The following is a 45,848-nucleotide window of genomic DNA, read 5'->3' on the forward strand; positions in this document are numbered from 1 at the left end:
GCCCGGGAGATCCGACCGGCCCGGGAGATCCGACCGGCCCGGGAGATCCGACCGGCCCGGGAGATCCGGCAGCGCCGGGCCAGACAGGGGCGGGCACTCCGCCGGGAGGGAACGGTCCGGGCGGCGTCGAGCCCTGGGGCCAGGGCTGCGAGGTGCCGGTCGGCGCACCGCCGGTGGGTCCGCCGCCGAATCCCGGAAAGATCTCGGCCGCAGAGACGGGTGCGGGGGGCACGAGCGGAACCGCGTGTTCCTCGGGCCGCTCAGAATCGGAACCGTGCACGATCGCCCCCTCCGTATGGAAAAGGTCCTCGTCGAGCGACGAGGACCTGATCAGAGTGGAGGGGGTGACGGGAATCGAACCCGCGCAATCAGTTTGGAAGACTGAGACTCTACCATTGAGCTACACCCCCGGACCCCCACCTGCTCGGGGACCGCTCGGTGACGAACACCGACTCAACGACTATAGCGGACTGTCGGGGGTGCTCTCGTCCGTTAGACTCGTGGGGGCTGAATCCGCGTACGGATTCCCCGGGGCGTAGCTCAGTTTGGTAGAGCGCCCGCTTTGGGAGCGGGAGGTCGCAGGTTCAACTCCTGTCGCCCCGACACGGCTCTTTTCGGCCTGACAGCCGCGATTCAGCGCGGAAATCACAAGGAGAACACACCAGCATGGCGAACAGCACCGTCGAGAAGCTGACCCCGACCCGGGTCAAGCTCAGCATCACGGTCACCCCGGACGACCTCAAGCCCAGCATCGCGCACGCGTACGAGCACATCGCTCAGGACGTGCAGATCCCCGGCTTCCGCAAGGGCAAGGTCCCCGCGCCCATCATCGATCAGCGCATCGGCCGCGGCGCCGTCATCGAGCACGCGGTCAACGAGGGACTCGACAAGTTCTTCCGTGACGCCACGGCCGAGCACAAGCTCCGCGTCGTCGGCCGTCCGTCCGCCGACATCACGCAGTGGCCCAACGAGAAGGACTTCTCGGGTGACCTGCTGGTCGACGTCGAGGTCGATGTCCGCCCCGACATCGAGCTGCCCTCGTACGACGGCATCACCCTGACCGTCGACGCCGTCGAGGCGGACGAGGCGGCGCTGGATGCCGAGCTCGAGAACATGCGCGCCCGTTTCGGCACGCTTATCCCCGTGGACCGCCCGGCGGCCAAGGGCGACTTCGTCGAGCTCGACCTCGTCGCGACGATCGACGGCGCCGAGATCGACCGCGCCGAGGGCGTGTCGTACGAGGTCGGCTCCGGCGAGCTGCTCGAGGGCATCGACGACGCGATCGAGTCGCTCACCGCCGGTGAAGACACGACGTTCCGCTCCACCCTTGTCGGCGGCGACCACGCCGGCTCCGAGGCCGAGGTCTCTGTCTCGGTCAAGGCAGTCAAGGAGCGCGAGCTCCCCGAGGCCGACGACGACTTCGCGCAGATCGCCAGCGAGTTTGACACGATCGCCGAGCTGCGCGCCAGCCTCGCCGAGCGCGTCTCGCAGCAGGGCGTCTTCACTCAGGGCTCCGCTGCACGCGACAAGCTCGTCGAGACCCTGCTCGAGCAGATCGAGATCCCGGTCCCGCCGCAGCTCATCGAGGACGAGGTGCACAACCACCTCGAGGGCGAAGGCCGTCTAGAGGACGACGTGCACCGTGCTGAGGTGACCGAGGCGAGCGAGAAGCAGTTCCGCACGCAGGTCCTGCTCGACACGATCGCCGAGCAGGCGAACGTCCAGGTCTCGCAGGAGGAGCTCTCGCAGTACCTCGTGCAGTCCGCCGCCCAGTACGGCATGGCCCCGCAGGAGTTCGTCGAGGCGCTGCAGTCCTCCAACCAGCTTCCGGCCCTGGTCGGCGAGGTCGCCCGCAACAAGGCCCTCGCGATCGCCCTGGGCAAGGTCAAGGTCGTCGACACCAACGGCAAGGCCGTCGACCTGTCGGACTTCGTCGTGACCGATGACGCCGAGGAGACCTCCGAGGCTGAGGAGACGGCAGAGGCCGTCGAGGAGAAGCCCGCGAAGAAGGCTCCCGCGAAGAAGGCCCCGGCCAAGAAGGCCACCGCGAAGGCGGACGACGCCGAGGCCGAGGCGAAGCCCGCCAAGAAGCCGGCCGCCAAGAAGGCGCCGGCGAAGAAGGCCGCTGACGCGGCCGAGTGATCGCACGATCCTGAAGGGGACGGATGCCGACGGCATCCGTCCCCTTTCTCATCTCCGGGAGGAACGCATGAACTGGGACGAGCGAGTCGACGCCGTCTGGGCCGATGACGATGCGGGTGACGACGAGGTCATCGCGCGGATCGATGCTCTCGCCGCCGAGCGCGGAGCGGACGACGCGCGAGCGGAGTTCGAGCGAGCCGGTGCGCGCGACTCCGCCGGCCGGGAAGCGGAAGCGGTCGTGCTCTATCGGCGCGCGCTCGGTCTCGGCCTCGACGAGGTGCATCGGCCGCAGGCCGTGATCCAGCTGGCCAGCTCTCTGCGCAACCTGGGAGAGTACGACGAGGCTCTGGCCCTTCTCCGCACGGAGCGTCAGCGGCACCCGGACGGGCCGTATCGGGATGCCGTCGCGGTGGTGGAGGCGCTGACCCTCGCCAGCGCGGGGAAGCCCGCGAAGGGGCTCTCGGTCGCCCTCCTCGCTCTCGTGCCGCATCTGCCGAGGTATCACCGTTCGATGACGGCGTACGCCCGGGAGATCGCCGGGTCCGACACCTGATATGCCCACGGCGAACACAGCCTGGGGCCTGCGTTGTCGCCGGTAGATTCGAATCACTGAAACACGGAATCAGGAGCTGACATGGCTGCAGAACCCCTCCTCGCGACGAGCGTCTTCGATCGTCTGCTGAAGGACCGCATCATCTGGCTGGGCTCGGAGGTGCGCGACGACAACGCCAACGAGATCTGCGCGAAGATCCTTCTTCTCGCGGCAGAGGACTCCGAGAAGGACATCTATCTCTACATCAACTCGCCCGGCGGCTCGATCACGGCCGGCATGGCGATCTACGACACCATGCAGTTCGTCCCCAATGACATCGTCACCGTCGGCATCGGCATGGCGGCATCGATGGGACAGCTGCTGCTGACCGCAGGCACCAAGGGCAAGCGTTACATCACGCCGAACGCCCGTGTGCTGCTGCACCAGCCGCACGGTGGCTTCGGTGGAACGTCGAGCGACATCCAGACGCAGGCGCAGCTCATCACCTCGATGAAGAACCGCCTCGCCGAGATCACCGCGGCGCAGACCGGCAAGTCCGTCGAGCAGATCAACGCCGACGGTGACCGCGACCGCTGGTTCACCGCAGACGAGGCACTCGAGTACGGCTTCGTCGACCACATCCGCGAGTCCGCCACCGACGTCATCGGCGGCGGCGGCACGGACGCCAACTGAGACAGAGCGAGAGGACTCTCATGTACACACCCACCTTCCGCTCCGCAGGCGATCTGCCCTCCAGCCGCTACGTGCTCCCGCAGTTCGAGGAGCGTACGGCCTACGGATTCAAGCGTCAGGACCCGTACAACAAGCTGTTCGAAGACCGCGTGATCTTCCTCGGCGTGCAGGTCGACGATGCGTCGGCCGACGATGTGATGGCGCAGCTCCTGGTTCTCGAGAGTCAGGACTCCGAGCGCGACATCACGATGTACATCAACTCGCCCGGTGGTTCCTTCACGGCTATGACCGCGATCTACGACACGATGCAGTACGTCGCGCCGCAGATCCAGACCGTCGTGCTCGGGCAGGCCGCGTCCGCGGCCTCCGTGCTGCTGGCCGCCGGACACCCCGGCAAGCGTCTCGCACTGCCGAACGCCCGCGTGCTCATGCACCAGCCGGCGATGGGCGAGGCCGGTCACGGCCAGGCGTCCGACATCGAGATCCAGGCGGCGGAGATCCTCCGGATGCGCACCTGGCTCGAGGAGACGATGGCCAAGCACACCGGAAAGACCGCAGAGCAGGTCAACCGCGACATCGACCGCGACAAGATCCTCTCCGCCGCCGAGGCGCTGGAGTACGGCATCGTCGATCAGGTGCTCACCACGCGCAAGCGCGCCTGAGACCCGGTTCTCACGAAAGGACGTCGACCTTCGGGTCGGCGTCCTTTTGCGCATCCTCGCGCAGACCCTCTGCTCATATGAGCGACCTGGTGCGCGAACGGGGTCTACGCTCTATTCTGGACATCGAAGGAGGATGCCGTGGAAGAAGAGCTGTTGATGGTTCGCGTCGCCGAGCTGTACTACGACGAGGACAAGACGCAGGACGAGATCGGCGCCCTTCTCAAGATCTCCCGCTGGAAGGTCGGTCGGCTCCTCACGCAGGCGCGCGAACGCGGCATCGTGCGCATCGAGATCGTGCATCCGCGTGCCCGGCGCCTCGGACTCGAACGGCAGTTGGTCGAGCAGTTCGGCATCGACGCGGCCGTCGTCGTGCCGGCCCCTGACGGCGATGAGGCGACGCTCGAGCGCGTCGCGCAGGCAGCCGCGGACTTCTTGACGGCCATGCGTCCCGTGCCGCGGACGCTCGGCGTCAGCTGGGGCCGTACACTCCGCGCGGTCGCAGAAGCGCTGCCCGACGGGTGGGCCACCGGTGTCACGGTGGTGCAGCTGAACGGGGGCGTGAGCCTGAACCGCCGCTCCGGTGGCGCCGCGGGTCTCGCGGTCACCATCGCGCAGCGAGCATCCGGCCAGGTGTCGCTCCTGCCGAGCCCCGCGATCCTCGAGCGGGTCGAGACGAAGCAGGCCATCGAGTCGGACCGCACGGTCGCCGGCATCCTGGAGGAGGCCGCGCACGCACAGGCGTTCCTCTTCACCGCAGGGCCCTGCGACGCGTCATCGGCGCACGTCGACAACGGCTATCTCACCGCCGCAGACGTGGAGGAGCTCGCGCGTCGTGGCGCCGTCGGCGACGTGCTGGGACGCTACATCGACGCCGACGGCAACATCGTGGACCCCCGGCTCGACGAGCGCACGGTCGGCGTCGACCTGGGCGTGCTGCGGGCGGCCGAGAGAGCGGTCTTCGTCGCCACCGGCGAGGCCAAGCATGACATCGCGCGCACGGTCGTGACCAGCGGCCTGTGCAGCGTCTTCGTGACCGACGAGAACACAGCCAGAGCATTGTTGGAGGAACAGTGACGACCACAGAACTCAACCGCCGCGCGGCGGTCGACGTGCTGGGCGGAGAGCCGGATGACGCGACGCTCCGTCGCTTCCTGCACGGACTGCCCGGCGTCGACGCCACGGGGCTCGAACAGCGGGCCGCCGGACTCGGCACCCGCTCGATCAAGACGACGTCGAAGGCGTGGGCTCTCGACACGATCATCCGGCTCATCGATCTGACCACCCTCGAGGGGGCCGACACGCCGGGCAAGGTGCGGTCGCTGGTCGCAAAGGCGAAGACACCGGATGCCGGCGATCCGACGACACCGCGTGTCGCGGCCGTGTGCGTCTACGGCGACATGGTCCCCTATGCGGTCGACGCTCTCGGCGCACTGCACGGCGACCCCGACGACGGAGCGATCTCGGTCGCGGCGGTCGCGACCGCGTTCCCCAGTGGGCGCTCGTCGCTGGCGATCAAGCTGGCCGACACCGCGGAGGCGGTCGCGGCGGGTGCCGACGAGATCGACATGGTGATCGATCGCGGTGCCTTCCTCTCCGGACGCTACGGACTGGTCTACGACCAGATCGCGCAGGTCAAGGAGGCCTGCCGTCGCGAGGACGGCAGCTACGCGTCGCTCAAGGTGATCCTGGAGACCGGCGAGCTGAACACCTACGACAACATCAAGCGGGCCTCGTGGCTCGGCATCCTCGCGGGCGGTGACTTCATCAAGACGTCCACCGGCAAGGTCCAGCCCGCCGCGACCCTTCCGACCACGCTGCTCATGCTCGAAGTCGTCCGCGACTGGCAGCGGGGCACCGGCCAGCGCATCGGCGTCAAGCCCGCGGGGGGCATCCGCTCGTCCAAAGACGCCGTGAAGTACCTCGTCACCGTCGCCGAGACCGTGGGGGAGGAGTGGCTGCAGCCGCACCTGTTCCGCTTCGGCGCGTCCAGCCTGCTCAACGACGTGCTCCTGCAGCGCCAGAAGCTCACCACCGGCCACTACTCCGGCCCCGACTACGTCACGATCGACTAGGGAACACCGATATGTCATTCCTGGAATACGCTCCGGCACCGGAGTCGACGTCCGTCCTGAACCTGCGGGACAGCTACGGGCTGTTCATCGATGGAGAGTTCGTCGACGGTACCGGTTCCTCGTTCACCACCATCTCGCCCGCGACGGAGAACCGCATCGCGGAGATCGCCGCCGCGAGCGACGACGATGTCGACCGCGCGGTCGCGGCTGCTCGCCGCGCCTACGAGAAGACCTGGTCGAGGATGAGCGGTCGCGACCGCGGCAAGTACCTCTTCCGCATCGCCCGTCTCGTGCAGGAGCGCGCTCGCGAGCTCGCCGTGGCCGAGAGCCTCGACAACGGAAAGCCGATCAAGGAGAGCCGAGACGTCGACGTCCCCCTCGTCGCCGCTTGGTTCTTCTACTACGCGGGCTGGGCCGACAAGCTCGATCACGCGGGTCTGGGAGCGAACCCTCGCGCGCTGGGCGTCGCCGGACAGGTCATCCCGTGGAACTTCCCGCTGCTCATGCTGGCGTGGAAGGTCGCCCCGGCCCTCGCCGCGGGCAACACGGTCGTGCTCAAGCCCGCGGAGACCACGCCGCTGACCGCGCTGATCTTCGCGGAGATCCTGCAGCAGGCCGACCTGCCGGCCGGCGTCGTGAACATCGTCACCGGAGCGGGTGCGACGGGCGCCGCGCTCGTACGGCATCCCGACGTGAACAAGGTCGCCTTCACCGGCTCGACGGGGGTCGGTCGCGAGATCGCCCGCGCAGTCGCGGGCACGGGAAAGAAGCTCACGCTCGAGCTCGGTGGCAAGGCCGCGAACATCGTGTTCGACGACGCCCCGATCGACCAGGCCGTCGAGGGCATCGTCAACGGCATCTTCTTCAACCAGGGGCACGTGTGCTGCGCCGGGAGCCGTCTGCTCGTGCAGGAGTCGATCCATGACGAGGTCATCGACCGGCTGAAGAATCGGCTGTCGACGCTGCGCCTCGGTGATCCGCTCGACAAGAACACCGACATCGGTGCGATCAACTCCGCCGCGCAGCTGGGGCGCATCCGCGAGCTCAGCGACATCGGCGAGGCCGAGGGCGCGCAGCGCTGGACCGCCGACTGCGCCATCCCCGAGAAGGGATTCTGGTTCGCACCCACGATCTTCACCGGCGTCGAGGCCTCTCATCGCATCGCGCGCGACGAGGTGTTCGGACCCGTGCTGTCGGTGCTCACCTTCCGCACGCCCGCAGAGGCGGTCGCCAAGGCGAACAACACGCCCTACGGCCTGTCCGCCGGCATCTGGAGCGACAAGGGCTCACGCATCCTCGCCGTCGCCGACCGCCTGCGCGCCGGAGTCGTGTGGGCCAACACGTTCAACCGCTTCGATCCGGCCAGCCCGTTCGGCGGGTACAAGGAATCAGGATACGGTCGCGAGGGCGGCCGCCAGGGCCTGACGGCCTACCTTCAGGGAGCAGCATCATGAGCAAGCGACTGACCGTTCCGAAGACGTACAAGCTCGCGATCGGCGGCGCGTTCCCGCGCAGCGAGTCCGGGCGCACCTACGAGGTCGTATCCCCGAAGGGAGCGTTCCTCGCGAACGCGGCGAAGGCATCGCGCAAGGATGCCAGGGATGCCGTCGTCGCTGCGCGCGCCGCCGTCAAGGGGTGGTCCGGAGCGACCGCTTACAACCGAGGCCAGGTGCTGTACCGCGTCGCAGAGGTGCTCGAGGGGCGCCGTGCGCAGTTCATCGACGAGATCGTCGCGCAGGAGGGTGCGTCGGCGTCTGCCGCTGCGGCTCAGGTGGACGAGGCGATCGATCTCTGGGTCTGGTACGCCGGGTGGTGCGACAAGTACGCCCAGGTCGCCGGGAACGGCAATCCGGTCGCGGGGCCCTACTTCAACATCTCCGTGCCCGAGCCGACCGGGGTGGTCGCGATCGTCGCGCCGCAGACGAGCGCGCTGCTCGGTCTCGTCTCGGTCGTCGCGCCGGCGCTGGTCGCGGGAAACGCGGTGGTCGTGATCGCCAGCGAGCGGTTCCCGCTGTCGGCGATCAGTCTCGCGGAGGTGCTGGCCACCAGTGATGTGCCCGGTGGCGTGGTGAACGTCCTCACCGGCTCGCCCGCCGAGATGGCTCCCTGGCTCGCTTCGCATCAGGATGTGAACGCGCTCGACCTGGCCGGCGCCGGCGACCTCGAGTGGGTCGACCTGCAGATCGCGGCGGCTGACACGCTCAAGCGCGTGCTCACGCCGGGGCCGGTCGTCGCCTCGCCTGAGCGCATCGGGGCATTCACCGAGGTGAAGACGGTGTGGCACACCAAGAGCATGGTCTGAGATGATCCCTGAGCGGAGGGCGGGTGCGGTGTGGGCCTGGTGAGGGCTCCCCGCCCCGACCCGACGATCGATGCTTTCGTCGACGGGGTGGGGATCTTGTCGCGTGACGGTGTAATGGTGGGTCTGGTACATCGTGATCTGGTCCGACGGAGAACGCGAGCCTTCGACTGAGGATTATCCGCCGTGGTCTGCTGTCACCGAGATGAGGGACGGCTTCCTCGACATCCAGAGGACAGCAGCCCGGGACGGTCGCTACGACTTCTCCTGGCTGAGTGCTGACGCTGCGAAGCGCGAGAGGGCTCGCCTCGGGGTTAGCGCCGAGGACTTCTGATCCCGGGACGATCTCGCAGAACACGAGGATGCTCTCGCCGACGCGATCCGGTGAGCAGATCGTGGACGAGCGCTCCACACCGACAGGGGAGCGCTCATGTGCGGCCGCCGAGGGAGTATGGTGCGTTCATGTCGAATCGCGCTGCGGGGGCCGTGGTCGTCGTCCTTGCCACCATGCTCCTCGCTGGCTGCGGCGTGATCGGTGCGCCTGTCGAGTCTCCCGCAGCGGCGGCTCCGGTCGTCGACGTGCCGTCATCCCGAACGACTCCGAGCCCGTCTCCGTCTCCGACTCCGACGGCGGATGCCGACAGCTGCCCCGCGCGCGCCGGCATCAGCATCTACGGGTGGAGCGAGGGCGACGAGGAGCCGATCATGTCGGCCCTCTGGAACGGTGTCGAGCTCGTGGACCGGGGGCCGAGGGAGTTCGCCACGGGCACCGTCGCACGGTCCGCGGAGGGCTACATCTCCTACACCGTGGCGAGCGGGGACGCCCCGGAGGCCATCGCGGAGCGGCTGTGCACCAAAGTGTTCTCCTTCGAGAACTACTTCGGCTACAGCCCCGTTCTCTATGCGGGAGATGTCATCGAGGTGCCCGATGTGCTCAGGCCCAAGCTCGCGGTCCCCTGGACCGAGCCCCCGATGCAGTACTGACGCGGGTGGGCGTCTCCGCCGGTGACGCGACTCCGCGCCAATGCGTCCCGGTGTCGGTGGCAGAGGTTAGGCTCAGTACACGATCTCAGGATCCCCCTAGGAGGACGCGCATGGCCCGTATCGGTGAAAGCGCTGACCTGTTCAAGTGCTCGTTCTGCGGAAAGAGCCAGAAGCAGGTGCAGCAGCTCATCGCTGGCCCCGGTGTGTACATCTGCGACGAATGCGTCGAGCTGTGCAACGAGATCATCGAGGAGCGGATGGCGGAGTCCGCGGCCACGGGCACAGCCGACTTCGAGCTGCCGAAGCCGCGGGAGATCTTCTCGTTCCTCGAGGAGTACGTGGTCGGGCAGGAGCCGGCGAAGAAGGCTCTCGCCGTCGCCGTCTACAACCACTACAAGCGCATCCGTGCACACGGCACCCTGCAGCCGGCCGAGCAGAAGGCCGAGAGCATCGAGATCGCCAAGAGCAACATCCTGCTCATCGGTCCGACGGGCTGCGGCAAGACCTACCTCGCGCAGACCCTGGCGAAGCGACTGAACGTACCGTTCGCCGTGGCCGACGCCACGGCGCTCACGGAAGCAGGCTATGTCGGAGAAGATGTCGAGAACATCCTCCTGAAGCTCATCCAGGCGGCGGACTACGACGTGAAGCGCGCCGAGCAGGGCATCATCTACATCGACGAGGTCGACAAGATCGCGCGCAAGGCCGAGAACCCCTCGATCACCCGCGACGTCTCCGGTGAGGGCGTGCAGCAGGCACTGCTGAAGATCATCGAGGGCACGGTCGCCTCGGTGCCGCCGCAGGGCGGGCGCAAGCATCCGCATCAGGAGTTCCTGCAGATCGACACCTCGAACGTGCTGTTCATCGTCGCCGGCGCCTTCGCGGGTCTCGAGGACATCGTGTCGGCTCGCGTCGGCAAGCACGGCATCGGATTCGGCGCGCCGCTGCACGACAAGGGCAAGGATCTCGATCTCTTCGGTGAGGTGCTGCCGGAGGACCTGCACAAGTTCGGCCTGATCCCCGAGTTCATCGGACGTCTGCCCGTCGTCACGAACGTGTCGCCGCTCGATCAGGACGCGCTGATCGACATCCTGACCGGCCCGCGCAACGCGCTGGTCAAGCAGTATCAGCGCATGTTCGAGATCGACGGCGTCGAACTCGAGTTCGAGGCCGACGCGCTCCGCTCCATCGCCGACCTCGCCGTCGAACGCAAGACCGGAGCCCGCGGCCTGCGCGCAATCCTCGAGGACGTCCTCGGGCCCATCATGTTCGAGATCCCCTCTGCCGAGGACGTCGCGAAGGTGATCATCACCCGCGCGGCTGTCGATGAGGGCGCACCGCCCACGCTCGTCTTGGAGCGCAAGCGCAAGAGCGCATGACACCGACGCCCTGGCGGGTCGTCTCGTCCGAGACGGTCATCGCGGATCAGTGGATCCGGGTCAGGGCGGATGCCTGCGTCGACGCGCACGGCCGAGACATCGCGCCCTACTACGTCCTCGAGTACGGGGACTGGGTCTCCGTCCTCGCACTGGACGAGGACGGAGGCGCGATCGTCGTCGAGGAGTACCGCCACGGTGCGGGTGTGATCGCACTGGGCACCGTCGGCGGGGGAGTCGAGACGGGGGAGCGCCCGGCCGAGGCCGCCGGACGAGAACTGCTCGAGGAGACCGGCTACGAGGCCGCAGAGCTGGTCGATCTCGGATCGACCTGGGCGAACTTCGGCAATCAACCCAACCGGGTGCACCACTTCCTCGCGCTCGGGTGCCGGCGGATCGCCGCGCAGAGTCTGGATGCGACGGAAGACATCGTCGTGCACGTCCTCCCTGTCGACGGCCTCGATGCGCTTCTGCACCAGGGACATCACCTGCTCACCTGGTACAAGTCCCGCGCATGGCTCGATCATTGACCTGACGCCACCACGCCAAAAGTAAACGGCATTTGATAACCATCGAAGAACAGTGTTAGTCTCTCGAAGGTTTGAATCGTTTCACCGCACGGAGTGCGGGTTCAAGGGAGAATCGTGAACACAACGCTGACTAAGGGCCGCGCCTGGTGGATCGCCATCGTCGCAGGCATGGCATCATTCCTCGATGCGGCGGCCATCGCCGGTACAGGAACCGGCCTGCTGCTCTTCCAGGAGGAATTCGGCTTCGGTGCCGATGTCTACGGGCAGCTGTCTGCGATCCTCACGTTCACGGTCGCCATCGGTGCCCTCGCCGGTGGTTTCCTGAGCGACCGCTTCGGTCGTCGCCGGGTGTTCACCGTCACGGTCGCGATGTTCGCGATCGGCGCGGCTATCCTCGCCGTGGCCCCGGCCGTCGCGGCGCTCTACCTCGGAATCCTCCTCATCGGCCTCGCGGCCGGGGCCGACCTGCCCGCATCGATGGCGATGATCGCCGAGAGCGCGCCGGAGGGCAGCAAGGGCAAGATGGTGGCGTTCTCGCACATCCTCTGGATGGCCGGCGTGCTCGCCGTCGTCGGCATCGGCGTGTTCGTCGGTGGCATGGGTGGCGCGGGAGCACGCATCCTGTACGGCATCCTGGCGGCGATCGCGGTGCTGACCATCCTCGCGCGCATCGGTCTCCCGGAGTCGGGTGAGTGGCAGCGCGCGCACACCGGGGCGATCGTCAACGCTCCTCGCTCCGAGGCGCCGGCGAGCGGTGCACGGGCGCTCCTCGCGGCCGGCTTCATCGTGCCGCTCGTGGCGCTCTCGCTGTTCTACGCGATCGCGAACATCCCCGCGAACACCAATGGGCAGTTCTCCGCCTACCTCTACGTCAACGCGGCGGGAACCGACGTCTCGACCGCGAACCTCTACGGCCTGATCGGCATCGGCGTCTCGCTGGTCGGCAACCTCACGCTGATGCGCCTGGTCGACACGAAGTACCGCATGATCGGGTTCGTGATCGGTCTCGTCCTCTCGATCGTCGGCTTCCTGATCCCCGTCATCGCCGGAGTCAACGTCGCGGCCCTCGTCTCCATGGGCGTGTTCTACGCGCTCGGCGGCGCCATCGCCGGCGAGCCGATGTTCAAGGTCTGGGCGCAAGAGCTCTTCCCGACGCTGCACCGCAGCACCGCGCAGGGCATCGCGATCGCCTTCACCCGCGTCATCGCGGCGATCGTCGCGCTGTTCACCCCGATCATCATCACCGCAGGGCCGAGTACGATGTTCGTCGTCCTGATCGTGTCGACGGTGATCGCCGGCCTCATCGGTCTCTTCTGGATCCCGCGTCTGCCCCGCGCGCACAGCGCGGAGACGGCTGCTGACACCGACGCGACTCCGGTCGTCGTCCACTGAGCGAAGGAGCTCCCACGATGAGCCTGCCCGCACCGCACCGGCCCACACTCGAGCGTCACGCAGACGGTCGTTTGGGGATCGTGCACACCACGCCTCGCATCAGCTGGCGGATGCCGTCGGCCCCGGCCGAATACCGCCAGGATGCCTACCGCCTGGAGATCACGCGCTCTGTTCCCGGAGGCGCGCCGCGCACCTCCGTGTTCGAGGTCGACGGTGCCGAGCAGGTGCTCGTGGACTGGCCGGACGCACCGCTCACGTCCCGCGAGGCGGTCTCGGTGCGCGTCGCGGTCGGTGACGGTGCGAGTTGGAGCCCTTGGAGCGAGCCAGGGTCCGTGGAGGTCGGCCTTCTCGACGACGAGTGGCAGGCTGCATTCGTCGGGGGCGCGTGGGAAGAGCCGGAGGATCCCGCCGAGCGGCGACCCTCCCGGGTCCGCGCCGAGCTCCGTCTCGACGGTCCGGCGCGCTGGGCTCGTCTGCGGCTGACGGCGCACGGCATCGCCGAGGCCGAGGTGAACGGCATCCGGGTCGGCGATGAGGAGCTGACCCCCGGGTGGACCAGCTACCACCATCGTCTCGTGGTCTCGACGTTCGATGTCACCGACCTGCTCCGCGACGGCGACAACGCGATCGGCGTCTGGCTGTCCGATGGCTGGTGGCGAGGGCACGTCGGCTTCGAAGGCGGCCGATGGAACGTGTACGGAGACGACCTGTCCGCGCTCGTCCAGCTGGAGGTCCTGCTCGAGGACGGGACGTTCCACGTGCACGGTTCGGACGAGGGCTGGCTGGCCGGCTTCGGACCGACGCTGAGCAGCGGACTGTACGCCGGAGATCACGTCGACCTCGGTCTGCACGATGCGGCATGGTCGACTCCGGGCTGGGATGCCGAAGGGTGGTCTCCGGTTCGTGTCATCGCCGCGGACCCGCGGGCGCTGGTCGGTGTCGAGGCGCCCCCGGTGCGCTGCACCGACGAGCTGACGCCGGTCACGATCGACCGCCGGGGCGACGATCGCGTTCTTCTCGACTTCGGGCAGAACCACTCGGGTCGGCTGCGGCTGCACCTGCCCGCAGCTCCCGGGGTCGAGGTCGTCATCCGACACGCCGAGGTGCTGCAGGACGGCGAGCTGTACAGGCGCACTCTCCGCCATGCCGCCGCGGAGGACCGGGTCATCCTCTCCGACGTCGCGACGACCTGGGAGCCCCGCGGGACGATCCACGGCTTCCGGTACGCGGAGATCATCGGCTGGCCGGGGGAGCTCTCCGCCGCCGATGTCGTCTCCCGCGTGCTGCACACCGACATGGCGCGCATCGGATGGTTCCGGTCGTCGCACGAGCAGGTGAACCGCCTGCACGACAATGCGCTGTGGAGCCTGCGTTCGAACTTCGTCAGCATCCCGACCGACTGCCCGCAGCGCGATGAGCGTCTCGGGTGGACCGGAGACCTCCAGGTCTTCACGCCGACGGCCGCCTTCCTCTATGACGTCACCGCCATGGTCGGGTCGTGGCTGCAGGACCTCGCCGACGAGCAGACCGACATCGGCAGGGTGCCGCTGTGGGTGCCGTACGTCGCGCTCGAGCCGTGGAGCAGCTTCCCGCCGTCGGCCATGGCGGTCTGGAGCGATGTCGCCGTGCTCGCGCCGGATGTGCTGCACGAGCGCACGGCCGATCGCGGCGTGCTCCGCCGTCAGTGGCGCAGCGGGCTCGCCTGGATCGCCGAATCGCTCGCCGGTGCGGGCGACTCGCTCGTCGTGGACGGCGACTTCCAGCTCGGCGACTGGCTCGACCCGTCCGCGCCCGCGGACAACCCTGCGCTCGCGGTGACGCCGGCGCCGCTGGTGGCGACCGCCTACCTCGTGCACAGCCTTCGCAGGCTCGCCGACATCGGCGAGGTCCTCGGCGAGGACGAGGAGGTCGCCCGATTGGAGGGTCTGGCGTCGCGGGCGGCAGACGCCTTCCGTGCCCGGTTCCTCGACGAGACCGGCGCTCCCGTGGTCGAGACCCAGACGGCGCTCGCTCTGATCACCGTGTTCGATCTCTGGCCGAGCGTCGAGGCGTCGCAGGCGGGTACACGCCGACTGGCCGAGCTCGTCCGTGAGAACGAGGGTCGCATCGCGACCGGTTTCGCCGGCACCAATGTCATCTCGGACGCCCTGTCCATGGGCGGAGAGGATGCCGCCGCATACCTGCTGCTCGAGGCGCAGGACAATCCGTCGTGGCTGTACACCGTCGCGATGGGTGCGACGACGATCTGGGAGCGCTGGGACTCGATGCTTCCGGACGGCACGGTGAATCCGGGCGACATGACCTCGTTCAACCACTACGCTCTGGGAGCCGTCGCCGACTGGCTGCACCGCCGTGTCGCCGGACTCGCGCCCGCTGCGCCTGGCTATCGGCGCATCCGCTTCGCTCCTCGTCCCGGCGGGTCATTCACCTCGGCAGGCGCGACGCATCGCACTCCCTACGGCGAGGCATCCATCGACTGGCGCATCGAGGGAACGGACCTCGTGACCGATATCCGGGTTCCGGTCGGGGCGACCGCAGAGGTCTCTCTCCCCGGCAGTGCGGACCGGATCGTCGGACACGGAGCGCACAGCTTCAGGGCTGCTCTGGATACGCCGGACGCCCTCAGCTGAGACTCTTGCAAAGAAGTCGTTGCAAAGATATCTTTGCAACATGAACCAACCTGTTCCGAGTCGCAGTCTCGATGCCGGCGCGCTGAAAGCTCTCGCGCATCCGCTCCGCGTCCGGATCTTCGACCTTCTCAGCGAGCGGGGCCCGCAGACGGCGAGCACTCTGGCGGGTCTGGTCGGCGAGTCGTCCGGGTCCATGAGTTATCACCTCAGGGCTCTCGCCGCTCACGACCTCATCCGGGAAGTCGACGGCCGAGGAACGGCTCGTGAACGCTGGTGGGAGCGACCCCGGGGGCGGATCGATCTCCCGGGCCCCGACGACTCCATGACGCCGTCGAATCGAGCGGCCGCGCAGATCGTGACATCCGAGTTCTTCCGGCTGCGACACGAGAGTCTGATGGCCTACCTCAATCGATCGGAGGTCGGCGTTCCAGAGGAGTGGCGGGATGCCGGGATCGTGATGACCAGCCACGTCGACGTCACCGCCGAGCAGATGGGAGAGATCAGAGACGAGATCCGCGACGTCGTCGACCGGGTGATCGAACGCTACCGAGGGCAGACCGGGCCCGGCATCCGGCGCGTCGCACTCCGCGCAGAGCTCTTCGACCTGCCTGTCACCGCGGACGGCGACGAGTGATGACCGCCACCGCTCTGTCGCTGCCCGCTCCGACCAGAACAGAGCGGGGGATGCTGCGCCTCGCCGAAGCGCTCACGGGGGTGATCGAACGCCGTATCGAGCGACGCGCTCGTCGGCGCGAGGCCGAGATCGATCGGATCCGGGATCTGCAGACGCACCGTCACCGCGCCGAGGACGTTGAGCACCTGCTCGCTCTCTGGGGCGTGCCGCGGCGCTGATCGCTCGCGGAACGCGACAGGCCCTCCCGACCGACGGTCGGGAGGGCCTCGTCGGAAGCGTCAGTCCTCGAAGGGCCGAGCGATGACGTCGCCGGCGGCGGTCTGCACGACCTCCCAGCCGGCATCGAGTTCGGCGATCGCCCGGCCTTCCAGCCAGGTGAGCGTCCAGTGGCCGCCGAGTCCGCGGGCCTCCACGTCGGCGATCGCCGGGCGGAGGGCGGCGGGCACGGATGCCGGAGCCTCCGATCCTGCTGCCCATCGCGTCCCGAGCTGCATCATGCCTCCTCGGCCGGTGCGAGCTCGATCGCCGTGACGGCGAACTCGTCGCCGACGGAGAGACCGAGCTCGGCGATGCGTCCGACCGCCGACAGGTCGCCCGCAGCGGCCTGCAGCGCCTCGAACTTCTCGGCCGGGGCGGTGATCATCGCGCTCGCGACCGGGGTCTTCTGCGAGGCCTTCGCCTCGGTCTTCGCGCGGCGGATGCTGATCAGCGCCTCGCTCGCGACCGCGAGCACGGCGGGGTCGCCGTCGATGCCGAGTGGCGTCGGCCATGCCGCGGTGTGCACCGATCCCTCCTCGAACCACGACCACACCTCCTCGGTCGCGAAGGAGAGGATCGGCGCGAGCAGACGGAGCAGCGAGGAGAGCGCGAGACGAAGCGCGAGGGCGGCGGATGCCTGGCCCACGTCGTTCTGGTCGTAGGCGCGCTCCTTCACCAGCTCGAGGTAGTCGTCGCAGAACGTCCAGAAGAACGCCTCGGTCACCTCGAGGGCCTTGGCCTGGTCGTAGTTCTCGAACGCCGCGGTCGCTTCGGCGATCACGCGGTCGAGGGCCGTGAGCATCGATGCGTCCAGCGCGTGGGTGACCTGCGCGCCCTCTGGTACGGGGAACGACAGCACGAACTTCGCCGCGTTCAGGACCTTGATCGCGAGACGGCGCCCGATCTTGACCTGCGTCGGGTTCTGCGGGTCGAAGGCCGCATCCATGCCCAGCCGGCTCGACGCGGACCAGTAGCGCACGGCATCCGATCCGTGGGTGTCGAGGATGTCGGCGGGGGTCACCACGTTGCCCTTCGACTTCGACATCTTCTTGCGATCCGGGTCGACGATGAAGCCGGAGATCGCGGCATTGCGCCACGGTGAGCGTCCGTCCTCGAGAGTCGAGCGGAGCATGGTCGAGAACAGCCAGGTGCGGATGATGTCCTGCCCCTGCGGGCGCAGGTCGAAGGGGGCGGTGAGCTGCCAGAGCTCTTCATCGCGCTGCCACCCGCCGGCGAGCTGCGGGGTGAGGGACGAGGTCGCCCAGGTGTCGAGGATGTCGGCCTCGGCGTCGAAGCCTCCGGCCTTTCCGCGCTGATCCTCGGTGAACCCTGCGGGCACGTCGGTGGTCGGGTCGATCGGGAGCGACGCATGGTCGGGCGTGAGCACGCGGTCGTAGTCGCGCTCGCCGTTCTCATCCAGCGCGTACCAGAGCGGGATAGGCACGCCGAAGAAGCGCTGGCGGGAGACGAGCCAGTCGCCGGTCAGGCCGCCCACCCAGTTCTCGTAGCGCACCCGCATGAAGTCCGGGTGCCAGGAGAGCTCGGTGCCGTGGGAGATGAGCTCGTCGCGCAGCTTCGCGTCGCGCGCACCGTTGCGGATGTACCACTGGCGGGTGGAGACGATCTCGAGCGGGCGGTCGCCCTTCTCGAAGAACTTCACCGCGTGGCTGAAGGGCTTGCCGACGGCGGTCATGTCTCCGGTCTCCTGGAGCTTCTCGACGATGGCCTTGCGCGCGGAGAACACGGTCTTGCCTGCGAGGTTCTCGTCGTACCAGGCCACGGCATCCGCGTTCGTCACGGAAGAGGGCGCGGTCGGGAGGAACCGGCCGTCGAGCCCGATCGTCGTCATGTTCGGCAGGTCCGCGCCGGTCGTGGTGCGCAGCTCGCGCCACCAGATGATGTCGGTCACGTCGCCGAAGGTGCAGACCATCGCGGCCCCCGTCCCCTTGTCGGCGAGGGCGAGGTGGTGACCGTGGATCTCGATCTCGGCGTCGAAGAACGGCGTGCGCACCTTGGTGCCGATCAGGTGCTTGTGCGGCCCTTCCGGGTGCGTCACGATCGCGATGCACGCGGGCAGCAGCTCAGGGCGGGTCGTCTCGATCGTGATGGCGCCCGAACCGTCGGCGAAGGGGAAATCGATGGTGTGGTAGGCGGCCTGCTGCTCACGGTCCTCGAGTTCGGCCTGCGCGATCGCGGAGCGGAAGTCGATGTCCCAGAGCGTGGGGGCGAGGGCCTGGTACGCCTCGCCGCGTTCGATGTTGCGGAGGAACGCGAGCTGGCTCTGACGGATCGTGTCGTCGGAGATGGTGCGGTAGGTCTGCGTCCAGTCCACGCTCAGGCCGAGCTGGCGGAACAGGGCCTCGAACTGCTTCTCGTCCTCGACGGTGAGCCGCTCGCACAGCTCGATGAAGTTGCGGCGGCTGATGGGCAGCTGGTCGGCGGCGCGGGAGGACTTGTTGTCGCCGCCCTCGAAGGGCGGAGTGAAGTCGGGGTCGTAGGGGAGCGAGGGGTCGCACCGCACGCCGTAGTAGTTCTGCACGCGGCGCTCGGTGGGCAGGCCGTTGTCGTCCCATCCCATCGGGTAGAAGACGGTCTTGCCGCGCATGCGCTCGAAGCGCGCCTTGATGTCGGTGTGCGTGTACGAGAACACGTGGCCGATGTGCAGCGACCCGGATGCCGTGGGCGGCGGGGTGTCGATCGAGTAGACGCCCTCGCGTCCGACCTCGGCGGCGCGGAGGCGGTCGAACAGGTAGGTTCCCTGCTCCGCCCACGCGTCGTTCCACTTCGCTTCGAGACCTTCGAGTGCGGGCTTGTCGGGGATGGCGGACATGAAGGTCTCCTCGTGCGATGTATGCGGCACTGTGTGAGCGTGCCTGAGTGTGGGTTTCGTCCAGTGTACCGAGCGTGTAACAACCGGGCTTTACATCGACCCCGTCCAAGAATTGCTCGTAGGATCGAAGAATCCCGATCCGTTCTTCCTGAGGACTCTCATGCCTACACGCGCTCTGCGTCGACTCCTGCCTGTGGCCGCGATCGTCGCCGCCTCCGCCCTGGCGCTCAGCGCCTGCTCCACCGCCGCCGACGGCGGTGCCGAGGGCGGTGCTGACGGCGGTGGCGAGCTCGTCTGGTCGATCGAGGGTGCGAACCTCTCGGCCGGTCACATGGATCCGCAGGTCAGCCAGCTCGACGTCTCGAGCATGGTCCAGCGCGTCGTTCTCGACTCCCTCGTCTTCCAGGAGGACGACGGCACATTCACCCCTTGGCTCGCCACGGAGTGGGAGGTGTCGCCGGACAGCACCGCCTACACCTTCACCCTGCGCGACGACGTCGCATTCACCGACGGTGAGAAGTTCGACGCCGCGGCCGTCAAGGCCAATTTCGACCGTATCGTCGACCCCGACACCGAGTCCGCGCAGGCGGCGAGCATGCTCGGCGCGGACTTCTACGCGGGCACCGAAGTGATCGACGAGTACACCGTGAAAGTGAGCTTCACGCAGCCCTATGCCCCGTTCCTGCAGGCGGCGAGCACGTCGCTGCTCGGCTTCTACTCGCCGAAGGTGCTCGCAGAGTCGGCGGACCAGCTCAAGGCGGGCGGCCCCGGCATCACCGTCGGCACCGGTCCGTTCGAGCTCACCGAGTACACGCCCGACCAGGAGCTCGTCTACACCCGCAACGACGACTACGCCTGGGGCCCTCATGACGGGGGAGCGGCGCAGTTCGAGACGCTGCGGGTGGAGATCCAGCCCGAGGCCGCGGTGCGCGTGGGCGTCATCGGCAGCGGTGAGGCCGATCTCGCGAGCAACCTGCCGCCGAACCTCGTGAGCGAGCTCGGCGACGGCGTCACGGTCGACTCGATCGAGTATCCCGGCCTGCCGTACTCGCTGTACCTCAACGAGAAGTACGGCGTGTTCGCCGATGAGAAGGTGCGTCAGGCGTTCTCACGCGGCATCGACATCGATGCGGCCGTCGAAGAGATCTTCTTCGACCAGTTCCCGCGTGCGTGGAGCGTCCTCGGTTCGACCACGCCGGGCTATGACGCCTCGCTCGAGGGCACATGGCCGTACGACGTCGACGCGGCCAACGCGCTGCTCGACGAGGCGGGGTGGACCGAGCGCGACGCCGAGGGATACCGCACGAAGGACGGCCAGCGCCTGTCCGTGCGGTGGATCGCCTGGACGCCGGTTCCCGACGACCGCGCCGCGCTCGCGAACGCCATCCAGTCGGATCTGAAGGAGATCGGGTTCGAGGTGGTCCGTGAGGTGCTCGAGCCCGGTGCGTACAACGAGCAGTACGGACCGAAGACCTTCGACCTCACCGACTGGGGATTCTCGGGCGTCGATCCCGATCTGCTGCGCAGCCACCTGCACACGGACGGTTTCCAGAACGCCTCACAGGTCTCGGATCCCGACCTCGACGCCCTGCTCGAGCAGGCCGTCGGCACGAGCGACCAGACGGAGCGCAACACCCTCTACACCGAGATCCAGCAGTGGAACGCACAGCATGTCGCGATCGTCCCGCTCTACAGTCCGTCGGCGATCACGGCCGTGGGGGAGCGCGTCTCGGGTCTCGACTACGACCTGTACGGGCGGCCGCTGTTCTACGATGTGACGGTCGGCTGACGCCCCACGGACGCCGGTGCCCTTCGGCCGTCGCTGCGCTCGTCGCCCAGGAACCACGGAGAGTGCTGTGAAGGCTGCGCTGTTGAGGATCGCCGGACTCGCCGCATCCGCCCTCGCCGTCCTGTGGGGAGCCGCGACGCTGGCGTTCCTCGCCTTCCGGGTGATCCCCGGGGACCCGGTGTCGGTGATGCTCGGACCCCAGGCGCAGATCAGCGAGCAGGCGAAGGACGCGATCCGCGCCGAGCTCGGACTGGATCGCCCCGCGTGGGAGCAGTACGTGGCGTACATCGGTCAGCTCGCGCGGGGCGATCTCGGCGAGTCCTACCAGCTGCGGATGCCGGTCGGGGAGGTCATCGGCCGCCAGCTCGGTGCGACCCTCCAGCTGTCGGCGATCGCGCTGCTGCTCGCCGTGATCCTCGCCCTCGCCGTGACGATCCTCGTGCGCGGGAGGGTCGGACGTGCAGTTGCGGCCGGGGTGGAGCTCGTGCTGCTCTCGTCTCCCGTCTTCTGGATCGGCCTGGTGCTGCTCAGCGTCTTCGCGTTCGGTCTCGGCTGGTTCCCGGTGTCCGGCGCGCGCAACCCGGCCACGATCGTGCTGCCCGCCCTCACCCTCGCCCTGCCCGTGGCCGCGCTGCTGAGCCAGGTTCTCCGCGACGGTCTGGAACAGGCGGAGCGGATGCCGTTCGCCGAGACGGTGCGCGCGCGTGGCGCCGGCCCCGTCTGGTTCACGCTGCGTCACGGACTGCGTCACGGTGCCGCCGGAGCGATGACTCTCGCCGCCTACCTCACCGGGTCCGTCCTCGGCGGTGCGGTCCTCGTGGAGACGGTGTTCGCGAGGGCGGGCCTCGGCAGGGTCACTCTGGCCGCGATCACGAATCGCGATCTCCCCGTGATCACGGGGATCATCCTGTTCAGCGCGGTCGTGTTCGTGGTGGTGAACATCGCCGTGGACCTGCTGCATCCGCTGGTCGATCCGCGCGTGCGCGTCTCGAGGGCGGCGCGATGAGGCGTGTGATGTTCTGGACCGCCATCGCGATCCTCGCGCTCGTCGCCGTCGCTGCGCTGCTTCCCGACCTGCTGGCGACGCAGAACCCGCTGCAGACGGACGTGCGCTCGGCGCTCCTCCCGCCCAGCGCCGAGCATCTCTTCGGCACGGATCAGAGCGGACGCGATGTCTTCTCGCGGGTGGTCCACGGCACCGGTCGATCGGTCGGGATCGGACTGTTGGCGACGGGCATCGCCCTGGTCGTCGGATTCGTCATCGGTGCGATCTCCGGCACCGTGCACCGATCCATCGACATCGTGCTGATGCGGGTCACCGATGTGCTCATGGCGTTCCCGGAGTTCCTCGTCGCCCTGCTCGTGGTGGCCGTGCTCGGGCCCGGACCGGCGAACATCGCGATCGCGGTGACACTGGCAGCCGTCCCCGTGTACGTGCGACTCGCCAGGGTGCAGACCAGGACGCTGAGGATCGCCGAGCACGTCGAGGCCGCGCGGATCCTCGGCGTCCGGCCGTTGCCCGCATTCCTCCGCCACGTGATGCCAGGCGTGCTCGGTTCGCTGAGCGTCCTGGCGACCATCGGCATCGGCTCGAGCATCCTCGCGGCGGCGGGACTCAGCTTCCTCGGGCTGGGGCCTGCCGAGCCGACACCGGAATGGGGTCTGATGCTGGCCGGAGGGCGCAACGTGATCGGTCAGGCGTGGTGGATCTCGCTGTTCCCCGGACTCGCGATCACGGTGACGGTGGTCGCCGCGACCGTCGTCGGCCGCATCCTGCGGGCGGGGAGGGCATCATGACCGCGGCGCTCGATGTGAGGGATCTGCGCATCGCGATCGCTGGTCGTCCGCTCGTCCAGGGGGTGTCCCTCGAGGTGCACCCGGGGGAGTGCGTGGCGATCGTGGGTGAGTCGGGAGCGGGTAAATCGCTGACGGCTCGCGCGCTGCTGGGACTGCTCCCCACCGGGGCCAGGGTCGACTCGGAGAGGCTGCGGGTGGATGGCACGGATGTGCGAACCCTCGGCGAACGCGGGTGGCGTCGACTGCGCGGAGCCCGCATCGCGCTCGTCTCACAGGACGCCCTTGTGTCACTCGACCCCCTGCAGCGCATCGGCACCGAGATCGCCGAGCCGTTGCGGCTGCACGGCCTCGACGCCTCGCCGCAGCGCGTGCTCTCACTGCTCGCCCGGGTGTCGATGCCGGATGCTCCGCGGCGAGCGCGACAGCATCCGCACGAGCTCTCCGGCGGTCTGCGCCAGCGCGCACTGATCGCCTCGGCGCTCGCCGCGGAGCCGGGCATCCTCGTCGCCGATGAGCCGACGACCGCGCTCGATGCGACTGTGCAGGCGCGCATCCTCGGGCTGCTGCGGGAGATCGCGAAAGCCGGTACCGCCGTGCTCTTCATCAGCCATGACTTCGCTGCCGTTCGGCGGCTGGCGGATCGCGTGCTCGTGATGCGCGACGGAGAGATCGTCGAGCAGGGTCCGGTGTCGGAGGTGCTGGAGAACCCCGCTCACGAGTACACGCGCACCCTCATCGACGCGACTCGACACGAGCCTCGTGAGTCGTCCTCCGGCGGGGAAGCCGTCGTGGTCGAGGCCGTCGGCGTGTCGAAGAGCTTCGGAGGCGTGCCGGCGGTGGCCGATGCCTCGTTCTCTGTGCGGGAGGGGCGCACTCTCGGGATCGTGGGGGAATCGGGCTCTGGCAAGACGACGCTCGCACGGATGATCGTGGGCGTCGAGCATGCGGACAGCGGCGAACTCCGATGGGCGCGACGCCATCGGGTGCAGCTGGTGCACCAGAACCCCCTTGGGGCGTTCGATCCGCGCTGGACGATCGCTCGATCCCTGCGGGAAGCGCTCGGGGCAGGGGGAGCGCCACGGTCGGACCACGGGGAGCGGATCGCCGCGCTTCTCGCCGAGGTCGATCTCGATCCGTCGCTCGCGGAGCGGAGGGCGAGTGCGCTCTCCGGCGGGCAGCGCCAGCGCGCGGCCATCGCCCGTGCGCTCGCCGCGGATCCCGAGGTGCTGGTGCTCGACGAGCCCGTCTCCGCCCTCGATCCGTCGGCGCGGGAGCGCGTGCTGCAGCTGCTCGCCCGGTTGCAGCGGGATCGAGCGTTGACCATGCTCTTCGTCTCGCACGATCTCGATGTCGTCGGTGCGATCGCCGATGAGGTCATCGTGATGCAGGACGGCCGCATCGTGGAAGAGGGTGCCGTGCGCGACGTGTTCGCGGCACCACGGCATCCGTTCACCCGGGAACTTCTCGCTGCGAGCGGTCAGTCCTTGACCTGAATGCCGAGCCCTGCGGCGAACAGCGGGGCGAGCTGCTGCACCTGGAAGTAGCTCAGGGTGGTGCCGCGCAGGCTGTTGGCGTCGAGGTAGCCGTTCGCGTCGAGTCCGCGGAGGTCCACGTCCGTGGCGCGGAGACCGCGGGGGTCGACCTCCTCGCTCGAGGTGCCGCTGAAACGCACGCGGGTCAGTTCGGCCTGCGGCATGTCGAGGGCGCGGATGGTGCAGTCGACGATCTCGATGTCGGTGCCCTTCGCTCCGCCGAGGGTGAGGTAGTCGATGCGGAGGCCGCGGATCTCGAGTTCGCCGATGCGGGTGTCGCTGAGGTCGAGGCTGCCGATGCGTCCGCCGGCGAGGCGGAGGCGGCGGACGCTCGCACCGCGCAGGCGCAGCGAGGCGATGCGGGCGTCGGTGATCTCGACGTCGAGGATCGTCGCGCCGGTGAGGTCGACGGCGTCGGCGTCGGCGTCGACCGTGCACTGCTCCAGGGTCGCGTAGGAGAGGTCGGTCGTGCCCTCGAGCTCGAGACGTGCGGCGATCAGGTCGGCGCCGCGCGCGGGCCGGGCCGCCGTCAGATGCGGAGGGAGGTCAGGAGGGGAGACGCGAGGCGCGGCGGGGGACTCGGCGGTGCGGGGCATGGTTCGAGCGTACGGGCTCGGTCGTGCCGTGCGTGCGGCTCTGCGCAGGTCCTGCCGTGCGAGAACCACACCCGCGGTTAGGCTCGCCGGAGACAGGTCTGCGCGAAGGGGGAACGCATGACGCAGCCGGGGTGGTACGAGACCGGGACGCCAGGGCGCGAGCGCTGGTGGGACGGGACGGCCTGGAGCCAGCACGAGCGCGAGGTCGCTGCGACGGCACCGCCGATGGGGTGGTACATCCAGCCGGGCACGGACCAGGAGCGCTGGTGGACAGGCAGCTTCTGGAGTGGCTACGTCATCCGGCGAGGAGTCCCCGTTGCGGAGCCATTCGCGGTCGAACCCCCTGGATTGGGATGGTTCGTCGGAGGGATGCTCGCGCTCATCGCTGCGGTCATGCTCCCGCTCAGCCTGTTCGGCTACGGCTTCGCCGGTCTGTCGGGCGGATTCGTCGTGCTGGGCGTCATGTTCATGCGGGGTGCGGCGAAAGCGTCTCGTCGCAAGAAGTCCCCGCCACCACGGACGGCGGCGCTCGACAACTCCGTCGTGCGCCCGCTGCCGGGGCAGCAGGACGGACCCGACGCCGGGTGGTACCGCCTGACGGCGAATGCGTCGCGGTGGTGGACCGGCACCACCTGGGCGCACTACGTGTCGGAGCGCGGCATCGTGCGCCCCTCGCACTTCGGCCCCCGAATGATCCGGAACACGCAGGTGCTGGCGATGATCGTCGGCGGCATCGGAGCACTGCTGCTCGTGATCGGCATCGTGATGGCCATGCAGGCGTCGCTGTCCGCCTCCGCAGCGCCGGGCCTGATCGGCGTGAGCGTCGTCCTCCTGTTCACCGGCGCGCTGATGCTGCTGACCCTCCTCGCCTCACGCCGACTGTCGTTGCTGCCCACGCACCCGCCCGCGCCCGAGACGCGCGTACACTAGACGCACGAGCATCGATCCGGCCATCACCGGGGAGCTCTCGGAAGAACAGCCTCGACCGCACGGGAAGGGCCCAGTAGAACCGAGCGGGGCAGGCCCGTCACAGCCGCAGCGAGAGTGACTGCTGGGCCCTTCGACATGCTCAGGGACCCAGCAGTAAGCGAGGTGGTACCGCGGTCCGGCCGGAACGAGAATCCGGAGGATCGTCCTCGTAGCAGCATCCGCCACGACTCCTGCGAGACGACATGACCTACCCGCGCACTTCGACCACCTCAGGTGCCTCGGCCTTCGGGCCCGCCGCCGACGTCGCCCCGAGCCCCCGCTTCCCCGACATCGAGCGCGAGGTGCTCGAGTTCTGGAAGACCGACGACACCTTCCGCGCCTCGATCGAGCAGCGCGAGGGCAACGACGAATGGGTCTTCTACGACGGGCCGCCCTTCGCCAACGGTCTGCCGCACTACGGTCACCTGCTCACCGGATATGCGAAGGACGTGTTCCCGCGCTTCCAGACCATGCTCGGCAAGAAGGTCGACCGTGTGTTCGGCTGGGACACCCATGGCCTCCCGGCAGAGCTCGAGGCCATGAAGCAACTCGGCATCACCGAGAAGAGCGAGATCGAGGCCATGGGCATCGACGTCTTCAACGCGAAGGCGAAGGCCTCGGTGCTCACCTACACCCGGGAATGGCAGGACTACGTCACCCGCCAGGCGCGCTGGGTCGACTTCGAGCGCGGTTACAAGACGCTCGACCTCGGCTACATGGAGAGCGTGCTCTGGGCGTTCAAGACCCTGTACGACAAGGGCCTCGCCTACGAGGGCTACCGCGTGCTCCCGTACTGCTGGCGCGACGAGACCCCGCTGTCGGCGCATGAGCTGCGCATGGACGACGATGTCTACCAGAACCGGCAGGACCCCTCGGTCACGGTGACCTTCCCGCTCACCGGCGCCAAGGCCGAGTCGCTCGGTCTCACCGGCGTGCGCGCCCTCGCCTGGACCACCACCCCCTGGACCCTGCCGACCAACCTCGCGCTCGCCGTGGGGCCCGAGATCGAGTACGTCGTCCTGCCCGCAGGACCGAACGGTGCGGCCGACGTGCACGCGACGGCCGGCACCACGGATGCCGTCGTCGAGGCATCCGCCCACCGCTATCTGCTCGCCCGAGAACTGCTCGCCGGCTACGCGAAGGATCTCGGCTACGAGAACCCCGACGACGCGCTCGCCGCGGTCGAGCAGACTGTGCGCGGCGCCGAACTGCAGGATGTCACCTACGACCGCCTGTTCGACTACTACGCGGATGCCGAGACCTACGGCACCGAGAACGCATGGCGCATCCTCGTCGACGACTACGTGACGATCAGCGACGGCACGGGCATCGTGCACCAGGCTCCCGCCTACGGTGAGGACGACCTGCGCGTGTCCGGAGCGGCCGGCATCCCGACCATCCTCTCGCTCGACGACGGCGGCCGGTTCCTCCCCAACGTCACCGACGTCGCCGGCACACTGTGGATGGACGCGAACACCCCGCTCATCCGTCTGCTCCGCGGCCAGGGACGACTGCTGCGCGAGCAGAGCTACGTGCACTCCTACCCGCATTGCTGGCGCTGCCGGAACCCCCTGATCTACAAGGCCGTCTCCAGCTGGTTCATCCGGGTGACGGACATCAAGGACGACCTGCTGGCGAACAACGAGCAGATCACCTGGGTGCCGGAGAACGTCAAGCACGGCCAGTTCGGCAAGTGGCTCGAGGGTGCGCGCGACTGGTCGATCAGCCGCAATCGGTACTGGGGCTCGCCCATCCCGATCTGGAAGAGCGACGACCCCGAGTACCCGCGCGTCGACGCCTACGGCTCGCTGGAGGAGCTGGAGCGCGACTTCGGCACGCTCCCGCGCAACCCCGAGGGCGAGGTCGATCTGCACCGCCCGTACATCGACGACCTCACGCGGCCGAACCCCGACGACCCCACGGGCAAGAGCACGATGCGCCGCATCGAGGACGTCTTCGACGTGTGGTTCGACTCGGGCTCGATGCCCTACGCGCAGGTGCACTACCCGTTCGAGAACCAGGAGTGGTTCGACACTCACGCACCGGCGGACTTCATCGTCGAGTACATCGGGCAGACCCGCGGCTGGTTCTACGTCATGCACGTGCTGTCGACGGCGCTGTTCGACCGCCCGGCCTTCACCGGCGTGAGCTGCCACGGCATCGTGCTGGGCAGCGACGGCTACAAGATGTCGAAGTCGCTGCGCAACTACCCCGACGTCAGCGAGGTTCTCGACCGCGACGGCTCCGACGCGATGCGCTGGTTCCTCATGTCGAGCTCGGTGCTGCGCGGCGGCAACCTCGCGGTCACGGAAGAAGGCATCCGCGCCGGTGTGCGCGAGTTCCTGCTGCCGCTGTGGAACTCGTGGTACTTCTTCGCGACCTACGCGAACGCCGCCGACGGCTACGAGGCGACCTGGCGCACCGACTCGACCGATGTGCTCGACCGCTACATCCTCGCTCGACTCGGCGACCTCGTCCGCGATGTGAAGGCCGATCTCGAAGGACTCGACTCGACGACGGCCTCCGCGCGTCTGCGCGACTTCGCCGAGGTCCTCACGAACTGGTACATACGCCGCTCGCGCGACCGCTTCTGGGAGGGGTCGAGCACGGAGGCGTTCGACACGCTCTACACCGTGCTCGAGACGCTGACCCGGGTCGCCGCTCCCCTCGTGCCGCTCGTCAGCGAACGGATCTGGCAGGGGCTCACTGGGGGACGCAGCGTGCACCTGCAGGACTGGCCGGATGCGGCGGCGTTCCCGGCGGCCGACGACATCCGCGACGCGATGGATGCGGTCCGCGAGCTCTCCAGCGTCGGCAACGCGCTGCGCAAGAAGGAGAAGCTGCGCGTCCGCCTTCCGCTCGCCCGACTCACAGTGGTCTCGCCGGCGGCGGCGACACTCGGACAGTTCGAGGACATCCTTCGCGAGGAGCTCAACGTCAAGGCCGTCGAGCTCGTCGCGCAGACCGAGCAGACGGCGGCGGACTACGGCATCAGCCACCGTCTGAGCGTCAACGCCCGCGCGGCCGGGCCGCGCCTCGGCAAGAACGTGCAGGCCGTCATCAAGGCCGCGAAGGCCGGGGATTGGTCCGAGGCCGACGGCGTCGTGACGGCGGGAGGCATCGCGCTCGAGCCCTCCGAGTACGAGCTCGCGCTCGAGACGACCGGCCGGCCCGAGGGCGAGGCCCTGGCGATCGTGCCCGGCGGCGGTTTCGTCCTGCTCGACACGCAGACCACGCCCGAGCTCGAGGCCGAGGGGCTCGCGCGCGACGTGATCCGAGCCGTGCAGGAGACGCGCAAGAACGCCGGGTTCGACGTCAGCGACCGCATCCAGCTGGTGCTGACGTTCGCCGAAGAGACGGATGCCGCGGCCGTGGCCTCGGCGTTCGACACGGCGGGGGTCGCGGATGAGACGCTCGCCCTGCGCTTCGCCGTGCGTTCGGCGACCACCGTGCACGTCGAGTCGGGCGACACGTCCGCCGCGCCCGAGTTCGAGGCGGACGTCGCCGCGAGCACCTACGCCAACGCGGGCTCGTTCACGGTCTCCGTGGCCCGGATCGGAGCACACGCATGAGCGATCAGCAGCGAGCGGATGCCGTCTACGAGGCTCTTCTGAGCCGGGCGGGCGAGCGATGGGTGCAGCCGCGGAAGGAGCGCGTCGCCCGGATCCTCGAGTACCTCGACGACCCGCAGAAGACGTACCGTGTGGTGCACATCACGGGGACCAACGGCAAGACGTCGACGGCCCGCATCATCGAGAGCCTGCTCCGTGCGCACGATCTGCGGACCGGCCTGTTCACGAGCCCGCACCTGGAGCGGTTCACCGAGCGCATCATGATCGACGGCGAGCCGATCGCCGACGACGCCGTCGCCGACGCCTGGGATGAGATCGAGCCCTTCGTCGGGATCGTCGACGCCGAGCTCGAGGCGGCGGGGGAGGAGCCGCTCACCTTCTTCGAGCTGCTCACGGTGCTGGCGTTCGTCGCCGTCGCCGACGCGCCCGTCGACGTTCTCGTGCTCGAGGTCGGAATGGGCGGCGAGTGGGACTCGACGAACACCGCGGACGGCGACGTCGCGGTGTTCGCACCGATCGACATCGACCACGCCGACCGGCTCGGCGACACGATCGCGAAGATCGCGACCGTCAAGGCCGGGATCATCAAGGAGGGCGCCGCCGTCGTCTCGGCTCAGCAGCCGGAGGACGCGGCCGCCGTGCTGCGTGCGGTCGCCGCCGAGAGGAACGCGACCATCGCGTTCGAGGGAGAGGACTTCGGGCTCTCCGAGCAGAAGCTCGCGGTCGGCGGTCAGCTGATCACGATCCGCGGCCTCGCCGGAGAGTACGCCGAGGAGTACCTGCCGCTGTACGGTGCCCACCAGGGACACAACGCGGCCCTGGCCGTTGCCGCGGTGGAGTCGCTGATCGGCGGCGCCACCCGGCCGATCGCCGGCGGCATCGTGACGGACGGCCTGCAGGCCGTCACCTCGCCGGGGCGTCTGCAGCTGCTCGGCATCGCTCCGACCGTCGTCGTCGACGCTGCGCACAATCCCCACGGCGCCGAGGCTCTCGCCCAGGCGCTGGACGACAGCTTCGATTTCGATGAGTGGGGTGTGGTCCTCGGCGTGCTCGCAGACAAGGACGCCGCCGGCATCGTCGCGAAGCTGGCTCCCGTGGCCGCGCACGTGTTCGCGACCGCACCGGACTCGGACCGCGCGAGCGACGCCGACACGATCGCCGACCTCGTCGAGCAGGCCGGACAGCGTGCGACCGTGCACCCGTCGCTGGCGGATGCCGCGGATGCCGCGCGCGAATGGGCCGCGTCCTCCGACCGTCGAGCCGTCGTCATCGCCGGGTCCGTCGTGCTCGCCGGCGAGGCGATCGCACTGGCCGAGGACGAGGACTGGAAGTCCGGGTGGCGCGCATGAGCACGGCATCCGCCTCGGCCCGTGCCCCGCGCCCACCGCGAACGCTGGTGCAGAAGCTCGCGCCGATCGTTCTCGGATTCGAGGCGATCGTCGTGTTCCTGGCGGGTCTCACGATCTTCGGCCTGAAGGCGACCGCGGCGGTCGGCGTCGAGCCCTGGTGGGGGATCGTGGGCGGTGCGGTCATCGGCCTCGCCTGCATCGTCGTCGCGGGCATGATCACGAAGCCCTGGGCGATCAGCGCAGGCTGGGTGATCCAGGCGATCATCGCGCTGTCGGCCCTGCTCGTGCCGGCGATCCTGCTCGTCGTCGTGATTTTCGGCGGCATGTGGGCGTATGCGACGATCATGGGGGCCCGCATCGACGCACGACGTCCCGACGGGCCCACGACCGAGACTCAGACCCTGCAGAACTCAGACACAGAGAGTGAATGACATGGCCACCGAAGAAACCCTCGTCCTCGTCAAGCCCGATGGCGTCGCACGCGGCCTCACCGGCGCGATCCTCGCCCGCATCGAGGCGAAGGGCTATGCGCTCGTCGACATCCGGCTCGTCGAGCCCGACCGCGACCTGCTCGCCGCCCACTACGCCGAGCACGAGGGCAAGCCCTTCTACGAGCCGCTGATCGAGTTCATGCTCTCCGGACCGTCCGTGGCGATCCGCCTCGCGGGCAACCGCGTCATCGAGGGCTTCCGCTCGCTCGCCGGCACGACCGATCCGACCACCGCCGCCCCCGGCACGATCCGCGGCGACTTCGGCCGCGACTGGGGCCTCAAGGTTCAGCAGAACCTCGTGCACGGCTCCGACAGCCCCGAGTCGGCGGCTCGCGAACTCGGCATCTGGTTCGACTGACGCCTCGTGAATGAGAGAAGCCCTCCGCCATCGGCGGAGGGCTTCTTCGCGACCGGGGTCAGAAGATGAGGTTGATCATCTCGCTGATGAAGTCGATGCCCTTGAGCTGAGCCATCGTGACGATGACCGCGTAGGCGAGGATCGTCGCGAGGGGGACCCACTTCATGAGCGAGGCGGCACGCTCCTTGGCCTTCCCGTTCGAGGTGAATGTCCCATTCCTGGTCAGGTGCAGCAGGGTCGAGAAGAACGTCGGAATCGTCACGGCCCATGTCACCATGCACCAGGGGCAGAGGACGACGAGGTCGTAGATGCTCTGCCCGATCAGCCAGCACACGAAGCCGAAGGCGAAGGTGATGCCGGCGCCGAACAGCAGCCAGAACCACCGGGGGAAGCGAGCGCCGGCGAGGATCGCGACGCCGACGACGAGAGGGGCCATCCACCCGGTGAGCCCCAGGATCGGGTTCGGGAACCCGAACACCTCGCCCTGCCAGGAGTTCAGGTTCTTGCCGCACTGGATGAACGCGCTGAGGTCGCAGCTGAGCGCGGCGTCCGGTGTCTGGAGCAGCACGAACTTCTCCACCGTGAGCTGGAAGGCGGCGAACCAGCCGACGACGCTCGCGATGATCAACCAGATTCCGTAGCCCCGGTGTCGGGCGCGCTGCTCGCTCATATTTGGATTATCCCAGCGGTTGCTATGCGCGTGGCGAGAGCGCGACCGTGTCAAAAGAAGACGTACCGCATGCTCGGGTCGGGCCGGATGCCGCGAATCCCGGCCGATGGTGCGATAATGACCTGTGATGCACCGCTCGGCACCTGTCGTGGCACGCATCGACGCAGACTTCGGGGTCCTATGCCCCTCGTGACCAGAGCCATGAGCCGGTCGCACACCGAGTGAGTTCGCGGCACCCGCGGGTACCGCATGAGATTTTGCGAGGCCGAGGCCTCGCGCGAGGAGTACGCCAGAGATGGCCGATGAGACCAATGACTACGACGCCCCTACTCTCGACTTCCCTGCGGATGCTGACGCACCCGTAGACCCGGTCGCCGACGCGCCGACCGAGCAGCCGGCAGTCGACGAGGGCGGCGCTCCCGCGGAGGACGCGCCCACCACCGACGAGGCACCGGCCGCCGTTGAGGAGGCGCCTGTCGAAGAGGTGCCTGCCGACGAGGCGCCTGTCGAAGAGGGGTCTGTCGAAGAGGCGCCCGCCGAGGACGCACCCGTCGACACTGCGGCCGCTGAGCAGGTGCCCGCCGAGGACGCGCCCGCCGAGGACGCAGCCGTCCAAGAAGCCGCCGCGGACGAAGCATCCGTCTCCGAGGAGACGGCCGGCGAGCCCGCTGCCGTGGAGGTCCCCGCCGCTCCGGAGCCCGAGGCTCCCGCCGCTCTCACGGCCGTCTCGCTGGGCCTGATCCCCGAGGTCTTCGTCTCGCAGGTCTCCACGCAGCTGCACTTCTACGCTCCGGAGATCACGCCTTTGCCCGCGCGGGCAGGTCGCTCGTTCGAGCGCGCCACTGAGCGCGACCGCGATCTGGACGAGGGTTCCGTCCGCGGACGCCGTCGCCGTCGCGGAGGCCCTGAGGGCGACGAGGAGCGCTCAGAGCCGCGCCAGCCGCGCCAGCGCGTCGTCGAGTACATCACCGAGCCGAAGGCCATCAAGGGGTCCACGCGCCTCGAAGCCAAGAAGCAGCGTCGTCGTGACGGGCGTGATGCAGGTCGTCGTCGCCCGGTGGTGACCGAGGCCGAGTTCCTCGCGCGCCGCGAGTCGGTCGACCGCAAGATGGTCGTCCGCTCCAAGAACGGTCGCACTCAGATCGGCGTTCTCGAGGACGGCGTGCTCGTCGAGCACTACGTCGCGCGCAACCAGGACGCGTCGCTCATCGGCAACGTCTACCTCGGCCGCGTGCAGAACGTGCTGCCGAGCATGGAGGCGGCCTTCGTCGACATCGGGCGCGGACGCAACGCCGTGCTCTACTCGGGCGAGGTCGATTGGGACGGTGTCGAGACCGGCAACCAGCCGCGTCGGATCGAGCTGGCGCTCAAGCCCGGCGACCGCGTGCTCGTCCAGGTCACGAAGGACCCGGTCGGACACAAGGGCGCGCGACTGACGAGCCAGATCTCGCTTCCCGGCCGTTACCTCGTGTACGTGCCCGGCGGCTCCATGAACGGCATCAGCCGAAAGCTGCCCGACAACGAGCGCGCTCGTCTCAAGCGCATCCTCAAGGAGGTGCTGCCCGAGTCGTCCGGCGTGATCGTCCGCACCGCGGCCGAGGGTGCCACCGAGGATCAGCTCACGCGCGACGTGCAGCGTCTGACGGCGCAGTGGGAGCACATCAAGAAGCAGGTCGAGAGCCAGCAGGCGCCCGCGCTGCTGCACGCCGAGCCCGACCTGCTCGTGAAGATCGTCCGCGACGTCTTCAACGAGGACTTCACGAAGATGCTCATCCAGGGCGAGGAATCGCAGCGGACGATCCGCGCCTACCTCGAAGGCGTCGCCCCCGATCTGCTCGAGCGCGTCGAGTCCTATGAGGATGAGGTCGATCCCTTCGATGCGTTCCGCATCACCGAGCAGATCGAGAAGGCACTCGACCGCAAGGTCTGGCTGCCGTCCGGCGGCTCGCTGGTCATCGACCGCACCGAGGCGATGACGGTCGTCGATGTCAACACCGGCAAGTTCGTCGGCTCGGGCGGAAACCTCGAGGAGACCGTCACCAAGAACAACCTGGAGGCGGCGGAGGAGATCGTCCGTCAGCTGCGCCTGCGCGACATCGGCGGAATCATCGTCGTGGACTTCATCGACATGGTGCTCGAGTCGAACCGCGATCTCGTGCTGCGCCGACTCATCGAGTGCCTGAGCCGCGATCGGACGAAGCACCAGGTCGCGGAGGTCACGTCTCTCGGCCTCGTGCAGATGACCCGCAAGAAGCTGGGCCTCGGCCTGCTCGAGACCTTCAGCGAGGCCTGCGAGGTCTGCGCGGGGCGCGGTGTGATCGTGCACCACGACCCGGTCGTCAAGCACCGTGTGTCGTCGAATGGCAACGGCCAGCAGAACGGCGGACGGCGTCAGCGCGGCGGCAACACCCCGCCGCAGGCGCCGCAGCCGGTCGCGAACGTCACGCACAGCATTCCCGAGGGCGCGAAGTCGGCGCTTGCGCAGATCGCCGCCTCGACGCGTGCCCCGCACGCGGAAGAGGCTCCCGAGACGCTGATCCCCGCGGTGGAGCCCGTCGCCGCTTCTGAACGGCCCAAGAAGCCGCGCAAGAAGCGCACCTCCGAGCGCAAGGGCCCGAAGACACCGGCCGAGCAGCTGCTCGACTCGGTTCTGGACGCACTGCCCGAGCCGAAGGCCCCGGGGCAGGGCCGAGGTCGTCGTCGGGTCACGACAGCGGCACTGACCGGCACCCCGGTCTCGGTGAATGGCGAGTCGTCAGCGCCGGTCACGAGCGGGGACGCGGAGTCCTGAGGCGATCAGCCGTCGGACGAGCTCCTTGCCGCCGACGTGTTGAGCTCCCCCGGCGATGAGCCGGGGGAGGCTCTCCTCAGGGACGTCGTAGTGATCGAGGTCGAACGCGCGCGGCGGCAGGTCGTGCACCCGCGCGAAGGCGTGTAGCTCCGACAGGCTCTCGTCGCTGACCAGGTGCGCCCACAGTCTTCCGTGGGCGGGCCAGAGCGGGTCGTCGACGAGAACGGTCATGGCGTCAGCCTACGACCGGACACGCCCCTCGCCTCACTTTGCGACAGTGCCCGGCATCCGGTAAAGTAGTCCCTTGGTGCGTATGCCGCCCCTTCCTCGACGGTCGGAGCGGAGAGTCTTGCATTCGCACCCGTCGCCCCGCGATGCATGCAAGCAACAGTCTTCCCGTGAGATTCTCGGAGCAGAATTGCTCCCCAACGAAACAGGTATGAAGTGGTTTACGCAGTAGTGCGCGCCGGTGGGCGGCAGGAGAAGGTCGAGGTCGGCACGATCGTTCAGCTCGACCGTGTTCAGGCTGCTCAGGGCGAGAACATCGAGCTGCCCGCCGTGCTGCTCGTCGACGGCGCTGCGGTGACCACCGACGCCGACGCTCTCGCGAAGGTCAAGGTCACGGCTGAGGTTCTCGGCAACCTCCGCGGCCCGAAGATCATCATCCAGAAGTACAAGAACAAGACCGGCTACAAGAAGCGTCAGGGCCACCGCCAGGAGCTCACGCGCGTCAAGATCACCGGCATCAAGTAAGACCGAGGAGACCAGGACATGGCACACAAAAAGGGCGCAAGCTCCACCCGTAACGGTCGTGACTCCAACGCGCAGCGACTTGGCGTCAAGCGCTTCGGCGGCCAGCAGGTCCTCGCCGGCGAGATCATCGTCCGCCAGCGCGGCACGCACTTCCACCCCGGCGTGAACGTCGGCCGTGGTGGCGACGACACGCTGTTCGCTCTGGCCGCCGGTGCGGTCGAGTTCGGCGCGAAGGGCGGCCGCAAGGTCGTCAACATCGTCGCCGCTGCCGAGTGATCTCAGCGCGACAGTAGACATCCGATTCGGGGCGGGCTTCGGCCCGTCCCGAATTGTCGTATCAGGCCGAATCGCATCATGCGGCCGAAATCTTTTCTGAGGAGAGAGACATGGTCAGCTTCGTCGACACCGTGACCCTGCACCTGCGCGCGGGCAAGGGTGGGAACGGCTGTGTCTCCGTGCACCGCGAGAAGTTCAAGCCGCTCGGCGGCCCTGACGGCGGCAACGGGGGAGACGGCGGCGACATCGTGCTCGTCGCCGACACCCAGACCGGAACGCTGCTCTCGTACCATCATTCTCCGCACCGCAACTCGGGCAACGGCGGCCCCGGAATGGGCGATCACCGCTCGGGCTTCCTCGGCGAGACCGTCGAACTCCCCGTGCCCGTCGGCACCGTGGTGAAGAACGCCGCCGGCGAGGTGCTGATCGACATGATCGTGCCAGGGGAGCGCTACGTCGTGGCCCAGGGCGGTCAGGGCGGGCTGGGCAACGCCGCCCTCGCGACGCCGAAGCGCAAGGCGCCGGGCTTCGCCCTTCTCGGTACTCCCGGTTACGAGGGCGATGTCACGCTCGAGCTGAAGACCGTCGCCGACGTCGCTCTCGTCGGTTACCCGTCCGCCGGCAAGTCCAGTCTGATCGGTGCGATCTCCGCGGCCCGCCCGAAGATCGCCGACTATCCGTTCACCACGCTGCACCCGAACCTGGGCGTCGTGCAGCAGGGCGACTTCCGCTACACCGTGGCCGACGTGCCCGGACTGATCGAAGGCGCCAGCGAGGGGCGCGGGCTCGGACTCGAGTTCCTCCGTCACGTCGAGCGCTGCTCCGCACTGCTGCACGTTCTCGACTGCGCGACGCTCGAGCCGGGTCGCGACCCGATCTCCGACCTCGACGTGATCCTTGCGGAGCTCGCCGCCTATGAGGTTCCCGAGGGGCAGACGCCCCTTCTGGAGCGCCCGCAGCTCATCGCCCTGAACAAGATCGATGTTCCGGATGCTCGTGAACTCGCGGACTTCGTGCGTGCCGAGCTCGAGGAGCGCGGTTTCCGTGTGTTCGAGATCTCGACCATCTCGCACGAGGGCCTGCGTCCGCTGACCTTCGCGCTGGGCGAGATCGTCGACCAGCATCGCGCCGAGCTGGCCGCGGCGGAACCCGTCCGTGAGCGCGTGGTGATCCGCCCCAAGGGATCGAAGAAGGACTTCTCCATCCGCGTCGAGGGTGGAACGTACGGCAACGTCTACCGCATCCTGGGCGAGAAGCCGGTGCGCTGGGTGCAGCAGACCGACTTCCAGAACGAAGAGGCTGTGGGATTCCTCGCCGACCGTCTCGAGAAGCTCGGCGTCGAGGACGAGCTGTTCCGTCTCGGGGCCGTACAGGGTTCCACCGTCGTCATCGGCGAGGGCGACAGCATCGTGTTCGATTGGGAGCCGACCATGAGCTCGGCGGCCGAGCTGATGACAGCCCCTCGCGGTACCGATCCGCGTCTTGCCCCGAACGCGCGTCGCACCACGACCGAACGGCGTGAGCAGTACTACGAGCGCATGGACGCTCGAACCGCTCTCCGCGCGCAGGACGAGGCCGAGCGTCTCGCCACCTACCGCGAGGACGGGGAGTGACCGCGCAGACCCGGGCGGATCTTGCGACGGCGTCGCGCATCGTCGTCAAGGTCGGGTCGTCGTCGATCAGCGGCGAATCCTCGTGGCGCATCCCGATGCTCGTGCACGCTCTCGCCGCCGCTCACGCGCGGGGCACCGAGGTGATCCTCGTCTCCTCGGGGGCGATCGCGACCGGCATCCCGTTCCTCAATCTCGATGCGCGTCCCACCGACCTCGCGACCCAGCAGGCTGCCGCAGCTGTCGGCCAGAACATCCTCGTGTTCCGCTACCAGGAGGCGCTCCGTCCGTTCGGCATCGTCGCCGGCCAGGTTCTCCTGACGACGGGGGACCTCGAGAACTCGACGTCGCGCAGCAACGCGCGTCGCGCGATGGAGCGATTGCTCGGCCTGCGCGTGCTGCCGATCGTCAACGAGAACGACACCGTCGCCACTCAGGAGATCCGCTTCGGCGACAACGATCGGCTCGGCGCGCTCGTCGCGCAGCTCGTGCAGGCCGACGCGTTGGTGCTGTTGAGCGACATCGAATCGCTCTACACGAGACCGCCATCCGACCCCTCAGCCGAGCCGATCGACGTGATCGCTCCGGATGCCGATCTCTCCGGCCTCGAGTTCGGTTCCACGGTCGTCAACAGTGTCGGGACCGGGGGTGCGGCGACCAAGGTGTCGGCCGCGAGGCTCGCCGCGGCATCCGGTATCGGCGTGCTCGTGACGAGCGCCGATCTCGTCGACAAGGCGCTGACCGGCGGTGAAATAGGGACCTGGTTCGAACCCGCCGTCTCTTAGACTGGCGGGATGACCGACCAGACCCCGCAGGTGCGCTTGGAGCGCGCCAAGGAGGCGTCCCGCGCCACCGCCGCGCTCACCAGCGATGACAAGGCCCATGTCCTCGAGGCGATCGCCGTGGCACTCGAGCAGAACGCTGCACGAATCATCGAGGCCAACGGGCTCGACATCGTCCGCGGCCGTGAGAACGCCATCGGCGAGTCGCTCATCGACCGTCTCCGTCTCGACGAGAAGCGGGTCGCGGCTCTCGCCTCCGCCGTCCGCGAGGTCGCGGCTCTCCCGGATCCCGTGGGGCGGGTCACCGGCGGGCATCGGATGCCGAACGGCGTCGCTCTCGAGCAGGTCAGGGTTCCGTTCGGCGTGGTCGGCGCGATCTACGAGGCGCGGCCCAACGTGACCGTGGACATCGCGGCGCTGGCACTGCGTTCCGGGAACGCCGTGGTGCTGCGCGGCGGCAGCGCCGCCCTCGAGTCCAACACGGTGCTCGTGGACGTCATGCGGCAGGCTGTGGACGGCGCAGGGCTGACCGCCGAGGCCGTCCAGACCGTCGACGACTTCGGACGGGAGGGAGCTGCGGCGCTCATGCACGGGCGGGGCTTCATCGACGTGCTCGTGCCGCGGGGGAGCGCCGGGCTGATCGAGACCGTCGTGACGGAATCGACCGTGCCGGTGATCGAGACCGGTGCCGGGAACGTGCACATCGTCCTCGACGAGAGCGCCCCCGACGACTGGGCGCGCGACATCGTCGTGAACGCGAAGGTCCAGCGGCCCAGTGTCTGCAACGCCGTGGAGACCGTGCTGGTGCACCGGCAGGCCGCTCCCCGCCTGGTTCCGCTGGTCGCGAGCGCGCTGCAGAGCGAGGGCGTCGCGATCCACGGCGACGACATCGTCGCCGGCCTCGTGTCGAACGTCATCCCCGCGACCGAGGAGGACTGGGCGACCGAGTACCTCAGCCTCGACATCGCGATCAAGGTCGTCGACTCGCTCGACGAAGCGCTCGATCACATCCGTCGATACAGCACCGGCCACACCGAGTCGATCGTCACCACCGACTCCCGCAACGCCGAGCGCTTCCTCGCGGAGGTCGACTCCGCCGTCGTCATGGCGAACGCGTCGACACGGTTCACCGACGGCGGCGAGTTCGGTTTCGGAGCCGAGGTCGGCATCTCGACGCAGAAGCTGCACGCCCGAGGGCCGATGGGTCTTGCGGAGCTCACCAGCACGAAGTGGCTGGCGCGTGGGTCAGGGCAGACGCGGGGCTGAGGGCTAGACTAGGGGGCGCTGTAGCCTCGAGCGCTACGCCCGCCAGCCACGAAACGGAGTCAGGATGAACCTCGTCGCACAGATCGCGATGGCCGCCGCAGAGACCGAGCACCACGGCAACGTGCAACTCGAGACCCTCATCTTCGGTGCCGTCGCTGCGATCGTGTTCGCCTTCCTGGGCCTCGTCACGTTCTCGTACAAGAACGTCGCCAACCGTCACTCGGCCAAGGCCGAGGCATTCGCCGCGAAGCACGGCAAGGACGGCCACGGAGCAGGGCACGGGCACTGAGCCCAGATGACTGACACGACCTCGCGCCCGGCGCGCATCGGTGTGATGGGAGGGACCTTCGACCCGATCCATCACGGACATCTCGTCGCCGCCAGCGAGGTCGCGCACTCCTTCGACCTCGATGAGGTCGTCTTCGTCCCCACCGGTCGGCCGTGGCAGAAGTCCGAAGTCAGCCCCAGCGAGCATCGCTATCTGATGACGGTGATCGCGACGGCATCCAATCCGCAGTTCACCGTCAGTCGGGTCGACATCGATCGCGAGGGTCCGACCTACACGATCGACACACTGCGCGATCTCAAGCGCGATCGACCGGATGCCGAGCTCTTCTTCATCACCGGAGCGGATGCCGTAGCGCAGATTCTCAGTTGGAGAGACCATGATGAGTTGTGGGAGCTGGCCCACTTCGTCGCGGTCTCACGGCCCGGACACGTTCTGAGCACCGACGGACTGCCGGAGGACAACGTCAGCCAGCTCGAGGTCCCCGCCCTGTCGATCTCGTCGACGGCCTGTCGCGAACGGGTGCAGGACGGAGAACCGGTCTGGTACCTCGTTCCTGACGGGGTCGTTCAATACATCGCGAAGCATCATCTGTATCGGAGCACGGCATGAGTACATCGGATCAGCAGGGTCCGCTGACGCGAAAGCAACTGCGGGAGCTTCGGCGGACCGGATCGACCCCGGTCATCGGCGCCGAGGAGACCGTCGATGAGAGCGCCGTCTCTGGGGATGCGGTATCGGAGGACGCGGTCTCCGAGAACCATGTCATCGCCGATGTGCCTGCGGCCCCTCCCGTACCGCCACTGCCGACGATCGAGCCGGTGGCGCTGCCTGCTGCTGAGGTCTCGCCGGCCGAGGACCGGATCGCAGAAAGCACCGATGGCGCCCCTCTGACCCGTCGTCAGGCGCGTGAGCAGGAGCGCATCAAGACGGCGTCTGTGCCCGTTCAGGGAGAGGACAGCGGCTCAGCCGATGATGCGGCTGAGCCCGCGCCTGCACTCCCGCAGCCGTCCGATGACGACGATGACGACGTGGACGAGCACGTCGACGTCGTCCCGGTCAGCGCTGCCGCAGCTTCCGAGGTTCCGCTGGTGTTCGAGCCCGCGCCAGAGGCCGAGCTCCCGCCCGAGGCCGGGCCCGCGTCCGAGGACCACGATGTCGATGCGGCTGCGGCCGTCGCCGAACTCGGCATCGACGTACCTGTCGAGGACGACCGCGTCGACGAGGACGACCTGCTCGCCGACGCCGGTGATCCCGCCGACGCGCTCGCCGACGACGAGCGTCCGATCGTCAGCCCCGCCTTCGGGCAGGGTGTGCTCGCCGACACCACGCCGGTCGCTCCCGCCGCACCCTCGTTCGACGACCTCCTCGCGTCCGGTGACTCGGCCGGATCGCACACGGCATCCAACACCCTGATCTTCACACCCGCCCCCGGCGATGGCGCCCTGGACGGTCCGGTCGCATCGACCGGCGAGATCCTCGTCACCGGTTCCTACGAGCTCCCGCAGGGCCTCGGCTCGCAGGGGCATGCCACTGGGGTCGCCGACGGCAAGGACGTCGACGCGGTGCTGATCGACGGCGAGCTGCCTCCGGCATCGTCTCCGACCCCGATCGCGGCGAGTGCTGCGGTCAGCACGATCAAGCCCGCCGGCGAGGTCATCCGCCCGCCCGCCCCGGAAAAGGGCAACAAGCTCATGCTCACCCTTGCGATCGTTGCGGGGGGTCTGGCGCTCGCGCTGGGCGTCGTGCTCGTGATCGCCTTCACCACGAATGTGCTCTAACTGATGCAGTCACCTGAAACCGCCGAAGAGATGCTGCAGATCGCAGCCGATGCCGCCGTCAGCAAGGGCGGCGAGGATCTCGTCGCGCTGAACGTGTCGGAGCCGCTGCCGCTCGTCGACATCTTCCTGCTCGTCACCGGCAACAGCGAGCGCAACGTCGCCGCGATCGCCGATGAGATCGAGGACAAGCTCATCGAGTCCGGCCACAAGCGCGTCCGTCGTGAGGGACGTGCAGAGGCACGCTGGGTCCTGCTGGACTTCGGCGATCTGATCGTGCACGTCTTCCATCAGGAGGAGCGCGTCTACTACGGCCTCGAGCGTCTCTGGAAGGACTGCCCCGTCGTTCCCTTCCAGGTCGCGGCGGATCCGGCCTGACGTGACTGTCCACCTCCTCACCGGAGGTGGCTCCGGGATCGGAGCCGCCCTCGCACGCAGACTGCTCGCTCGCGGCGACGAGGTGATCCTGCTCGCGCGGGATGCCGGACGAGCGCGCCAGCTCGTCGAGGAGTTCGAGGGCGCGTCGACTCTGGTCGGCGATCTCGCCGTTCCGGGGCGCCTGTCCTGGGCGCTGTCGAAGCAGGCCCTGCCTGAGCGGCTCGATTCCGTCGTCCATGCGGCCGGCGTCGTCGATCTCGGGCCCGTCGTCGATCTGGCTCCTGCTGTCTGGGATCACCAGCTGGCCGTCAACCTCACGGGCCCCGCGGAGCTCACCCGGCTGCTGCTGCCGGTGCTGCGCGTGTCCCGCGGCCGAGTGGTCTTCGTCAACTCCGGCGCGGGGCTCAACGCCCACGCGGGATGGTCGGCGTATGCGGCATCCAAGCATGGTCTCAAGGCGCTGGCGGACTCGCTGCGCCAGGAGGAGGCGGAGCACGGGATCAAGGTCAGCTCCATCTATCCCGGCCGCACGGCGACACCCATGCAGATCCGCGTGCATCAGCAGGAGGGGCGCGAGTACGACGCCTCCCGCTTCATCGACCCGGAGTCGGTGGCGACCACGATCGTGACGGCTCTGGACCTGCCGGATGACGCGCATCTGACGGATCTCAGCATCCGACCCACCGGCGCTCGCTGAGCTGCGGCTGCGGATAGGCCTGCGGGACGCGGTATGTCAAGGGGCTTCTCCCTGGCAGCCCTTGCCGAGACACTCTCTGTACGGAGAGCTCTTGGAGGACTGTCACATGTCATTGGATCCCGACCCACGTTATGTCCTGCGACGCATCACGCCGTCGGAGTGGGTGATCAACGACCTGCACTTCGCACAGGATGACACGCGGCATGTGGTCGCCTGCGTCTACGAGTTCGCGCCCACCGAGGTGGAGGTGGTCTGGTTGCGGGATCTCCCGCTCGCCAGCACGTACGGAACGCCGTTCGAGGTGCTGGAGCACGTCGAACGCCTGCAGGGCGGGAGTCGTGCGACCCGGCCCATCGCGATCCCGCACCTGCCGCCGCTGGTCGCGGACTGACACGTATCGTCACGCGCATCGACAGGAAGGGGCGGTCGGACTCAAGTCCGGCCGCCCCTTCGCACGTCGAGGCTCAGCGGTCGTCGACGTCGTCGGCCCCGCCATGTTCCGCGGCGATCCGGTCGGCTTCGGCGCCGTCGATGCCCGTCGCGTCGGCATCCGGATCCAGCAGCTCCTCGCCGTCGACCTCGCGCACCGGTACGTTCGCGTCCTCGGCTCCGCCGTCGATGAGCGGCGGGATCGGGGGAATCGGATTCATGGACATGGTGCTCTCCTCTCGTCGGATTCTCCGACGGTAGAGCCGCGAATGCTCGACGGGGAGAGGCTTGCGTTCTATCGTCGGCGTGGCTAGGGGTCGGCGACCGGACCCTCAGCGGGTCAGACGAGGTTCCAGCCGGACTCCGCCAGACGATGCTCCACACGATGCAGGTCGTCGTCGGACGGGAGCTCGCCGAGGACCTTGGTCATCAGCACCTGCGCATCGATACGGGACGCGATGCCGTCGCCATCCTGCGCGATCAACGCGTCGGCGACCTGGCGGACCTCTTCATCATCGAGCCGGCGGCGCAGCAGCGCCAGCAGCGGGATGTAGTCGATCGCGGGCACGCCCTCGGGGTATCCCGCACGCAGCCAGGCGAGCGCCCGTTGGACGGGGCCGGGGGAGGTGCTGACCGGGGCGGCGGACGTCTGGATCGAGACGTGCGCGGCGGCGAGCTTCTGCGCGCCGCCGCTGAGGGGCCAGCCGACCACGGCGAGACGGCCGGCGATCGCGCGGACGTCCTCATCGCTCGGAGGTTCGGATGTCACGTGCTCGATCGCAGCGCGGATGTCCTTCACGCGGATCGGATCGGCGTCGAGTGCCTCGATCCTAGCGATCACATCCTCGAACTCCTCGCGGCTCAGGGTGTCGCGCAGCAGAGCGAGCAAGGGGTAGTAGTCCTTCGGGGGTACGCCCTCGGGGTAGCCGGCACGCAGCCAGCGGAGGATCGATGAGACGAGGCTGTCTGCCATGTCACGCTCCGAACAGCGAGATGCCGAGGTAGTGATGCAGGCTGTTGCGGGTGATCCACAGCACGCCGAGGAGTACCGCAGCGATCACGACGCCGAAGAGCGCGTAGCCGGCGGCGGTGAGAGCGGGACGTCGTGCGGTGGAGCCGTCGACGTCGCCCGCTCCCGCCGCGTGCAGCCGGAGCCCGAGCGCGAACAGTGCCGGGAGGCCGGCGCCGAGCAGGGCGCCGACGAGGAGGACGCGGCCTGCGGCCAGTGCGATGTCGCCCCAGATGATGTCCATCATGATTCCGATCTGTCTGCGGTGCGGGTCAGGATGCCGTGGCGGCGGGCTGGGCGTCGGGGACGACCTTTCCGTCCCATTCCGCGTTGACGTTGGAGGCGTCGACCCGCTGGCGACGACTGTGCAGGTACATGTAGCCCGCGAGGGCGACGAGGATCGCGAACACGACGATCGCTCCGGCGACGCCGCCGATGCCGTTCGCGAGGAAGTAGCAGAGCGCGCCGACGACGCCGGCCGCGGGCATGGTGATCAGCCAGGCAGCGGCCATGCGGCCGGCCACGCCCCAGCGGACGACACCACCGGGCTTGCCCACACCAGAGCCGAGGATGGATCCGGTCGCGACGTGGGTGGTCGACAGGGCCATTCCCATCGAGCTGGAGGTGAGGATGATGGCCGCCGACGACGCCTCAGCCGCCATGCCTTGCGGCGCGTCGATCTCGACGAGCCCCTTGCCGAGGGTGCGGATGATGCGCCAGCCGCCAAGGTAGGTGCCGAGGGCGATCGCGACGCCGCAGACGACGATGATCCAGACGGGCAGCCCGTCATCCTCGATGCCCTGGGTGGTGAGCGACCCGTGTGCGATGAGGGCGAGGGCGATGACGCCCATCGTCTTCTGCGCGTCACCGGTTCCGTGGGCGAGGGAGACGAGGGATGCCGTGCCGATCTGTCCCCAGCGGAAGCCGGATTCTCGACGCTTGTTCGCCACACCTTTAGTGATCGAGTAGACGAGGAAGGTGCCGACGGCGGCCACCGCGCCGGCGATGACGGGGGAGAGGAAGGCGGGGACGATGATCTTGCCGATGATGCCCGACCAGTTCAGGGCGACGGCGCCCGCGAGGCCTGCTCCGATGAGTCCGCCGAAGAGCGCGTGGGAGGAGCTCGAGGGGAGCCCCAGCAGCCAGGTGAGGAGGTTCCACAGGATGCCGCCGACGAGCCCGGCGAAGATGATGGTCATCGCGGTCTCGGGACTCAGGCCGTCGACCAGGCTTCCCGTCTCGGTCTGGATCTTGAGGACGTCCTTCGTGATGGTCGCAGCGACCTCGACGGACAGGAATGCTCCGACGAGATTCAGGATCGCGGAGATGGTGACGGCCACTTTGGGCTTGAGAGCACCGGTTGCGATGGACGTGGCCATCGCGTTTCCGGTGTCGTGGAAACCGTTCGTGAAGTCGAAGCTGAACCGCCCTGGGTTCTGTTCCGTTGTCTATGTGAGCGCCGGTTCGGCGTTCTGTGATTGATAGTAGGCGGCTTCGATCTCGGTTGGGGTGGCGTAGTCGAGAGCTTCGTGGAGACGCTTGTTGTTCCACCAGTCGACCCAGTTCATCGTCTGGAACTCGACCTCGGTCACGGAGGGCCAGGCTGGGCGGGCATGGATGAGTTCGGCCTTGTAGA

The 45,848-nt window shown here is 68.4% G+C and carries 45 protein-coding genes, 2 tRNA genes and 1 pseudogene; 37 read left to right on the top strand and 11 right to left on the bottom strand.

Annotation, left to right across the window (positions count from 1 at the left end):
* Positions 1-336: 336 nt before the first annotated feature.
* Positions 337-410: transfer RNA gene (locus ACI3KS_RS15090), tRNA-Gly, on the bottom strand.
* Positions 411-529: 119 nt separating this feature from the next.
* Between ACI3KS_RS15090 and ACI3KS_RS15095 the strand changes: the two genes are divergently transcribed.
* The 16 genes from ACI3KS_RS15095 (at position 530) to ACI3KS_RS15170 (ending at position 16,164) form a co-directional block, all read left to right on the top strand.
* Positions 530-603 (top strand) — tRNA-Pro (locus ACI3KS_RS15095).
* 63 nt (positions 604-666) lie between these two features.
* Positions 667-2,142, top strand: a complete 1,476-nt coding sequence (gene tig / locus ACI3KS_RS15100; RefSeq protein ID WP_404919365.1) for a trigger factor — start codon at positions 667-669, stop codon at positions 2,140-2,142.
* A 67-nt stretch (positions 2,143-2,209) separates the two neighbouring features.
* Positions 2,210-2,695, top strand: a complete 486-nt coding sequence (locus ACI3KS_RS15105; protein ID WP_404919366.1) for a tetratricopeptide repeat protein — start codon at positions 2,210-2,212, stop codon at positions 2,693-2,695.
* Positions 2,696-2,776: 81 nt separating this feature from the next.
* Entirely contained in the window at positions 2,777-3,367 is a 591-nt protein-coding gene (locus ACI3KS_RS15110) for an ATP-dependent Clp protease proteolytic subunit (RefSeq protein WP_404919367.1), read from the top strand.
* Positions 3,368-3,387: 20 nt separating this feature from the next.
* Entirely contained in the window at positions 3,388-4,029 is a 642-nt protein-coding gene (locus ACI3KS_RS15115; protein WP_404919368.1) for an ATP-dependent Clp protease proteolytic subunit, read from the top strand.
* Between the two features lie 138 nt (positions 4,030-4,167).
* Positions 4,168-5,103 (top strand): sugar-binding transcriptional regulator, encoded by a 936-nt coding sequence (locus ACI3KS_RS15120; protein ID WP_404919369.1) that lies wholly within the window; start codon positions 4,168-4,170, stop codon positions 5,101-5,103.
* Positions 5,100-6,101 carry a deoxyribose-phosphate aldolase gene (gene deoC / locus ACI3KS_RS15125; protein ID WP_404919370.1) on the top strand — a complete coding sequence of 334 codons (1,002 nt, stop codon included), beginning with the start codon at positions 5,100-5,102 and terminating at the stop codon, positions 6,099-6,101. The genes ACI3KS_RS15120 and deoC overlap by 4 nt, the downstream gene beginning before the upstream one ends.
* 11 nt (positions 6,102-6,112) lie before the next feature.
* Positions 6,113-7,555 carry an aldehyde dehydrogenase family protein gene (locus ACI3KS_RS15130; protein ID WP_404919371.1) on the top strand — a complete coding sequence of 481 codons (1,443 nt, stop codon included), beginning with the start codon at positions 6,113-6,115 and terminating at the stop codon, positions 7,553-7,555.
* Complete coding sequence (locus tag ACI3KS_RS15135; RefSeq protein WP_404919372.1) at positions 7,552-8,403, top strand: aldehyde dehydrogenase family protein; 852 nt, start codon at positions 7,552-7,554, stop codon at positions 8,401-8,403. The genes ACI3KS_RS15130 and ACI3KS_RS15135 overlap by 4 nt, the downstream gene beginning before the upstream one ends.
* 459 nt (positions 8,404-8,862) lie before the next feature.
* Positions 8,863-9,384 (top strand): hypothetical protein, encoded by a 522-nt coding sequence (locus ACI3KS_RS15140; protein ID WP_404919373.1) that lies wholly within the window; start codon positions 8,863-8,865, stop codon positions 9,382-9,384.
* A 110-nt stretch (positions 9,385-9,494) separates the two neighbouring features.
* The gene (gene clpX, locus ACI3KS_RS15145) at positions 9,495-10,763 is read left to right on the top strand and encodes an ATP-dependent Clp protease ATP-binding subunit ClpX (protein WP_404919374.1); all 1,269 of its coding nucleotides are present in this window, start codon (positions 9,495-9,497) and stop codon (positions 10,761-10,763) included.
* On the top strand, positions 10,760-11,290 hold the full coding sequence (locus ACI3KS_RS15150) for an NUDIX hydrolase (protein WP_404919375.1): 531 nt from the start codon (positions 10,760-10,762) through the stop codon (positions 11,288-11,290). Before clpX ends, ACI3KS_RS15150 begins: the two co-directional genes overlap by 4 nt.
* 114 nt (positions 11,291-11,404) lie before the next feature.
* A complete protein-coding gene (locus tag ACI3KS_RS15155; protein ID WP_404919376.1) occupies positions 11,405-12,682 on the top strand; it encodes an MFS transporter in 1,278 nt (425 codons plus the stop codon).
* Positions 12,683-12,699: 17 nt separating this feature from the next.
* Positions 12,700-15,312, top strand: coding sequence for a family 78 glycoside hydrolase catalytic domain (locus ACI3KS_RS15160; RefSeq protein ID WP_404919377.1), 2,613 nt, complete (start codon positions 12,700-12,702; stop codon positions 15,310-15,312).
* 40 nt (positions 15,313-15,352) lie between these two features.
* Entirely contained in the window at positions 15,353-15,946 is a 594-nt protein-coding gene (locus tag ACI3KS_RS15165; protein ID WP_404919378.1) for an ArsR/SmtB family transcription factor, read from the top strand.
* The gene (locus tag ACI3KS_RS15170; protein WP_404919379.1) at positions 15,946-16,164 is read left to right on the top strand and encodes a hypothetical protein; all 219 of its coding nucleotides are present in this window, start codon (positions 15,946-15,948) and stop codon (positions 16,162-16,164) included. The genes ACI3KS_RS15165 and ACI3KS_RS15170 overlap by 1 nt, the downstream gene beginning before the upstream one ends.
* Before the next feature lie 60 nt (positions 16,165-16,224).
* Here the strand turns inward: ACI3KS_RS15170 and ACI3KS_RS15175 are convergent, their stop codons facing one another.
* Both ACI3KS_RS15175 and valS read right to left on the bottom strand, forming a co-directional pair.
* Positions 16,225-16,443, bottom strand: a complete 219-nt coding sequence (locus tag ACI3KS_RS15175) for a hypothetical protein (RefSeq protein ID WP_404919380.1) — start codon at positions 16,441-16,443, stop codon at positions 16,225-16,227.
* A complete protein-coding gene (gene valS / locus ACI3KS_RS15180; RefSeq protein ID WP_404919381.1) occupies positions 16,440-19,034 on the bottom strand; it encodes a valine--tRNA ligase in 2,595 nt (864 codons plus the stop codon). Before valS ends, ACI3KS_RS15175 begins: the two co-directional genes overlap by 4 nt.
* Before the next feature lie 160 nt (positions 19,035-19,194).
* Here valS and ACI3KS_RS15185 point away from each other — a divergent pair, with 160 nt between their 5' ends.
* The 4 genes from ACI3KS_RS15185 (at position 19,195) to ACI3KS_RS15200 (ending at position 24,113) form a co-directional block, all read left to right on the top strand.
* Positions 19,195-20,823 carry an ABC transporter substrate-binding protein gene (locus ACI3KS_RS15185; RefSeq protein ID WP_404919382.1) on the top strand — a complete coding sequence of 543 codons (1,629 nt, stop codon included), beginning with the start codon at positions 19,195-19,197 and terminating at the stop codon, positions 20,821-20,823.
* Positions 20,824-20,890: 67 nt separating this feature from the next.
* Positions 20,891-21,829 carry an ABC transporter permease gene (locus ACI3KS_RS15190; protein WP_404919383.1) on the top strand — a complete coding sequence of 313 codons (939 nt, stop codon included), beginning with the start codon at positions 20,891-20,893 and terminating at the stop codon, positions 21,827-21,829.
* A gap of 8 nt (positions 21,830-21,837) precedes the next feature.
* Positions 21,838-22,620 (top strand): ABC transporter permease, encoded by a 783-nt coding sequence (locus ACI3KS_RS15195; protein WP_404919384.1) that lies wholly within the window; start codon positions 21,838-21,840, stop codon positions 22,618-22,620.
* Positions 22,617-24,113 carry an ATP-binding cassette domain-containing protein gene (locus ACI3KS_RS15200; RefSeq protein WP_404919385.1) on the top strand — a complete coding sequence of 499 codons (1,497 nt, stop codon included), beginning with the start codon at positions 22,617-22,619 and terminating at the stop codon, positions 24,111-24,113. Before ACI3KS_RS15195 ends, ACI3KS_RS15200 begins: the two co-directional genes overlap by 4 nt.
* Here the strand turns inward: ACI3KS_RS15200 and ACI3KS_RS15205 are convergent.
* A complete protein-coding gene (locus ACI3KS_RS15205) occupies positions 24,098-24,748 on the bottom strand; it encodes a pentapeptide repeat-containing protein (RefSeq protein WP_404919386.1) in 651 nt (216 codons plus the stop codon). The genes ACI3KS_RS15200 and ACI3KS_RS15205 overlap by 16 nt on opposite strands.
* Before the next feature lie 117 nt (positions 24,749-24,865).
* Between ACI3KS_RS15205 and ACI3KS_RS15210 the strand changes: the two genes are divergently transcribed.
* The 5 genes from ACI3KS_RS15210 (at position 24,866) to ndk (ending at position 31,487) form a co-directional block, all read left to right on the top strand.
* On the top strand, positions 24,866-25,678 hold the full coding sequence (locus ACI3KS_RS15210) for a DUF2510 domain-containing protein (protein WP_404919387.1): 813 nt from the start codon (positions 24,866-24,868) through the stop codon (positions 25,676-25,678).
* 242 nt (positions 25,679-25,920) lie between these two features.
* Positions 25,921-29,289 (top strand): isoleucine--tRNA ligase, encoded by a 3,369-nt coding sequence (ileS, locus tag ACI3KS_RS15215; RefSeq protein WP_404919388.1) that lies wholly within the window; start codon positions 25,921-25,923, stop codon positions 29,287-29,289.
* Positions 29,286-30,638, top strand: a complete 1,353-nt coding sequence (locus ACI3KS_RS15220; RefSeq protein ID WP_404919389.1) for a bifunctional folylpolyglutamate synthase/dihydrofolate synthase — start codon at positions 29,286-29,288, stop codon at positions 30,636-30,638. The genes ileS and ACI3KS_RS15220 overlap by 4 nt, the downstream gene beginning before the upstream one ends.
* Positions 30,635-31,069, top strand: a complete 435-nt coding sequence (locus tag ACI3KS_RS15225) for a DUF4233 domain-containing protein (RefSeq protein WP_404919390.1) — start codon at positions 30,635-30,637, stop codon at positions 31,067-31,069. Before ACI3KS_RS15220 ends, ACI3KS_RS15225 begins: the two co-directional genes overlap by 4 nt.
* A 1-nt stretch (position 31,070) precedes the next feature.
* Positions 31,071-31,487: a nucleoside-diphosphate kinase gene (gene ndk, locus ACI3KS_RS15230; protein ID WP_400853535.1), complete on the top strand. Its 417-nt coding sequence runs from the start codon at positions 31,071-31,073 to the stop codon at positions 31,485-31,487.
* 58 nt (positions 31,488-31,545) lie between these two features.
* On the opposite strand, the gene ACI3KS_RS15235 is transcribed toward ndk, so the two are convergent.
* Positions 31,546-32,157, bottom strand: coding sequence for a vitamin K epoxide reductase family protein (locus ACI3KS_RS15235; protein WP_404919391.1), 612 nt, complete (start codon positions 32,155-32,157; stop codon positions 31,546-31,548).
* A 295-nt stretch (positions 32,158-32,452) separates the two neighbouring features.
* Between ACI3KS_RS15235 and ACI3KS_RS15240 the strand changes: the two genes are divergently transcribed.
* A complete protein-coding gene (locus ACI3KS_RS15240; protein WP_404919392.1) occupies positions 32,453-34,948 on the top strand; it encodes an Rne/Rng family ribonuclease in 2,496 nt (831 codons plus the stop codon).
* Here ACI3KS_RS15240 and ACI3KS_RS15245 read toward each other — a convergent pair.
* On the bottom strand, positions 34,913-35,179 hold the full coding sequence (locus ACI3KS_RS15245; protein ID WP_404919393.1) for a DUF4031 domain-containing protein: 267 nt from the start codon (positions 35,177-35,179) through the stop codon (positions 34,913-34,915). The two genes, ACI3KS_RS15240 and ACI3KS_RS15245, sit on opposite strands and share 36 nt — an antisense overlap.
* Before the next feature lie 213 nt (positions 35,180-35,392).
* Between ACI3KS_RS15245 and rplU the strand changes: the two genes are divergently transcribed.
* The 11 genes from rplU (at position 35,393) to ACI3KS_RS15300 (ending at position 43,165) form a co-directional block, all read left to right on the top strand.
* On the top strand, positions 35,393-35,701 hold the full coding sequence (gene rplU, locus ACI3KS_RS15250) for a 50S ribosomal protein L21 (RefSeq protein ID WP_404919394.1): 309 nt from the start codon (positions 35,393-35,395) through the stop codon (positions 35,699-35,701).
* Positions 35,702-35,719: 18 nt separating this feature from the next.
* Positions 35,720-35,977 (top strand): 50S ribosomal protein L27, encoded by a 258-nt coding sequence (gene rpmA, locus ACI3KS_RS15255; RefSeq protein ID WP_017202370.1) that lies wholly within the window; start codon positions 35,720-35,722, stop codon positions 35,975-35,977.
* A gap of 110 nt (positions 35,978-36,087) precedes the next feature.
* Positions 36,088-37,590 (top strand): GTPase ObgE, encoded by a 1,503-nt coding sequence (obgE, locus tag ACI3KS_RS15260; protein ID WP_404919395.1) that lies wholly within the window; start codon positions 36,088-36,090, stop codon positions 37,588-37,590.
* Positions 37,587-38,372 carry a glutamate 5-kinase gene (proB, locus tag ACI3KS_RS15265; protein WP_404919396.1) on the top strand — a complete coding sequence of 262 codons (786 nt, stop codon included), beginning with the start codon at positions 37,587-37,589 and terminating at the stop codon, positions 38,370-38,372. Before obgE ends, proB begins: the two co-directional genes overlap by 4 nt.
* Before the next feature lie 9 nt (positions 38,373-38,381).
* Positions 38,382-39,635, top strand: a complete 1,254-nt coding sequence (locus tag ACI3KS_RS15270; RefSeq protein WP_404919397.1) for a glutamate-5-semialdehyde dehydrogenase — start codon at positions 38,382-38,384, stop codon at positions 39,633-39,635.
* 64 nt (positions 39,636-39,699) lie between these two features.
* Positions 39,700-39,924, top strand: coding sequence for a hypothetical protein (locus tag ACI3KS_RS15275; protein WP_404919398.1), 225 nt, complete (start codon positions 39,700-39,702; stop codon positions 39,922-39,924).
* A gap of 6 nt (positions 39,925-39,930) precedes the next feature.
* The gene (gene nadD, locus ACI3KS_RS15280) at positions 39,931-40,533 is read left to right on the top strand and encodes a nicotinate-nucleotide adenylyltransferase (protein ID WP_404919399.1); all 603 of its coding nucleotides are present in this window, start codon (positions 39,931-39,933) and stop codon (positions 40,531-40,533) included.
* On the top strand, positions 40,530-41,702 hold the full coding sequence (locus ACI3KS_RS15285; RefSeq protein WP_404919400.1) for a hypothetical protein: 1,173 nt from the start codon (positions 40,530-40,532) through the stop codon (positions 41,700-41,702). The genes nadD and ACI3KS_RS15285 overlap by 4 nt, the downstream gene beginning before the upstream one ends.
* A gap of 3 nt (positions 41,703-41,705) precedes the next feature.
* A complete protein-coding gene (rsfS, locus tag ACI3KS_RS15290) occupies positions 41,706-42,077 on the top strand; it encodes a ribosome silencing factor (protein WP_404919401.1) in 372 nt (123 codons plus the stop codon).
* 1 nt (position 42,078) lies between these two features.
* Positions 42,079-42,774, top strand: coding sequence for an SDR family oxidoreductase (locus ACI3KS_RS15295; protein ID WP_404919402.1), 696 nt, complete (start codon positions 42,079-42,081; stop codon positions 42,772-42,774).
* A 106-nt stretch (positions 42,775-42,880) separates the two neighbouring features.
* Positions 42,881-43,165, top strand: coding sequence for a hypothetical protein (locus ACI3KS_RS15300; RefSeq protein WP_404919403.1), 285 nt, complete (start codon positions 42,881-42,883; stop codon positions 43,163-43,165).
* 73 nt (positions 43,166-43,238) lie between these two features.
* Here ACI3KS_RS15300 and ACI3KS_RS15305 read toward each other — a convergent pair whose 3' ends face one another.
* The 5 genes and pseudogenes from ACI3KS_RS15305 to ACI3KS_RS15325 all read right to left on the bottom strand — a co-directional run.
* Complete coding sequence (locus ACI3KS_RS15305; protein WP_404919404.1) at positions 43,239-43,430, bottom strand: hypothetical protein; 192 nt, start codon at positions 43,428-43,430, stop codon at positions 43,239-43,241.
* Positions 43,431-43,543: 113 nt separating this feature from the next.
* Complete coding sequence (locus tag ACI3KS_RS15310) at positions 43,544-44,176, bottom strand: DUF3349 domain-containing protein (RefSeq protein WP_404919405.1); 633 nt, start codon at positions 44,174-44,176, stop codon at positions 43,544-43,546.
* Between the two features lies 1 nt (position 44,177).
* Positions 44,178-44,459: a hypothetical protein gene (locus ACI3KS_RS15315; RefSeq protein WP_404919406.1), complete on the bottom strand. Its 282-nt coding sequence runs from the start codon at positions 44,457-44,459 to the stop codon at positions 44,178-44,180.
* Positions 44,460-44,484: 25 nt separating this feature from the next.
* Positions 44,485-45,633 (bottom strand): annotated as a pseudogene (locus tag ACI3KS_RS15320) (anion permease); the annotation flags it as partial.
* Between the two features lie 27 nt (positions 45,634-45,660).
* The coding region (locus tag ACI3KS_RS15325) for an integrase core domain-containing protein (RefSeq protein ID WP_404919407.1) at positions 45,661-45,848 on the bottom strand (188 nt) is incomplete at its 5' end.

The organism is Microbacterium sp. ZW T5_45 (assembly GCF_044987415.1).
In the GTDB taxonomy this organism is placed as follows: domain Bacteria; phylum Actinomycetota; class Actinomycetes; order Actinomycetales; family Microbacteriaceae; genus Microbacterium.

Excerpts from the sequence above, each read along its gene's own strand:
- tig (WP_404919365.1), top strand. The coding sequence starts at position 667 with ATGGCGAACAGCACCGTCGAGAAGCTGACCCCGACCCGGGTCAAGCTC.
- ACI3KS_RS15105 (WP_404919366.1), top strand. The coding sequence starts at position 2,210 with ATGAACTGGGACGAGCGAGTCGACGCCGTCTGGGCCGATGACGATGCG.
- ACI3KS_RS15110 (WP_404919367.1), top strand. The coding sequence starts at position 2,777 with ATGGCTGCAGAACCCCTCCTCGCGACGAGCGTCTTCGATCGTCTGCTG.
- ACI3KS_RS15115 (WP_404919368.1), top strand. The coding sequence starts at position 3,388 with ATGTACACACCCACCTTCCGCTCCGCAGGCGATCTGCCCTCCAGCCGC.
- ACI3KS_RS15130 (WP_404919371.1), top strand. The coding sequence starts at position 6,113 with ATGTCATTCCTGGAATACGCTCCGGCACCGGAGTCGACGTCCGTCCTG.
- ACI3KS_RS15135 (WP_404919372.1), top strand. The coding sequence starts at position 7,552 with ATGAGCAAGCGACTGACCGTTCCGAAGACGTACAAGCTCGCGATCGGC.
- ACI3KS_RS15140 (WP_404919373.1), top strand. The coding sequence starts at position 8,863 with ATGTCGAATCGCGCTGCGGGGGCCGTGGTCGTCGTCCTTGCCACCATG.
- clpX (WP_404919374.1), top strand. The coding sequence starts at position 9,495 with ATGGCCCGTATCGGTGAAAGCGCTGACCTGTTCAAGTGCTCGTTCTGC.
- ACI3KS_RS15150 (WP_404919375.1), top strand. The coding sequence starts at position 10,760 with ATGACACCGACGCCCTGGCGGGTCGTCTCGTCCGAGACGGTCATCGCG.
- ACI3KS_RS15160 (WP_404919377.1), top strand. The coding sequence starts at position 12,700 with ATGAGCCTGCCCGCACCGCACCGGCCCACACTCGAGCGTCACGCAGAC.
- ACI3KS_RS15165 (WP_404919378.1), top strand. The coding sequence starts at position 15,353 with ATGAACCAACCTGTTCCGAGTCGCAGTCTCGATGCCGGCGCGCTGAAA.
- ACI3KS_RS15170 (WP_404919379.1), top strand. The coding sequence starts at position 15,946 with ATGACCGCCACCGCTCTGTCGCTGCCCGCTCCGACCAGAACAGAGCGG.
- ACI3KS_RS15175 (WP_404919380.1), bottom strand. The coding sequence starts at position 16,443 with ATGATGCAGCTCGGGACGCGATGGGCAGCAGGATCGGAGGCTCCGGCA.
- valS (WP_404919381.1), bottom strand. The coding sequence starts at position 19,034 with ATGTCCGCCATCCCCGACAAGCCCGCACTCGAAGGTCTCGAAGCGAAG.
- ACI3KS_RS15185 (WP_404919382.1), top strand. The coding sequence starts at position 19,195 with ATGCCTACACGCGCTCTGCGTCGACTCCTGCCTGTGGCCGCGATCGTC.
- ACI3KS_RS15195 (WP_404919384.1), top strand. The coding sequence starts at position 21,838 with ATGTTCTGGACCGCCATCGCGATCCTCGCGCTCGTCGCCGTCGCTGCG.
- ACI3KS_RS15200 (WP_404919385.1), top strand. The coding sequence starts at position 22,617 with ATGACCGCGGCGCTCGATGTGAGGGATCTGCGCATCGCGATCGCTGGT.
- ACI3KS_RS15205 (WP_404919386.1), bottom strand. The coding sequence starts at position 24,748 with ATGCCCCGCACCGCCGAGTCCCCCGCCGCGCCTCGCGTCTCCCCTCCT.
- ACI3KS_RS15210 (WP_404919387.1), top strand. The coding sequence starts at position 24,866 with ATGACGCAGCCGGGGTGGTACGAGACCGGGACGCCAGGGCGCGAGCGC.
- ileS (WP_404919388.1), top strand. The coding sequence starts at position 25,921 with ATGACCTACCCGCGCACTTCGACCACCTCAGGTGCCTCGGCCTTCGGG.
- ACI3KS_RS15220 (WP_404919389.1), top strand. The coding sequence starts at position 29,286 with ATGAGCGATCAGCAGCGAGCGGATGCCGTCTACGAGGCTCTTCTGAGC.
- ACI3KS_RS15225 (WP_404919390.1), top strand. The coding sequence starts at position 30,635 with ATGAGCACGGCATCCGCCTCGGCCCGTGCCCCGCGCCCACCGCGAACG.
- ndk (WP_400853535.1), top strand. The coding sequence starts at position 31,071 with ATGGCCACCGAAGAAACCCTCGTCCTCGTCAAGCCCGATGGCGTCGCA.
- ACI3KS_RS15235 (WP_404919391.1), bottom strand. The coding sequence starts at position 32,157 with ATGAGCGAGCAGCGCGCCCGACACCGGGGCTACGGAATCTGGTTGATC.
- ACI3KS_RS15240 (WP_404919392.1), top strand. The coding sequence starts at position 32,453 with ATGGCCGATGAGACCAATGACTACGACGCCCCTACTCTCGACTTCCCT.
- ACI3KS_RS15245 (WP_404919393.1), bottom strand. The coding sequence starts at position 35,179 with ATGACCGTTCTCGTCGACGACCCGCTCTGGCCCGCCCACGGAAGACTG.
- rpmA (WP_017202370.1), top strand. The coding sequence starts at position 35,720 with ATGGCACACAAAAAGGGCGCAAGCTCCACCCGTAACGGTCGTGACTCC.
- obgE (WP_404919395.1), top strand. The coding sequence starts at position 36,088 with ATGGTCAGCTTCGTCGACACCGTGACCCTGCACCTGCGCGCGGGCAAG.
- ACI3KS_RS15270 (WP_404919397.1), top strand. The coding sequence starts at position 38,382 with ATGACCGACCAGACCCCGCAGGTGCGCTTGGAGCGCGCCAAGGAGGCG.
- ACI3KS_RS15275 (WP_404919398.1), top strand. The coding sequence starts at position 39,700 with ATGAACCTCGTCGCACAGATCGCGATGGCCGCCGCAGAGACCGAGCAC.
- nadD (WP_404919399.1), top strand. The coding sequence starts at position 39,931 with ATGACTGACACGACCTCGCGCCCGGCGCGCATCGGTGTGATGGGAGGG.
- ACI3KS_RS15285 (WP_404919400.1), top strand. The coding sequence starts at position 40,530 with ATGAGTACATCGGATCAGCAGGGTCCGCTGACGCGAAAGCAACTGCGG.
- rsfS (WP_404919401.1), top strand. The coding sequence starts at position 41,706 with ATGCAGTCACCTGAAACCGCCGAAGAGATGCTGCAGATCGCAGCCGAT.
- ACI3KS_RS15300 (WP_404919403.1), top strand. The coding sequence starts at position 42,881 with ATGTCATTGGATCCCGACCCACGTTATGTCCTGCGACGCATCACGCCG.
- ACI3KS_RS15305 (WP_404919404.1), bottom strand. The coding sequence starts at position 43,430 with ATGTCCATGAATCCGATTCCCCCGATCCCGCCGCTCATCGACGGCGGA.
- ACI3KS_RS15310 (WP_404919405.1), bottom strand. The coding sequence starts at position 44,176 with ATGGCAGACAGCCTCGTCTCATCGATCCTCCGCTGGCTGCGTGCCGGC.
- ACI3KS_RS15315 (WP_404919406.1), bottom strand. The coding sequence starts at position 44,459 with ATGATGGACATCATCTGGGGCGACATCGCACTGGCCGCAGGCCGCGTC.